The sequence below is a fragment of the Hyphomonas sp. genome (assembly GCF_036964145.1).
GTDB lineage: Bacteria > Pseudomonadota > Alphaproteobacteria > Caulobacterales > Hyphomonadaceae > Hyphomonas.
The window spans coordinates 115343-170874 of sequence record NZ_JBALUC010000002.1 but is presented as its reverse complement, the minus strand read 5'-3'; the positions used below and the strand labels follow the sequence as shown (position 1 = coordinate 170874).

The 55532-nt window shown below is 60.5% G+C and carries 58 protein-coding genes (2 of these 58 running past the window's edge); 37 read left to right on the top strand and 21 right to left on the bottom strand.

The features are described 5' to 3' along the window. Positions 1 to 390: the 5' portion of a Crp/Fnr family transcriptional regulator gene (locus V7660_RS05930; RefSeq protein WP_335602204.1), read on the bottom strand. 285 nt of this gene lie to the left of the window's left edge; the window shows 390 of its 675 coding nt (coding positions 1–390); it begins with the start codon at positions 388 to 390; its stop codon lies beyond the left edge, outside the window. 139 nt (positions 391 to 529) lie between these two features. Next, complete coding sequence (locus tag V7660_RS05925) at positions 530 to 2398, bottom strand: PHA/PHB synthase family protein (RefSeq protein ID WP_335602203.1); 1869 nt, start codon at positions 2396 to 2398, stop codon at positions 530 to 532. Between the two features lie 144 nt (positions 2399 to 2542). Here V7660_RS05925 and V7660_RS05920 point away from each other — a divergent pair, with 144 nt between their 5' ends. The 3 genes from V7660_RS05920 to V7660_RS05910 all read left to right on the top strand — a co-directional run bounded on the left by V7660_RS05920 (position 2543) and on the right by V7660_RS05910 (position 6079). Further along, positions 2543 to 3028 carry an Hsp20/alpha crystallin family protein gene (locus V7660_RS05920; protein WP_335602202.1) on the top strand — a complete coding sequence of 162 codons (486 nt, stop codon included), beginning with the start codon at positions 2543 to 2545 and terminating at the stop codon, positions 3026 to 3028. A gap of 413 nt (positions 3029 to 3441) precedes the next feature. After that, a complete protein-coding gene (tig, locus tag V7660_RS05915; RefSeq protein ID WP_442910030.1) occupies positions 3442 to 4779 on the top strand; it encodes a trigger factor in 1338 nt (445 codons plus the stop codon). A 139-nt stretch (positions 4780 to 4918) separates the two neighbouring features. Continuing rightward, on the top strand, positions 4919 to 6079 hold the full coding sequence (locus tag V7660_RS05910) for a DUF2336 domain-containing protein (RefSeq protein WP_335602200.1): 1161 nt from the start codon (positions 4919 to 4921) through the stop codon (positions 6077 to 6079). Here V7660_RS05910 and V7660_RS05905 read toward each other — a convergent pair. Next, complete coding sequence (locus V7660_RS05905) at positions 6076 to 6756, bottom strand: EAL domain-containing protein (RefSeq protein ID WP_335602199.1); 681 nt, start codon at positions 6754 to 6756, stop codon at positions 6076 to 6078. The two genes, V7660_RS05910 and V7660_RS05905, sit on opposite strands and share 4 nt — an antisense overlap. A gap of 118 nt (positions 6757 to 6874) precedes the next feature. Here V7660_RS05905 and V7660_RS05900 point away from each other — a divergent pair, with 118 nt between their 5' ends. After that, positions 6875 to 7678 (top strand): NUDIX hydrolase, encoded by an 804-nt coding sequence (locus V7660_RS05900; RefSeq protein ID WP_335602198.1) that lies wholly within the window; start codon positions 6875 to 6877, stop codon positions 7676 to 7678. 6 nt (positions 7679 to 7684) lie between these two features. Here the strand turns inward: V7660_RS05900 and hslU are convergent, their stop codons facing one another. Together hslU and hslV are read right to left on the bottom strand one after the other, a co-directional pair. Next, entirely contained in the window at positions 7685 to 8989 is a 1305-nt protein-coding gene (gene hslU, locus V7660_RS05895) for an ATP-dependent protease ATPase subunit HslU (RefSeq protein ID WP_335602197.1), read from the bottom strand. Between the two features lie 65 nt (positions 8990 to 9054). Beyond that, positions 9055 to 9612 carry an ATP-dependent protease subunit HslV gene (hslV, locus tag V7660_RS05890; RefSeq protein ID WP_335602196.1) on the bottom strand — a complete coding sequence of 186 codons (558 nt, stop codon included), beginning with the start codon at positions 9610 to 9612 and terminating at the stop codon, positions 9055 to 9057. 129 nt (positions 9613 to 9741) lie between these two features. Here hslV and pstC point away from each other — a divergent pair, with 129 nt between their 5' ends. Genes pstC through phoB form a run of 5 tightly spaced genes read left to right on the top strand, consistent with a single transcriptional unit; the run spans position 9742 to position 14961 of the window. After that, the gene (pstC, locus tag V7660_RS05885; protein ID WP_335602195.1) at positions 9742 to 11157 is read left to right on the top strand and encodes a phosphate ABC transporter permease subunit PstC; all 1416 of its coding nucleotides are present in this window, start codon (positions 9742 to 9744) and stop codon (positions 11155 to 11157) included. Next, on the top strand, positions 11150 to 12715 hold the full coding sequence (gene pstA, locus V7660_RS05880; protein WP_335602194.1) for a phosphate ABC transporter permease PstA: 1566 nt from the start codon (positions 11150 to 11152) through the stop codon (positions 12713 to 12715). The genes pstC and pstA overlap by 8 nt, the downstream gene beginning before the upstream one ends. Beyond that, positions 12715 to 13545 (top strand): phosphate ABC transporter ATP-binding protein PstB, encoded by an 831-nt coding sequence (pstB, locus tag V7660_RS05875; RefSeq protein ID WP_335602193.1) that lies wholly within the window; start codon positions 12715 to 12717, stop codon positions 13543 to 13545. Before pstA ends, pstB begins: the two co-directional genes overlap by 1 nt. Positions 13546 to 13555: 10 nt before the next feature. Then, positions 13556 to 14248, top strand: coding sequence for a phosphate signaling complex protein PhoU (gene phoU / locus V7660_RS05870; protein ID WP_335602192.1), 693 nt, complete (start codon positions 13556 to 13558; stop codon positions 14246 to 14248). 26 nt (positions 14249 to 14274) lie between these two features. After that, positions 14275 to 14961: a phosphate regulon transcriptional regulator PhoB gene (gene phoB, locus V7660_RS05865; RefSeq protein WP_034812767.1), complete on the top strand. Its 687-nt coding sequence runs from the start codon at positions 14275 to 14277 to the stop codon at positions 14959 to 14961. On the opposite strand, the gene V7660_RS05860 is transcribed toward phoB, so the two are convergent. Continuing rightward, positions 14958 to 15659 carry a dienelactone hydrolase family protein gene (locus V7660_RS05860; RefSeq protein ID WP_335602191.1) on the bottom strand — a complete coding sequence of 234 codons (702 nt, stop codon included), beginning with the start codon at positions 15657 to 15659 and terminating at the stop codon, positions 14958 to 14960. The genes phoB and V7660_RS05860 overlap by 4 nt on opposite strands. Before the next feature lie 143 nt (positions 15660 to 15802). Here V7660_RS05860 and V7660_RS05855 point away from each other — a divergent pair, with 143 nt between their 5' ends. Further along, positions 15803 to 16750, top strand: a complete 948-nt coding sequence (locus tag V7660_RS05855; protein WP_335602190.1) for a phasin family protein — start codon at positions 15803 to 15805, stop codon at positions 16748 to 16750. A 54-nt stretch (positions 16751 to 16804) separates the two neighbouring features. Here the strand turns inward: V7660_RS05855 and V7660_RS05850 are convergent, their stop codons facing one another. Continuing rightward, positions 16805 to 17437, bottom strand: a complete 633-nt coding sequence (locus V7660_RS05850; protein WP_335602189.1) for a TetR/AcrR family transcriptional regulator — start codon at positions 17435 to 17437, stop codon at positions 16805 to 16807. Positions 17438 to 17592: 155 nt separating this feature from the next. Here V7660_RS05850 and V7660_RS05845 point away from each other — a divergent pair, with 155 nt between their 5' ends. Together V7660_RS05845 and V7660_RS05840 are read left to right on the top strand one after the other, a co-directional pair. Next, positions 17593 to 19281 carry an alpha/beta fold hydrolase gene (locus tag V7660_RS05845; protein ID WP_335602188.1) on the top strand — a complete coding sequence of 563 codons (1689 nt, stop codon included), beginning with the start codon at positions 17593 to 17595 and terminating at the stop codon, positions 19279 to 19281. A 24-nt stretch (positions 19282 to 19305) separates the two neighbouring features. After that, positions 19306 to 20145 carry an alpha/beta fold hydrolase gene (locus tag V7660_RS05840; RefSeq protein WP_335602187.1) on the top strand — a complete coding sequence of 280 codons (840 nt, stop codon included), beginning with the start codon at positions 19306 to 19308 and terminating at the stop codon, positions 20143 to 20145. Here the strand turns inward: V7660_RS05840 and V7660_RS05835 are convergent, their stop codons facing one another. Together V7660_RS05835 and V7660_RS05830 are read right to left on the bottom strand one after the other, a co-directional pair. Further along, a complete protein-coding gene (locus V7660_RS05835; protein ID WP_335602186.1) occupies positions 20146 to 20709 on the bottom strand; it encodes an Hpt domain-containing protein in 564 nt (187 codons plus the stop codon). A gap of 77 nt (positions 20710 to 20786) precedes the next feature. Next, positions 20787 to 21551 (bottom strand): NAD kinase, encoded by a 765-nt coding sequence (locus tag V7660_RS05830; protein ID WP_335602185.1) that lies wholly within the window; start codon positions 21549 to 21551, stop codon positions 20787 to 20789. Positions 21552 to 21720: 169 nt separating this feature from the next. On the opposite strand from V7660_RS05830, the gene V7660_RS05825 reads away from it, so the two are divergent. Next, positions 21721 to 22512 (top strand): class II aldolase/adducin family protein, encoded by a 792-nt coding sequence (locus V7660_RS05825; protein WP_335602184.1) that lies wholly within the window; start codon positions 21721 to 21723, stop codon positions 22510 to 22512. A 103-nt stretch (positions 22513 to 22615) separates the two neighbouring features. Beyond that, positions 22616 to 23833 carry a 5-aminolevulinate synthase gene (gene hemA / locus V7660_RS05820; protein ID WP_335602183.1) on the top strand — a complete coding sequence of 406 codons (1218 nt, stop codon included), beginning with the start codon at positions 22616 to 22618 and terminating at the stop codon, positions 23831 to 23833. 13 nt (positions 23834 to 23846) lie between these two features. Here hemA and V7660_RS05815 read toward each other — a convergent pair whose 3' ends face one another. Then, positions 23847 to 24269: a MucR family transcriptional regulator gene (locus V7660_RS05815; protein ID WP_335602182.1), complete on the bottom strand. Its 423-nt coding sequence runs from the start codon at positions 24267 to 24269 to the stop codon at positions 23847 to 23849. 223 nt (positions 24270 to 24492) lie between these two features. On the opposite strand from V7660_RS05815, the gene glyA reads away from it, so the two are divergent. The 7 genes from glyA to nusB are packed head-to-tail and all read left to right on the top strand — an operon-like array spanning position 24493 to position 29589. Continuing rightward, positions 24493 to 25800 (top strand): serine hydroxymethyltransferase, encoded by a 1308-nt coding sequence (gene glyA, locus V7660_RS05810; protein ID WP_335602181.1) that lies wholly within the window; start codon positions 24493 to 24495, stop codon positions 25798 to 25800. A gap of 6 nt (positions 25801 to 25806) precedes the next feature. Further along, positions 25807 to 26277 carry a transcriptional regulator NrdR gene (gene nrdR / locus V7660_RS05805; protein WP_335602180.1) on the top strand — a complete coding sequence of 157 codons (471 nt, stop codon included), beginning with the start codon at positions 25807 to 25809 and terminating at the stop codon, positions 26275 to 26277. Further along, a complete protein-coding gene (locus V7660_RS05800; RefSeq protein ID WP_335602179.1) occupies positions 26274 to 26921 on the top strand; it encodes a RibD family protein in 648 nt (215 codons plus the stop codon). The genes nrdR and V7660_RS05800 overlap by 4 nt, the downstream gene beginning before the upstream one ends. Before the next feature lie 22 nt (positions 26922 to 26943). After that, entirely contained in the window at positions 26944 to 27564 is a 621-nt protein-coding gene (locus V7660_RS05795; RefSeq protein ID WP_335602178.1) for a riboflavin synthase, read from the top strand. A 5-nt stretch (positions 27565 to 27569) separates the two neighbouring features. After that, entirely contained in the window at positions 27570 to 28697 is a 1128-nt protein-coding gene (ribB, locus tag V7660_RS05790; RefSeq protein WP_206990410.1) for a 3,4-dihydroxy-2-butanone-4-phosphate synthase, read from the top strand. Then, on the top strand, positions 28697 to 29125 hold the full coding sequence (gene ribH / locus V7660_RS05785) for a 6,7-dimethyl-8-ribityllumazine synthase (RefSeq protein ID WP_335602177.1): 429 nt from the start codon (positions 28697 to 28699) through the stop codon (positions 29123 to 29125). Before ribB ends, ribH begins: the two co-directional genes overlap by 1 nt. Beyond that, positions 29122 to 29589: a transcription antitermination factor NusB gene (gene nusB, locus V7660_RS05780; protein ID WP_335602176.1), complete on the top strand. Its 468-nt coding sequence runs from the start codon at positions 29122 to 29124 to the stop codon at positions 29587 to 29589. The genes ribH and nusB overlap by 4 nt, the downstream gene beginning before the upstream one ends. Positions 29590 to 29897: 308 nt before the next feature. Here nusB and V7660_RS05775 read toward each other — a convergent pair whose 3' ends face one another. Both V7660_RS05775 and erpA read right to left on the bottom strand, forming a co-directional pair. Beyond that, entirely contained in the window at positions 29898 to 31079 is a 1182-nt protein-coding gene (locus V7660_RS05775) for an epoxide hydrolase family protein (protein WP_335602175.1), read from the bottom strand. Between the two features lie 57 nt (positions 31080 to 31136). After that, a complete protein-coding gene (gene erpA / locus V7660_RS05770) occupies positions 31137 to 31478 on the bottom strand; it encodes an iron-sulfur cluster insertion protein ErpA (RefSeq protein WP_335602174.1) in 342 nt (113 codons plus the stop codon). A 27-nt stretch (positions 31479 to 31505) separates the two neighbouring features. On the opposite strand from erpA, the gene V7660_RS05765 reads away from it, so the two are divergent. From V7660_RS05765 to scpB, 5 genes are all read left to right on the top strand, one after another. Continuing rightward, a complete protein-coding gene (locus V7660_RS05765) occupies positions 31506 to 32678 on the top strand; it encodes a deoxyguanosinetriphosphate triphosphohydrolase (RefSeq protein WP_335602173.1) in 1173 nt (390 codons plus the stop codon). A gap of 135 nt (positions 32679 to 32813) precedes the next feature. Continuing rightward, positions 32814 to 33650, top strand: a complete 837-nt coding sequence (locus V7660_RS05760) for an SPOR domain-containing protein (protein ID WP_335602172.1) — start codon at positions 32814 to 32816, stop codon at positions 33648 to 33650. Continuing rightward, positions 33650 to 34687: a beta-N-acetylhexosaminidase gene (nagZ, locus tag V7660_RS05755; protein WP_335602171.1), complete on the top strand. Its 1038-nt coding sequence runs from the start codon at positions 33650 to 33652 to the stop codon at positions 34685 to 34687. The genes V7660_RS05760 and nagZ overlap by 1 nt, the downstream gene beginning before the upstream one ends. Beyond that, on the top strand, positions 34684 to 35517 hold the full coding sequence (locus V7660_RS05750; protein ID WP_335602170.1) for a segregation and condensation protein A: 834 nt from the start codon (positions 34684 to 34686) through the stop codon (positions 35515 to 35517). Before nagZ ends, V7660_RS05750 begins: the two co-directional genes overlap by 4 nt. A gap of 10 nt (positions 35518 to 35527) precedes the next feature. Next, a complete protein-coding gene (scpB, locus tag V7660_RS05745) occupies positions 35528 to 36544 on the top strand; it encodes an SMC-Scp complex subunit ScpB (protein WP_335602169.1) in 1017 nt (338 codons plus the stop codon). Between the two features lies 1 nt (position 36545). Here scpB and V7660_RS05740 read toward each other — a convergent pair whose 3' ends face one another. From V7660_RS05740 to V7660_RS05725, 4 genes are all read right to left on the bottom strand, one after another. Next, positions 36546 to 37154, bottom strand: a complete 609-nt coding sequence (locus V7660_RS05740; RefSeq protein WP_335602168.1) for a DUF1287 domain-containing protein — start codon at positions 37152 to 37154, stop codon at positions 36546 to 36548. A 42-nt stretch (positions 37155 to 37196) separates the two neighbouring features. Then, the gene (locus tag V7660_RS05735; RefSeq protein ID WP_335602167.1) at positions 37197 to 37868 is read right to left on the bottom strand and encodes a nitroreductase; all 672 of its coding nucleotides are present in this window, start codon (positions 37866 to 37868) and stop codon (positions 37197 to 37199) included. A gap of 64 nt (positions 37869 to 37932) precedes the next feature. Continuing rightward, on the bottom strand, positions 37933 to 39264 hold the full coding sequence (locus V7660_RS05730) for a cytochrome P450 (protein ID WP_335602166.1): 1332 nt from the start codon (positions 39262 to 39264) through the stop codon (positions 37933 to 37935). Positions 39265 to 39367: 103 nt separating this feature from the next. Beyond that, a complete protein-coding gene (locus V7660_RS05725) occupies positions 39368 to 39856 on the bottom strand; it encodes a DUF2244 domain-containing protein (protein WP_335602165.1) in 489 nt (162 codons plus the stop codon). Positions 39857 to 39910: 54 nt separating this feature from the next. Here V7660_RS05725 and nth point away from each other — a divergent pair, with 54 nt between their 5' ends. Both nth and V7660_RS05715 read left to right on the top strand, forming a co-directional pair. After that, positions 39911 to 40639 carry an endonuclease III gene (gene nth, locus V7660_RS05720; protein ID WP_335602164.1) on the top strand — a complete coding sequence of 243 codons (729 nt, stop codon included), beginning with the start codon at positions 39911 to 39913 and terminating at the stop codon, positions 40637 to 40639. A gap of 119 nt (positions 40640 to 40758) precedes the next feature. Continuing rightward, entirely contained in the window at positions 40759 to 41520 is a 762-nt protein-coding gene (locus V7660_RS05715) for a DUF481 domain-containing protein (protein WP_335602163.1), read from the top strand. A gap of 5 nt (positions 41521 to 41525) precedes the next feature. On the opposite strand, the gene V7660_RS05710 is transcribed toward V7660_RS05715, so the two are convergent. Further along, a complete protein-coding gene (locus V7660_RS05710; protein ID WP_335602162.1) occupies positions 41526 to 42398 on the bottom strand; it encodes an ATP-grasp domain-containing protein in 873 nt (290 codons plus the stop codon). A gap of 82 nt (positions 42399 to 42480) precedes the next feature. On the opposite strand from V7660_RS05710, the gene V7660_RS05705 reads away from it, so the two are divergent. After that, the gene (locus V7660_RS05705) at positions 42481 to 43479 is read left to right on the top strand and encodes an adenosine kinase (protein ID WP_335602161.1); all 999 of its coding nucleotides are present in this window, start codon (positions 42481 to 42483) and stop codon (positions 43477 to 43479) included. Here V7660_RS05705 and V7660_RS05700 read toward each other — a convergent pair. Continuing rightward, positions 43470 to 44075: a 2-hydroxychromene-2-carboxylate isomerase gene (locus V7660_RS05700; RefSeq protein WP_335602160.1), complete on the bottom strand. Its 606-nt coding sequence runs from the start codon at positions 44073 to 44075 to the stop codon at positions 43470 to 43472. The two genes, V7660_RS05705 and V7660_RS05700, sit on opposite strands and share 10 nt — an antisense overlap. Before the next feature lie 60 nt (positions 44076 to 44135). Between V7660_RS05700 and V7660_RS05695 the strand changes: the two genes are divergently transcribed. Further along, the gene (locus V7660_RS05695) at positions 44136 to 44474 is read left to right on the top strand and encodes a winged helix-turn-helix transcriptional regulator (RefSeq protein WP_335602159.1); all 339 of its coding nucleotides are present in this window, start codon (positions 44136 to 44138) and stop codon (positions 44472 to 44474) included. On the opposite strand, the gene V7660_RS05690 is transcribed toward V7660_RS05695, so the two are convergent. Beyond that, positions 44471 to 46048 (bottom strand): AMP-binding protein, encoded by a 1578-nt coding sequence (locus tag V7660_RS05690; protein ID WP_335602158.1) that lies wholly within the window; start codon positions 46046 to 46048, stop codon positions 44471 to 44473. The genes V7660_RS05695 and V7660_RS05690 overlap by 4 nt on opposite strands. Before the next feature lie 152 nt (positions 46049 to 46200). On the opposite strand from V7660_RS05690, the gene lipA reads away from it, so the two are divergent. Both lipA and V7660_RS05680 read left to right on the top strand, forming a co-directional pair. After that, entirely contained in the window at positions 46201 to 47178 is a 978-nt protein-coding gene (lipA, locus tag V7660_RS05685) for a lipoyl synthase (RefSeq protein ID WP_335602157.1), read from the top strand. A gap of 2 nt (positions 47179 to 47180) precedes the next feature. Beyond that, a complete protein-coding gene (locus V7660_RS05680; protein ID WP_335602156.1) occupies positions 47181 to 47639 on the top strand; it encodes a type II toxin-antitoxin system RatA family toxin in 459 nt (152 codons plus the stop codon). Here the strand turns inward: V7660_RS05680 and V7660_RS05675 are convergent. Beyond that, positions 47636 to 48127: a CinA family protein gene (locus V7660_RS05675; RefSeq protein ID WP_349389048.1), complete on the bottom strand. Its 492-nt coding sequence runs from the start codon at positions 48125 to 48127 to the stop codon at positions 47636 to 47638. The two genes, V7660_RS05680 and V7660_RS05675, sit on opposite strands and share 4 nt — an antisense overlap. Positions 48128 to 48178: 51 nt before the next feature. Next, complete coding sequence (locus V7660_RS05670) at positions 48179 to 49321, bottom strand: bifunctional 2-C-methyl-D-erythritol 4-phosphate cytidylyltransferase/2-C-methyl-D-erythritol 2,4-cyclodiphosphate synthase (protein WP_335602154.1); 1143 nt, start codon at positions 49319 to 49321, stop codon at positions 48179 to 48181. A 118-nt stretch (positions 49322 to 49439) separates the two neighbouring features. On the opposite strand from V7660_RS05670, the gene V7660_RS05665 reads away from it, so the two are divergent. The 5 genes from V7660_RS05665 to ntrX form a co-directional block, all read left to right on the top strand. After that, positions 49440 to 50429 carry a tRNA dihydrouridine synthase gene (locus V7660_RS05665; protein WP_335602153.1) on the top strand — a complete coding sequence of 330 codons (990 nt, stop codon included), beginning with the start codon at positions 49440 to 49442 and terminating at the stop codon, positions 50427 to 50429. Next, positions 50429 to 51502: a two-component system sensor histidine kinase NtrB gene (locus tag V7660_RS05660; RefSeq protein ID WP_335602152.1), complete on the top strand. Its 1074-nt coding sequence runs from the start codon at positions 50429 to 50431 to the stop codon at positions 51500 to 51502. Before V7660_RS05665 ends, V7660_RS05660 begins: the two co-directional genes overlap by 1 nt. After that, the gene (locus tag V7660_RS05655) at positions 51495 to 52871 is read left to right on the top strand and encodes a sigma 54-interacting transcriptional regulator (RefSeq protein ID WP_335602151.1); all 1377 of its coding nucleotides are present in this window, start codon (positions 51495 to 51497) and stop codon (positions 52869 to 52871) included. Before V7660_RS05660 ends, V7660_RS05655 begins: the two co-directional genes overlap by 8 nt. 109 nt (positions 52872 to 52980) lie before the next feature. Further along, positions 52981 to 55245, top strand: a complete 2265-nt coding sequence (locus V7660_RS05650) for a sensor histidine kinase (RefSeq protein ID WP_335602150.1) — start codon at positions 52981 to 52983, stop codon at positions 55243 to 55245. A gap of 13 nt (positions 55246 to 55258) precedes the next feature. Continuing rightward, positions 55259 to 55532: the 5' end (the start) of a nitrogen assimilation response regulator NtrX gene (gene ntrX / locus V7660_RS05645; protein ID WP_335602149.1), read on the top strand. 1115 nt of this gene lie beyond the right edge of the window; 274 of the gene's 1389 nt are visible here — the first part of the coding sequence; the start codon lies at positions 55259 to 55261; the stop codon falls past the right edge of the window.

Genomic DNA, 55532 nt, shown 5'->3' with positions numbered 1-55532 from the left:
GCAGGCCAGAAGAGTCGCTTGTCGGCGCGCATCGGCGGCGGATTTGTCAATGTCGCGGAATACTTCCTGACGGAACTGGGCGTCTTCCAGAAGGCGGCGCTCAAAGGCCGCGCGGGTGACATATTCGGTTTCAACGCGGCTCAAGGCCTCGGCGCTCGTCGGGCTGGTCGCGCACAGGCAGAGGGAGACATAGTCGCCGGGGCCGGCAAAGGCTTCGATCTGGCGATGCCCGTCTGCGGTGACACGATAGACGGTGACCGTGCCTGAAACGATCTTGTGGATGCCCCGATCAGTGTCGCCCTGATGAAAAAGATGGTCCCCCGCAGCGTAAACTTGCCTGACGCTCGCTGAGTTCGCCTGCATTTCAAAGACTGCCGCGATCCGGGCCATGCCATTCTCCTAGCTTTGCTTGCGTTGAACCGATGAGGGGAGAATGACGCAAGGAACTGGGGTCTGACACTACGGGAGAATACGCATACGGGAAATTACGGGGCGAGATTCCCGTCTGAGGGTTGATACCGCGCTGGCTTTAGCGCTGGAGTACATATTGTCCCGGCGCAGCCATGACGGGTTTGTAGTCTTCGATCCCGCCGCCGGGTTTGGGCGGATCGGCGGGGTCGCCCGAATGGGCTGACAGCCAGTCTACCCAGGCCGGCCACCAGGAGCCCTCCTCGAAGGCGGCCGTGTTGTACCAGGTTGCCGGGTCGAGATGCGGCGCATCATGGGGCTTTGTGAGAAGACGGTAGTGGCGGCCCTCCCGGCCGGGTTCGGACACGATGCCACCATTATGGCCGCCGCTGGCCAGGACGAAGGTGACTTCTGCATCCGTAAGCCGGTGCATTTTGAACGCCGAGGGCCACGGCGCGATATGGTCGTGCTCCGTTCCCACTGCGAATATTGGTGTACGGATATCACTGAGGAAGACGGCCTTGCCATCGACCTTCAGACGTCCTTCGGCGAGGTCGTTGTTGAGAAACAAGTGTCGCAAATATTCCAGATGCATCCGGTAGGGCATGCGCGTGCCGTCAGCATTCCAGGCCATCATGTCGGTCATCGGGTCACGTTCGCCCATGAGATAGGTGCGCATGTTGCGGGAGAAGACGAGGTCGTTCGAGCGCAGGATCTGAAAGGCCCCCGCCATTTGGCCCGTGTCCAGGAAGCCCTGTTCCCACATCACGTCTTCCAGAAGCGCCAGCTGGCTCTCATTCACAAATAGCGTGAGTTCGCCGGCTTCCTTGAAGTCCGATTGCGCGGCGAAGAAGGACAGGCTGGCCAGTTGGTCGCCTGCTTCGCGGCGCATCGCGGCGGCTGCGATTGAAAGCAGGGTGCCACCAAGGCAATATCCGACCGCGTGAACTTTCTTTCCGCCGCATATCTTGCGCACGGCCTCCAGCCCGGCACGGCAGCCAAGGTCCAGATAATTGTCGAGTCCGAGGTCGCGATCTTCGGGGTCCGGATTTTTCCAGGAGATCATGAAGACCGTGAACCCCTGATCGGTCAGGTACTTCACAAGAGAATTCTCGGGGCTGAGATCAAGAATATAGTATTTCATGATCCAGGCAGGCGTAATGAAGACCGGTTCCGGGCGGACCTTCTTGGTCGTGGGCGCATACTGGATGAGTTCGATCAGCCGATTGCGAAACACCACCTGGCCGGGCGTCACGGCGACGCGCTCGCCGACGGGAAACATTTCTGCGCCAATCGGAGGATGTCCTCCCGCCTGGCGTTCCCAGTCTTCCACGAAATTCTGGAAGCCTTTCGCCAGATTGCCGCCGCCACTGGTCAGGGTGGCCTGCATCACGTCCGGGTTCAGCCAGGGGATATTGGAGGGCGACAGCATGTCGAGGATCTGTCGGGTGGTGAATGTCGTGATCGCTTCGTTCTGGGCATCTACGCCCCGGACGCCCCGCGTCGCATTGTGCCACCATTGCTGGGTCAGCAGGAAGGACTGGCTGACCGCGTTGAAGGGCCAGGTCTGCCATGCGGGCGAACTGAACCGTTTATCCTGTGGTAGGGGTTCGATGCAGCGCTCGCAATTTTCCGGGTCCTGCGTCGCAGATTCCAGCCAGGCGATGTATCGCAGTGCCTTGCGGACGCCTTTGACGCGCAATTGCATTTGCTTTCCGGGAGATACGGCCAGATGAGTCGCCCAGTCCGCGAAGGCCAACCAGAGGCCGAGCGGGGATAACCCGCCTGTGAAGTGAGCGGCATAGGCGTGAACGGAGCGGTCCAGAACGTCGCCATAGGCAGTGGCGGCATAGCTGTCGCGACTGGATTCCAACCACGGCGCCAAGGAAGGCGGCCGCCAGGGCTTCCCGGCCTTTGCGAGCCAGGGCAGCGCCCATGACAGCGGCCGCGTCGTGTCTTGATCGCTTGAGGGGGCTTGGCCATCCGGCATGGCAATCACACTCCTGTCCCATACTCATTTCGGAAGGATATTTGAGGGCCGTGTTGCCGGGAAGTCTTGATGTTGGTCAATTCGCGCTGCGCGTCGATGTGTAGGGTCGTTTCATTCCCTCAACATTGTCAAAGGAGACTCATCATGACGACCGCTGCACAGGAAAATACGGGTGGGGTGATCCCCAGCGCAGGTGCGCGCGGGATGCTTGATCCATTCTCGCAGCTTCGCAGCGAAATGGACACTTTGTTCGGACGCTATTTCCGGCCGGCGCCGCCGAATGGCGCCAATGGTGACATGTTGGTAGCCCTCGATGTGGCCGAGACCGACAAGGCCTATGAATTCAAGCTCGATGTTCCCGGCGTGAAGCGGGAGGATATTGATATCGACTATTCGCAAGGGCGGCTTTCCGTCTCCGGTGAGCGGAAACACGAAAAGACGGAAGAGAAGAAATCCTACCGGCGCTCCGAGCGCTCATTTGGGGCGTTCTCGACGAGCATGGCTTTGCCGGCGGATGTCGATAGTGACAAGATTCAGGCCGAATTGAAGGATGGGGTGCTCAGTATTTCCGTGCCGAAATCCGACGATGCGCGCAAACAGGCGAAGAAAATTTCGGTCAAGGCTGGTTAGGCTTCGACCTTCGCGTAAATCGAAACGATGAGACCGGACTGGATGGCCCTGCGGACCCTTTCAGTCCGGTTTCCTGTGTCCGGTCTGTGAATCAGCACTTCGGGAATACCTCTTCAGACAAATTCCCGTTGCCCATTGCCGGCGGCCCCGACGTCTGCCTTCAGCTTTAATCGGCGGCGGAGTTTTGTGCTTGAAGCTCTTTCTGGCTGGCCAAATACGACCGTCTGGCTGTCTTCCCACGTCCACGAAACTGTCTGCTGGCTTTGGGGTCGGTGAAAGTGCTGCAATACGCGCATAGTCCAGCGTGGACAGGGGCTTTCGGCTATGACATAAGCCGCCCCTTCAGACAGGATTCACAGGGCGCCCGCGCGCATTTCTTGCGCCCGTGACCCAAGATACGGATGATTGAACCGATGGAAGTTACCCAGACCAAGGCAGAAGGTCTTAGCCGCACGTTCGCCGTTAAAGTGCCGGCCTCGGAACTGCAGGCGAAACTCGACGAGCGGATTGAAGAAATCCGGCCGCAAATGAAGCTCAAGGGCTTCCGTCCGGGCAAGGTGCCCGCATCCCACGTCCGCAAGCTGTACGGCCAGGACCTGATGGGCGAGTTGATCAACAAGCTGGTTACCGAAACCAACCAGAAGGCGCTGGAAGACAATGAGCTGCGCCCGGCTGGCCAGCCAGACGTCCAGCTCGACGGTGACATGGAAGCCGTGGTCAAAGGCCAGGCCGACCTGTCCTACAACATGAATGTCGACGTGATGCCGGAATTCGAGCCGGCCGATGTCAGCAAGCTGGCCATCACGCGCCCCGTCGCAGAAGTCTCCCAGGAGCAGATTGACGAGGCCCTTGGCCGTATCGCCGAGCAGAACACCCAGTACGAAGCGCGCGCCAAAACGGCGAAAGCCAAGGATGGCGACGCGGTCGTCATGGATTTCGTCGGCAAGATCGATGGCGAAGCCTTTGAAGGCGGTAGCGCCGAGCAGCAGACCCTGGTTATCGGGTCCGGCCAGTTCATCCCTGGCTTTGAAGACCAACTCGTTGGCGTGAAGGCTGGCGACGAAAAAGACGTGACCGTCACCTTCCCGGAAGAGTATGGCGCTGCCGACCTCGCCGGCAAGGAAGCCGTCTTCGAAGTGAAAGTGCATGAAGTGCGCGCGCCGAAGACCGCTGAACTCGACGACGAATTCGCCAAGGGCCTCGGTCTGGAAAGCCTTGAGCAGCTGACCGGCCTCGTGAAGGACCAGCTGAAAGCCGAGCATGTTGGCGCCTCCCGCGCCAAGGCGAAGCGCAACCTTCTGGACCAGCTGGACGAAGCGCACAGCTTCGACTTGCCGCCGAACATGGTGGAGCAGGAGTTCAACCAGATCTGGCAGCAGCTGCAGGCAGAAATGGATGCTGGCCGCACCGCTGACGAAGACAAGGACAAATCCGAAGACGAGCTCAAGGAAGAGTATCGCAAGATCGCCGAGCGCCGTGTGCGTCTTGGCCTCGTCCTCGCAGAGATCGGCCGTGTGGCGGATGTTCGCATTTCCGAGCAGGAAGTGAACCAGGCCCTGATCCGTGAAGCTCGCCAGTATCCGGGCCAGGAAACGCAGGTCGTGGAATTCTTCCGCAACAATCCGGGTGCGATGGCCCAGCTGCGCGCACCGATCTATGAAGACAAGGTCGTCGACCACATTCTGGAAGTTGCTGAAATCACCGAGGAAACGGTTTCCCGTGAGGAGCTCTTCAAGGAAGAAGACGAATAGTCTTCACAGCAGACGAAGTTTTGAGGAAAGCCGGTCCGCAGTGACCGGCTTTTTTCATGGGCCAAACCTCAATAGGTAAACTGGATGTTAACCGCATCCCGCGAATTTGTGTCGAATCGTAAGGAAGAGGCATCAGAAGATGAGCGTCCAGAGCATTCGCCCGCAGCTGACCGAGCAGGATATCCATCGCCTGATCAAGGGCGAGACACCTGAAGACCGCGCGTCAGTGGCTCATCGTCTGTGCCGCCGCATCGCGCTGGATGTGCTGAGCGATGCCGAGCGCGAATATGCGCAGGAAATCATGGGCATCCTGGCGGATGACGCCGCCGATCTGGTGCGCCGCACCTTGTCTGTCACTCTTCGCAACTCCCCGATCCTGCCACGCGAAATCGCCTTGAAACTGGCGCAGGACATTGAGGCGGTCGCCATTCCGGTTCTTCAGGATTCCCCTGTCTTCACCGAAGAGGATCTGATCGAACTTGTCCTGTCTGTCACGGCGGCGAAGCAGGCTGCCATCGCAAATCGGGAACATCTCTCGACAACGCTGACGGAAGTGATTTCGGAACACGGCACCGTAGAAGCAGTCCGGATGTTGTCGGCCAATGAGGGCGCTGAATTTACCGATTCGGCCTATGATAATTCGATCCATCGGTTCGGATCGGATGAGGGCGTGCAAAAAGGCCTGATCAGCCGGGAATACATCCCGACCCATATCGCTGAGAAAATGGTTTCGCTTGTGTCGGGCCAGCTGTTTGACCTGCTGGTCAATCGCCATGAACTGCCAGCCCAGATGGCCATTGACCTGGCCTCGGCCTCCCGCGAGCGGGCCACGATCGATCTGGTGGAGCAGGCGGGCCGAACCTATGATTTGCCGCGCTTTGTTTCGCAATTGCACCTTAACGGCCGCTTGACGCATTCACTCATCATGCGCGCGCTCTGCTGCGGCCAGATGCCGTTCGTCGAGCACTCGCTGGCGGAACTCTCCGGAGTGGGGCACCAGCGTGTCTGGCTGATGATCCATGATGCAGGACCACTCGGCCTGCAGGCCGTGTTCGACCGCGCCGGCATGCCCCGCAAGATGCTGCCGGCCTTTCGCGCCGCTGTGAACGTGTTCCATGAGACCACCCATGATGGCGGCCCAAATGACCGGGCTCGCTTCCGGGCGCGGATGATTGAACGCGTGCTGACACAGTTCCAGGCGATCCCGAAGGAAGACCTCGACTATCTGCTTGAAAAGCTGGATTATTATTCGGAAATGGCCGCCATGGAAGAAGTCGGCGACTCAGTGGGCGCTGCCTAGCAGTCGGTCCGCATCCGAACGCCGGCCTTCACGCCGAGGCTGTCCAGGAAGGCGCCATCGCGCCAATTGGCATTATCGGCAATGACAAGAATGCCGGCGGCGCTCGCAGATTCGCAGATATTCATCAGCTCTTCATTGAGATCCAGTTCGCGGGCATCGACGCGGATACTGTCAATCATCAGGCCAAGGCCGTCGCGCAATTGGGTCTGCCAGGATTTGCGCATGTCGATGGCAACACGAAAGCCGCGCTTGCGGAGGCTGGCCACGCGGTGAACCGCGTCAGAGCGACCATCGGCAAGGGCCGAATCCTGGAATTCGAGGCTGATTTCCTGCTGGCACAGAGTCGTGCGCCGAATGGCTGCGTCACAGCCCACGGCAGTATTGTCGTCCATCAGGGCGGCCGCCGGGGCCGGGACGAGGATGGGGCGGAGACGATTGTCAGAGGTGTGGGCCGCGCTGGCGATTTCCAGAAGGCGATCCGCAAGCCATTTGCCCGGCCCGGAAACCGCACGGGCTTCCGTCAGAGGGCCGAACGTCGCCTTTTCCTCATAGTGCTGGGACAGCTCGCAGACGGCGCCAAAAGAGGTGCCGTCCAGAACATGCATTACAGGCTGGAAGCGGAGATGGACCTTCTGTCCACTGTGGGCGACAACTTTCGTTTGAAGCAATTCCCGCATCACTCTTCCCGTCTTTCTGACCGTGCCTATTGCCTTCCCTAAGGGAGAGGATTGAAGATCACGCGCAGAAATCCGTGCGGATTTTGAGGAAATTTGACAGAAAAACGGGACCATAAGAATGACAATCACGCCCGATGCGCCACGACTCTCCGCCACAGTCCTTATTGTTCGGGATGGTTCGTCCGTTCCTGAAGTGCTGATGGTGAAACGCCATTACCAGATTGATTTCGCGGCGGGTGCGCTCGTTTTTCCTGGCGGCAAGGCGACACCGGAAGATTCCAGCGCAGACTGGGACACTTACACTGACGGCGATTTCGGCCCGGTCCAACAGGATGCGCGGATCGCGGCTGTGCGCGAGGCATTTGAGGAGTCGGGCCTCCTGCTGGCACGGCCCCGGTCCCGGCGCGGGACCAACCAACCACTGGTGGGCCCGGACATGGCGGAGAAGCTGGACCCGTTTCGCTCAGCCGTGGATCGCGGTGAGCAAAGTTTCCTTGAGCTGATCCGGGACAATGACCTTGTCCTTGCATTGGATAGTCTCGTGCATTTCGGTCACTGGATTACCCCGGACATGATGCCCAAGCGGTTCGACACGCATTTCTATGTAGCGCCCGCGCCGCCAGACCAGATCGCTGCGCATGATGGGCGGGAGACGACTGATTCTGTCTGGATCGGCGCGCAGGCTGCTCTGGAGGCAGAGGAGGCGGGAGAGGCGGTCATCATCTTCCCGACCCGGATGAATTTGAAGAAGTTCGCAACGGCGAGTTCTGTGGCCGATGCCGTCAGCCGGTTTGGTCGCGAGACCGTCGTGACGGTGAAGCCCCAGCAATCAGAGACGCCGGAAGGCGAGCCGTGCCTGATCATTCCCGAAGTGGACGGATACGGTCAGACGGTTGAGTTGCTGTCACGGGTGAACGTCTAGCTCACGCTAGAGAATGAATTTCGACAGGTCCGCATCGCCGGCCAGACTCGCGACGCGCTCATTCACATAGTCCGGCGTGATCGTGATGGTCTCGCCTGTCTTGTCGGGGGCCTCGAAGCTGATCTCGTCCAGCAGGCGCTCCAGCACCGTCTGCAAGCGGCGCGCGCCAATATTTTCGACGCTGCTATTTACGGCTTCGGCCAGGTCGGCGAGGCGGTCGATGGCGGCGTCCTCGAATTCCAGCGTGACGCCTTCGGCCTGCATCAGCGCCTGGTACTGGCGGATCAGGCTGGCCTCCGGCTCAACAAGGATCCGGCGCAAATCGTCGCGTGTCAGCGCATCCAGTTCGACGCGGATAGGCAGGCGGCCTTGCAGCTCCGGTAGGAGGTCAGAGGGTTTGGACACATGGAATGCGCCCGAAGCGATGAACAGGATATGGTCGGTCTTTACGGCGCCGCGCTTGGTGCTGACCGTGGTTCCCTCGATCAGCGGGAGCAGGTCGCGCTGGACGCCTTCGCGACTGACATCGGCGCCGCCGCGACCCTGCTTGGCCGCGACCTTGTCGATCTCGTCAAGGAAGACGATGCCATCCTCTTCCACGGCGTGAACCGCTTCGCGGACAATCGCATCCTCATCCAGCAAGCGATCCGATTCTTCCTCAATCAGCGGCTGGTAGGCTTCCTTGACCGTGGTGCGCACACGCTTGGTGCGTCCACCCATCGCCTTGCCAAGCATGTCGGAGAGATTGATCATGCCCATGGAGCCGCCTTGGCCGGGAATGTCCATCATCTGCATCGGGCTGCCGGTTTCGGCAATGTCGAGATCGACTGGCTTGTCATCCAGCTCACCGGCGCGGAGCTTGCCGCGGAAGACTTCCCGCGTGGAGGACTGGGCCTCTTCGCCGACCAGCGCATCCAGCAAGCGTTCTTCGGCCGCGTCCTTGGCCTGGGCGGCCACGCCTTCGCGCTTCTGTTCGCGGATCATGGAGATCGAGGCTTCAACCAGGTCCCGGATGATCTGTTCCACATCGCGGCCGACATAGCCGACTTCGGTGAATTTTGTGGCTTCGACTTTGAGGAAGGGCGCATTGGCGAGCCGGGCGAGGCGGCGCGAGACTTCGGTCTTGCCGACGCCCGTAGGGCCGATCATCAGAATGTTCTTCGGCGTGATCTCGCCCCGGATGGAGTCGGGTGCCTTTTTCCGGCGCCAGCGGTTCCGCAATGCAATGGCGACGGCGCGCTTGGCGCCCGTCTGGCCAACAATATGGCGATCAAGCTCAGCAACGATCTCGCGGGGGGTAAGGTCTTTCATCAGGTTTTCCAGACTGGGGCTGGTCTGTCGGCCAGCGTGGAACAGGGACGCGAAAGGCTCGGACCTCAAAGGTCCAGCGTTTCCAGCGTGAAATGGCTATTGGTGTAAACGCAGATGTCGGCGGCGATTTGCATGGCCTTTCGCCCGATCTCTTCGGCGTCATCTTCGTACTCGTAGAGCCCGCGCGCGGCGGCAAGCGCGAAATTGCCACCAGAGCCCACGGCGACGACATTGTGTTCCGGCTCGAGTACGTCGCCTGCGCCCGTGATGACCAGCGTCGATTCCTTGTCGGCAACGATCAGCAGGGCTTCGAGCTTCTGGAGGTATTTCTCGGTGCGCCAATCCTTGGCGAGTTCGACGGCTGCGCGCTGGAGCTGGCCCGGATGGCGTTCCAGTTTGGCTTCGAGTCGTTCGAACAGGGTGAAGGCGTCTGCGGTGGCGCCAGCAAACCCGGCGAGGATCTCCCCACCGGCGATGCGACGCACCTTGCGGGCATTGCCCTTCATGATGGTCTGGCCCATGGAAACCTGACCGTCGCTGAGCATTACGAGTTTCTGGCCTTTTCGGACGGCGAGGATGGTAGTGCCGTGCCAGATGGCCGCGCTGTGGCTGTCATTCGTCATGTGCTCTGATGTGGCCGATCCATGCTGTCTGTTCAAGAGAGTACCTGTTACATGAGTTTCCACAGCAATATGTCATATAAGTGTAGCTTTGCCCGGCTATCTGGGCGCGGATGGAAGGGAACCGCCTGAATGGTGCAGCAGCTCGGCCAACTACCTATGGGATGGTTGCTGACCGCGCTGCTTGTCTTCGTGGTCACGACCGGATTCTCTGTGGGGCGGATACGGGCTGAGCGGTATCTCGTTTCAGGCGGCCACAAATTCCACTCGCGCGGCAATTATCACGGATATTATGTCGCGATGTGGGGGCTGTTGCCCACATTGCTGATCGCAGCCGTGTATGTCCTGTTCTCACAGACCGCAGTTTTTGGCTTGCTCAACAGTGAACTGCCCGAAGGCTTTCACACCCTCTCCAAGGCTGAACTCCAATCCTATCTTGAAGCGGTCGCCGGCGCGGCAAAAACGGGCGGGTATGCGGGCGCGGACCGCATCTTCGCGACGGTCACCAGCCGCTTCCTCGAACTTTCCGGCAGCCTGAAGGCGGCGACCCTGACGGCCATGATCCTCTCTGCCATTGGCGGCATTGCCTACGCCCGCCGGAAAGTGGCCCCGGATTTCCGGGCGCGACTGAAGGTGGAGCGGGGGGCTGAGGCCTTCCTGTTCCTGTGCGCAGCAATCGCTATCGCCACCACGGTCGGGATCGTGGCCTCGCTGCTCTATGAGAGCCTGCGTTTCTTCGCGCAGGTGCCCGTCACGGACTTCCTGTTCGGCACGCGCTGGAATGCCCAGACCAGCGCGGAGTTTGGCGCGCTACCGCTTTTCTTCGGCACGTTCATGATCGCCCTGATCGCCATGTTCGTGGCGGCGCCGATTGGCCTCTTTGCCGCGATTTACCTGTCCGAATACGCCTCTGTGCGGACCCGGCGATACATGAAGCCCTTGCTGGAGATGCTGGCCGGCATTCCGACCGTTGTGTACGGCTTCTTCGCGCTCTTGGTAATTGCGCCGGGCGTGCGCGCGGCAGCGCTCGGCATCAATTCGCTCCTGATCAATATCGGCGTGACCTCGGAACCGTTCCTGGCCGCCCAACCGACCAGTGCGCTGGCGGCCGGTCTCGTCATGGGCGTCATGGTCATTCCGTTCGTGTCGTCGCTCTCGGATGACGTGATCAACGCCGTCCCGCAGACCCTGCGCGATGCGGCATTCGCCATGGGCGCAACCAAGTCAGAGACCATCAAGCAGATCATCCTGCCAGCCGCCTTGCCCGGCATTGTTGCGTCAATGCTGCTGGCCGTATCGCGCGCTATTGGCGAAACCATGATCGTGGTGATGGCGGCCGGGCAGCGGGCTCGCATCTCCTTCGATCCGTCAACGGATTTGACGACCATTACAGTTCAGATCGTGGCGCTCCTGACGGGCGAGACGCAATTCGACAGCCCGAAGACACTGTCGGCGTTCGCGCTTGGTCTTGTCCTGTTCCTGGTCACGCTCGGTTTCAACCTGATCGCCCTGCGGGTCGTGCAGCGATACAGGGAAAAATATGAGTAATCCTCCGGAAACCTCCCTCCAGTCTGAAAAGGCATTGAAGCGCCTTCGCCGGCGCCGCGCCGCGGACACGCGTTTCCGCATGTATGGGCTGGCCGCGCTGGGCTTTGCGCTGTTCTCTCTGGTCTTCCTGATCAGCGCGATTGCCTGGAAGGCGAGCGGGGCGGTGACCTATCATGTGGTGAAAACCGATATTGTCCTCACGCCGGAACGCATTGCCCCGGACGGAAATGCGTCGCCGGAAGAGATCACGCGCAACATAGAGGGCTTCTACACACTTGTGCGCGACGATTTGTTTGCGCGCTTCCCAAACGCAGGAGATAGCCTCCCGGTCAGGCAGGATTTCAGCGCGCTGGTTGACCGATTGGCCGTGCTGCCGCTGGCACGCCGCGTTGCGCGCCATCCCTCCCTGATCGGCCAGAGTGTCACTGTGAAAGTCCCGGTCTCTGATGATGTGGATCTCTTCCTGAAGCGGTCGTCGCCGCGGAGTATTCCTTTCCGGATTGGAGCTGGCGCTCAGATCAGTCCGGGGCAGGGCAGCGGCATGGTGCTGACCCAGCCGGATCTGGATTCCGTGCGCGCCACGCTCACCGCGCTCGGAGAGCAGGACGGCGTCCCGTCGGTCTTCGTCACAAGCAAGGGCGCAGTCGCGCGCCTGAGCGATCTGGGCGAGGAGGCAGCAACATTCGAATTGCTTGCCGGCGATGTGGCGGATTTTGAGGGTACGCCGCTCAAGGGCCTGATCGTGACCGTTCCGGAAAGTCGCCGGACCATTTCGGACCTTCAGATCGCATGGGCTCTGGCGCTGAGATCCGAAGGTGTCATCCGGCGCGTGCCGCATACGAGCCTGCTGACCCGCACTGACAGCACCTATCCCGAACTTGCCGGGTCATTGGCCGCGATTGTCGGATCGCTGCTGACGATGCTGGTCACGGGCATGGTGGCCATTCCGATGGGAATTTTTGCCGCCATCTTTCTGGAGGAGTTTGCGCCCAAGAACCGGCTGACCCAGCTTATTGAAGTGAACATCAACAATCTGGCCGCCGTGCCCTCCATCGTCTTCGGCCTGTTGGGGGCCACGCTGCTGCTCGGGACGTTCGGCTTGCCGCGGTCTGCGCCGCTGGTGGGCGGGCTTGTGCTGGCGCTGCTGATCCTGCCTGTGGTCATCATTGCCGCGCGGGCGGCCCTGCGCGCCGTGCCGCCCTCCATTCGGAGCGGGGCGCTCGCTGTGGGAGCATCGCGGATGCAGGCCGTGTTTCACCATGTCCTGCCGCTGGCCTTTCCCGGCATGCTGACCGGCGCCATCCTTGGCATGGCGCGGGCGCTGGGCGAGACGGCCCCCTTGTTGCTGATTGGTATGGTGGCATTCGTCGCGGAAGTTCCCTCGTCCACGACGGACGAGGCGACAGCCCTGCCGGTGCTGATCTATAGCTGGGCCTCAAATGCTGAGCGGGCCTGGGAGCCGATGACGGCCGCCGTCATTGTCATCCTGCTCGCATTACTTGTTATAATGAACGTCATCGTCGTCATGTTGCGGCGCAAATTCGAGCGGAGATGGTGATGGATACAACCGCCCAGACAGATCACGACCCAGCCCTGACCGGGGAGGGCGCCGACAAGGCGCAGGCGCTCGTCTATCCGCGCATCGACTGCAAGGATGTGAGCGTCTTCTACAGCGGCAAGCAGGCCGTGTTTGACGTATCGCTTCCGGTATATGACCGGTCGGTCACGGCGCTAATCGGCCCATCGGGCTGTGGCAAGTCCACCTTCCTGCGGTGCCTCAACCGGATGAATGACACGATCGACGGCGCCAAGGTGACCGGCGAAATCTTCATGGACGGCGAGAACATCAATTCCCCGGAGGTGGACCCGGTCTTGCTGCGGTCGCGGGTAGGTATGGTGTTCCAGAAACCGAACCCGTTCCCGAAATCCATTTACGACAATATCGCCTATGGCCCACGGATTCACGGGCTCGTGGAAGACCGTCAGGAACTCGATGCCATTGTTGAAAAAAGCCTGCGCCGCGCGGGCCTGTGGCAGGAAGTGAAGGACCGGCTCGCCCAGCCTGGCACCAGCCTTTCAGGTGGCCAGCAGCAGCGCCTGTGCATCGCGCGGGCAATTGCCGTGCGCCCGGAAGTCATCCTGATGGACGAGCCCTGTTCCTCACTCGACCCGATCGCCACGGCGCGGATCGAAGAACTGATCGACGAGCTTCGTAAACGCTATTGCATTGTAATCGTGACCCATTCCATGCAACAGGCAGCGCGAGTGTCGCAACGCACGGCATTCTTCCATCTCGGTCATCTCGTCGAGATGGGCGATACGGACCAGATATTCACCAGCCCGCGCGAGCGGCGCACCGAAGACTACATCACCGGCCGGTTCGGATAAGGGAGACTTCATGGCAGATCACATCGTCTCAGCTTTTACGGACGAACTCGACAAGATAGCGGCCGATCTGATGCGCATGGGCGGCATCGTTGAGACGATGATCCTGGATTCCTGTCAGGCGGTTGATCGCAATGATCATGATCTGGCCAAGGATGTTATTTCCCGTGATCCCAGTGTCGACCGGCTGGAAGAGGAAGTGGAACGCCAGATCGTCAGCCTGATCGCGCGGCGTCAGCCGATGGCGCATGATCTGAGATCCGTGTTTGCCGCGCTGAAGACAGCGGGCGAACTGGAACGTATCGGCGATTTGTCAAAGAATATCGGCAAGCGCGCGCTGATGCTGGACGATGCGGTATCTGCGAACATGCGGCATGGCGTTGCGAGGATGGCTCGCCCGGTTTCGCTGCAATTGCATGCGGTGCTTGATGCCTACGCCACCAGCAACGCGGATACGGCGAAAACGGTCTGGGAAAGCGATGACGACATCGACCAGCACTACAATTCGCTGTTTCGCGAAATGATCACCTACATGATCGAGGACCCGCGCACGATCGGCGCCGGAGCCCACATGTTGTTCATGGCCAAGAACCTCGAACGCATCGGCGACCACTGTACGAACATCGCAGAATTTATTTACTTTCAAATCACTGGCGAATATCTCATGCCCCATGAGCGCCCGAAAGCCCCTAATACGGGCGTCTGAAAAGACGTAGGACGAGAGGATTAGTCATGAAGCCCTATGTGCTCATCGCCGAAGACGAAAGCGCCGTATCCGAGCTGCTTTTCTACAACCTCAAGAAAGAGGATTATGAGGTGGCCATCGCCAGCGATGGTGAGGAGGCTATGCTGATGATCGAGGAACGGGCGCCGGACCTGCTCCTGCTCGACTGGATGCTTCCAAAAGTCAGCGGCATTGAAGTCTGCCGGCGGATCCGCAGCGGCGGGGCCAATCCGAACCTGCCGATCATCATGCTCACCGCGCGGGGCGAAGAAAGCGACCGTATCCGGGGGCTTGATACCGGCGCCGATGATTATGTGACCAAACCATTCTCAACGACTGAGCTGATGGCGCGTGTCCGCGCCGTGTTGCGCCGGATTCGTCCGGGCCTGAAAGATGACCGGATCACGGTGGGCGACATCGAGATTGACCGCGTGGCCCACAAGGTTGCGCGCAATGGTCAGGACATTCATCTCGGACCGACCGAGTTCCGCCTGCTCGACTATTTCATGCAGCATCCGGGGCGCGTCTTCTCGCGTGAGCAATTGCTGGACACGGTCTGGGGCTCTGACGTTTATGTCGAGGCCCGCACGGTGGATGTGCATGTCGGCCGCCTGCGCAAGGCGCTGCGGCAGGAAGGCGGGGACGATCCGATCCGGACCGTCCGCTCCGCCGGGTATGCGCTCCGGGCCGACTAGAAGAGTTCAGCCAGGTAGTTTTCGAGGCTCTCGAAACTGCGACGGTCTGCATCGGCATTGTAGACCGTGCCCATCTCCTTGTTGTCGGCGCCGAGCGTAGTGAAGGAGTGCATGGACTTTCCGTGCACGTGCAGTTGCCAGTCTGCGCCTGCGCCCTCCAGCTCCTTCGTGATGGCCATCACATCCTCTGGCGTTGCCATCGGGTCGTGCCAGCCATGCTCCATCAGAACTTTGGCGGTGATTTTCGGAGTGGGCACATTCTCGGCCGGCCGGAACAGGCCGTGGAAGGAAGCAACGCCAAGCACGTCGTGATTGGCGCGCGCCATGTCGAGCACGCAGAGGCCCCCGAAACAGAATCCGATAGCGGCCGCTTTTTTCGGATCCACGCCAACCTGCTGCTTGGCTGCGGCAAGACCGCCTGCAAGGCGTTTCTGCAATTCTGCCCGGTCTTCGACCAGCGGATTCATCAGGGCCTGGCACTCCTCCACGGTCGCGCCGCGCATACCTTTCCCATAAACGTCCATGGCAAACGCCGCATACCCCATCTCTGATACGCGCTGGGCCTTTTCGCGTTCATTGTCGCCGAGACCACCCCAGGCATGGGCGATCACGACGACCGGAGCCACATCCTTACCCTTCGGACGCAGGAAGTAGCCTTCATAGGTCTTCCCATCGACGGTATAATCAACTGCGCTCATGTCTCTGCTCTCCTTGATGCGTGTCTGCCTGATACAGGGCATTCGGCCCGGTGTTTCAAGGGCTGCAGCGATTAGTATGAAGATTCTAGGATTTTCCGATACGTCCCACTCCACCGAATTATGCGGATAAAGGAGTGCCATACATGGCCAAGAAAAATGAGAAGAAGGTGAAAGCGAAGCCGGCGAAGGCCGCGAGCGCAAAAGCCTCCAAATCCCTCAAGAAGCCCGGCAAGGCCAAGAAGGCTGCGAAGGCGCCTGAACTGAACAGCGCTGACATGGCGCACAAGATCTGGCTCGCCGGCGTGGGCGCCTACGGCAAGGCTTATGACAAGGCGATTGCCAACACCAAGACGTTCAACAAGCAATCGACCGAACTGTTTGAAGACCTCGTCAAGCGCGGCGAAGCGATCGAACAGGACGTGCGCGCGCGGGTACAGGACAATGAAGTCGTCCAGACCGCAACGAAGAGCGCCGCGAAGTATGCCGATGTGGCGCGCGAATTCCAGACCCAGGCACGCGACGAATTCGAGGCCCGTATGGAACGCATGCGCGACCTGCTCGGCGTCAAGGGCCTTGGCAAGAAAGGCAGCAAGCTGGCCGCCAAGCTCGACAAGCTGGAAGACGAAGTTGCCGAGACCGTGTCCAAGGCGCGCACGAAGTCCAAGGATCGCAGCAATGAACTGAAGCAGCGCATCACCCGCCTGACGGAAGAGATCGAAGCGGTTGCGACCGAAAGCGGCGCCGATCTGATGAAGACCGGCAAGAAGGCGGCGCAGCGTACAACGAAAGCGGTTCAGCAAGCCGTTGCGAAACCCGTGGCAGACACGCCGAAGCCAGCCGCAAAAGCCAAGCCGGCCGCTGCGAAGGCGAAGCCTGCTGCAGCCGCCCCGGCGAAGGCCGATGATTTCACGCTGCTGAATGGCGTCGGCCCGGCGCTCGCTGCCAAGCTGAAGGCTGCCGGCATCAAGCGTTTTGCTGACATTGCCGCGCTGAAGAAGGCCGACATTGAGGCGCTTGATGCCAAGATCATGGCCCGTGGCCGCATTGCGCGCGACGAATGGGTGAAGCAAGCCAAAGTGCTGATGAAATAATCCGGCACGATTATGAAACGGGTGAGGGCGGTTCCGTGCGGGGCCGCCCTTTCCTTATGCGACGACGGTATCGTAGTGCTCGAACAGGTCGGTCAGGGTCTCGACGCCCTGGTCGCCCATATAGGGCGGCAGCAGGCACATGACCTGAAGCACCGTCTTGTGGATCAGGGTGGGCCCGTCATGGCAGTCCGCATTCAAATGGTCTTCGGCCAGCCAGAAGGTCAGCGTCGTCATGACCTGGTCAGTCAGGACCTCCCGCAAGCGAGGATCAAGCCGCAGGACCGATCCTGCGGTCAGCTCATCGAACATGTCCACCAGCGCAGTTCGCATCTGGGCCAGGAGGGATCTGAACCGGGAGGCAAGGTCAGGATACCGATCAAGCAGCAGACCGAGGTCGCGATAGAAGAAGCGGAAATCATAGATTTCCTCGAGCAGGATGTAGAGATAGACCCAGCTGTCTTCGAGACTGGCAACGCGCCCACGTGAGCCCCTCAGGATGATACGCATCTCATCTTCGAACCGGTCGAACAGGGCGTGGATGATCGCGTCCTTGCCCTTGAAATGGTAGTAGAGATTGCCGGGACTGATATCGAGGGCATTGGAAATATCGACAGCCGTCTGCGGGGCTTCTCCTTCTTCATTGAAGAGAAGCAGGCTGACGTGAAGTATGCGGTCGCGTGTTTTCATGGCCTGATACGGTATTTGACACGCAATTCTCACTATGGAACGAATTTTATTTGAAATTTTGATGTATCCTTTTTCCGAATGCGAAAGAGGCCCAATAAAAAAGAGCCGGCATCTGCCCGTGGCAGGCATGACCGGACAATCGAGGGGAGAGGGCAATGAGACGCTCGAAGAACGGCCTTGCGGGCGAGGCCGCGAAGGCGATGAAGACCATGAACCCCTTCCTGTCGGGGTCAGACCCACAGGAGAGGATTGGCGCCGTCGCAATGATGTTGCGCTCGACCATGAAGAACCCCGCCATAACAGCGAAGGCGGCAAGCCGCATCGCATCTGACAGCGCAAAGATCATGATGGGCCAGTCCGACCGCGCCGCCGATCCACGTGATCGGCGCTTCAAGGATTCAGCCTGGTCTGAAAACCCTTTCTACAAGCGCGGCATGCAAGCCTATTTGTCCACGCAGGAACATCTGAATGATTGGGTGGCCAATCTCAGCATGACTGAACTGGAACATGCGCGCGCGAAATTCCTGACCAGCATGATCACGGATGCAATGGCGCCAACCAATACGCTGCTCGGCAATCCGGCTGCCAGCAAGAAGGTGATGGAATCCGGTGGCATGTCCCTGTTGAAGGGGCTGAAGAATGCGTACACGGATATTACGAAGAATGGCGGCTTGCCGAGTCAGGTCGACAAGCGGCCTTTTCAAGTGGGAAAGAATCTCGCGACGTCGCGTGGCAAAGTAATCTGGAAGAACGAGATGCTGGAGCTGATCCAGTATGAGCCGACCACCGACAAGGTACACCGCACGCCGATCCTGATCGTCCCGCCCCAGATCAACAAATTCTATGCGATGGATTTGTCGCCCGCCATTTCGATGGTTCAGTTCCTGATGGCGCAGCAGATGCAGACCTTTGTCGTCTCCTGGCGCAACCCGCAGAAGGAGCACGCGCATTGGGGCATGAGCGCCTATGTCGACAGCCTGATCCAGGCGAGCGAAGTGATCCGCAATGTCTCCCGCTCGAAGAAGGTGAATATCGCCGGCGCCTGTTCGGGCGGTATCACGGCCGCAACGCTGGCCAGCCTGTTTGCGGCGGCAGGCGACGACCGGATCAATTCCCTGACCTTCATGGTCTGTGTGCTCAATCCCCAGCGGGAGGACAGCGAGCTCGGACAGATCGTGTCTGACCAGAGTCTTGAAGTTGCGCGCAAGTATTCAAAACGCAAGGGCGTGCTGAAAGGGGATGATCTTGCGCGCATGTTTGCCTGGATGCGTCCCAACGATCTTGTCTGGAATTATGTCGTGAACAATTACCTGATGGGCGAGGATCCGCCGCCTTTCGATATCCTGTTCTGGAACAATGATTCCACGAATCTGCCGGCCCAGCTGCATTCGGACTATCTCGACATGGGCCTGAACCAGCCCTTCAGCCATCCGGGTGAGTTCGAGGTCGCGGGCCACGCAGTCGATCTCTCCAAGGTCACGGCCGACGCTTTCGTCGTTGGCGGGCTGACGGACCACATCACGCCGTGGAAAGCCTGTTACCGGACAACGCAGCTCCTTGGATCAGAGAAAGTCGAATTTGTCCTGTCTTCCAGCGGGCATATCCAGTCGCTGCTGAACCCGCCCGGCAATCCGAAAGCTAAGATGTTTCGGAATTCCGACATTCCAGCAGATGCTGACACATGGGCAGCCCAGGCCAAGGAGGAAGTCGGCAGCTGGTGGCCCGTCTGGGGGCAATGGCTGAAGGATCGTTCCGGCACACTCAAAGCTGCGCCCCGGACTTGCGGGAACGAGACATTCCCGGCTCTCTATGAGGCACCCGGTCGTTACGTGTTCGATGACTAGGGTGCATAATTGACTGGAGCCATCATGACGTCGCCCAAACGCCTGCCCACGATTGCGACCCATGATGTGGACGGCATCCAGCTGCGCACAGCGCGGTGGATGGCGCCGGGCAATTCCGGGCAACGCCCCTTGCTGTTCTTCAATGGCATCGGCGCGAACCTCGAACTGACGCTGGGCCTTGGCGATATGTTCCCCGACAGGGAGATCATCACCTTCGATGTTCCCGGTGTGGGCCTCAGCCCCGTCACCAGCTGGCCGTACCGGCCCTGGATGCTGGCCCGCTGGACGCGCAAGCTGCTGGATTTGCAGGGCATCGAAGACGTGGATGTGATGGGCGTTTCATGGGGCGGGGCCATGGCGCAGCAATTCGCCTTCCAGTATCGGCGCCGTGTGGGAAAGCTTATCCTGTGTGCGACCACAGCGGGCATGACCATGATCCCCGGCCATCCGAGAGCGCTGTCAAAGATGGCGGATACACGGCGCTATTCAGATCCGGACTTCATGCGGAAGAGCTTCGAGTCGCTCTATGGCGAAGCGGTCGACGGAGAGGCCGGCAATCATATCGACAATCTCCTGCCGCCCGACCCGAAAGGCTATGTCTACCAATTGCTGGCCTTCCTCGGCTGGTCGAGCTTGCCCTTCATTCGTCTCCTGAGCATGCCCACTCTGGTTCTGATGGGCGATCAGGACACGATCGTGCCCGTGGCGAACGGCCATATTCTGCGTGTGGCGCTGCCGGATGCGCGCCTTCATGTGATTGAGGGCGGGGGGCATCTCTTCCTGGTGACGCGGGCGAGCGAAACGGCAGGACTCATCCGAGGGTTTCTGGGGGAAGCAGAAGAGTCGCCGCAGGCGGCAGCCTGATCAGGTCTTCGATGTTTTCACGGCGACACGTTCTTCAAGCGCATCACACACGGCATCGGCGACCGACTGAGCGGCATCGCCCCGGCCAATCGACCCATAGGCGGCCATGCAGGCTTCAACATGGAGATTGATGAGCGCGCCATTCTGGCCCGGCTCCGTTTCCGCCAGCAGCATGCAGAGCGATCCGCACAGACGTGATACGGCGGGATAGCCGTAGGAGGTGGCGACCCCGCGAATGTTATGGGCGCAGGTTTCAAGCAGTTTGTAGTCAGTCTGGCTGGCGCCTTCGATCTTTGCGGTGGCCCACGCGGCTTTCAGGCGATCGAGGTCTGCCTCCATCCATGCATCGAACCGGGACGACAAATCTTCCACAGCCGCTTCGGCGCGATCCCCCAATTCATCCGGGTCGTGTCCGACATCCGGCGCGTCCACCTGATCCTCTGCGGCGACAGGCGCCGGCGGCATCTTGATGACGCGGCTGATGTCGGGCGTGACCGAGGCGGCAGGCTGGTCAGACTTCGAACCTGAAGCGGGTTTGAGCTTGTGAATCAGTGCCTTGAACATGGCGAATCCCTGTATTTCCGGGAAACCCTACCGTTCAAGCCTTAACGCTTTCCTGATCCAAGAACTTTGAAATCACATCAGAAACCGAACTGTTCCCGCAGGATGCGCTCATCCAGAGCGTGGCCGGGATCAAACAGCATGGTTAACCGGCGGCGGTCTTCCTGAACATCCACGCTAACTATGTCGCGGACTTCCTGATTGTCTGCTGCCGCTGCAACAGGGCGCAGGATCGGGGCGATCACATCGATGCGGACATGCGCGTTGCGGCGGAGCAGGGCGCCTTTCCAGCGGCGCGGCCGGAAGGCGCTGACCGGGGTGAGCGCGAGCAGGCCGGCGCCAATCGGCAGGATGGGGCCGTGGGCTGACAGATTGTAGGCCGTCGAGCCGGCAGGTGTCGCGACCATCAAGCCGTCACAGGCCAGCTCTTCCATGCGGGTCTTTCCATCGACCGTGATCCGGAACCGCGAGGTCTGGGCAGTCTGGCGGAACATGGAGACTTCATTGATGGCGAGGGCACGGTGCTCATGCTCGTGCACATCCCGCGCTGTCATGCGCAGCGGGGAGATGACGGCGCGTTCGGCAGCATTGATCCGGTCCGGCAGGTCGTCGATGCCGAATTCGTTCATCAGGAAGCCGACCGTACCGCGGTTCATGCCATAGACCGGCTTGCCGCCCTCGAACTGACGGCGCAGCGAATCCAGCATGGCGCCGTCGCCGCCAAGCGCCACGATGACGTCGGCATCGTCCTCGGAGCACTGACCGTACTTCTTGGTCAGTACGGACAGGGCCTCCTGGGCTTCAGGGCGCTTCGAGGCGTAAAAATGCAGGCGTAAACCACTCATGGTGGCCCATCTGCTTTGCGAAGGGCCGGAGCGTCAAGGCGCTTTCTGGGATGCCGCCGCGTGCAGCCGCCAGGCCCGGTTCTGCAAGATGACGCAAGTGTCAGCTTTTTCTGGCCTGCCAGCAGGTTTTCCGCTAGTTTACGTCAAAACATATCAGGGAGTTTCGAACATGGCCGATGGCGCGCAGAAAATAGACATCCGTTCCTCCGTTTCAGCAGAGGAGTGGCAGGCCCGCGTGGACCTTGCGGCGCTTTACCGTCTGATCGCCCTGCATGGTTGGGACGACATGATCTTCACGCACATCTCCCACCGCGTGCCCGGCCCGGATCATCACTTCCTGATCAATCCCTATGGCTATTTCTTCGAGGAAATTACCGCCTCCTCGCTCGTGAAAGTCGATCTGGAAGGCAACATTGTCCAGGAGACCGAGAATTTCATCAATCCGGCGGGCTTTACCATTCACTCGGCGATCCATGATGCGCGCGATGATGCCCAGGTCGTGATCCATGTCCACACCGATCAGGGCGTTGCGGTTTCCGCGCAGAAGGAAGGCCTGATGCCGCTGAGCCAGACGGCCATGATCGTGCGGGAGGATATTGCCTATCATGATTATGAAGGCATCGCGCTCGATCTGGACGAGCGGGAGCGCCTGGTGGCCGACCTCGGCCCGAAGAAGCACTCCATGCTGCTGCGCAATCACGGCACGCTGACCATCGGCGAAACCGCCGCCGCCGCCTTCACGCGAATGTTCTTCCTGGAGCGGGCCTGCAACATGCAGATCATGGCGCTCTCGGCGGGCCGTGACGGTGTGCTGGAATGCGAATCCGATCTGCAGGAAAAGGTTGCCGGCCAGGGCGGATTGACCGAGCAGAGCTCCGGAATGAACATGATCACGGAAAAGCTGATCTGGCCTGCGCTGATCCGCAAGCTGGATCGGCAGATGCCGGGATATGACGCCTAGGGGAATTCCCGTATGCGACAAAAGCTGTCCGCGACGTATGGAGCCATTATCAATCGTCGCTTTGGGCACTATGTAGGCTCGGGAAAGATCGGGAACTAAGCAGATGAAGCATCTGAAGGCCTTCGAGGACGCGCTCAACTCCATTCACGGCGAAGGCCGCTACCGCGTATTCGTGGACTTGCACCGTCACAAGGGCAGGTTCCCGAAGGCGACGGCGCGGTTCGAGGATGGCGAGCGCGAAGTCACCATCTGGTGCTCCAATGACTATCTCGGCATGGGTCAGGATGAGGATGTCATCAATTCCATGCACGAAGCCATCGACAGCTTCGGCGCAGGTTCCGGCGGCACGCGCAACATTTCCGGCACGACCCGGTACCATGTCGATCTTGAGCGCGAACTGGCCGACCTGCATGGCAAGGAAGCCGCGCTGCTGTTCACGTCCGGATACGTTTCGAACGAGGCCACGCTGTCGACCCTGGGCAAGATTCTGCCTGACCTGATCATCTATTCCGACTCGCTGAACCACGCCTCGATGATCGAAGGCATTCGTCGCTCCGGCGCGGACCGCCGCATCTTCCGGCACAATGATGTGGATCACCTCCGGGCGCTGATGGAGAATGACGATCCCGAGCGTCCGAAGCTGATCGCGTTCGAGAGTGTCTATTCCATGGATGGCGATTTCGGCCGGATGGAAGAGATTTGTGACCTTGCCGATGAGTTCGACGCGCTGACCTATCTCGACGAAGTACATGCCGTCGGCATGTATGGCGAGAACGGCGCCGGCGTCGCGGAGATGTGGGGTCTGGCCGATCGGATCGACATCATCGAGGGCACGCTTGGCAAGGCTTATGGTGTCATGGGTGGCTACATTGCCAGCCATGAGACCGTGGTCGATGCCATCCGCTCAATGGCTTCCGGCTTCATCTTCACGACGTCGACCTGTCCGGTCATGGCCGCAGGCGCCCTTGCCAGCATCCAGAAGCTGCGCAGCGATGCCGGCCGCGACTTGCGCCGCACGCATCAGGCCAATGCGGCGCTGCTGAAGCAGAAATTCCGCGATGCCGGTTTGCCAATGATCAAGACGGACACGCATATCGTGCCACTGCTCGTGGGCGATCCGGAACGCTGCAAGGCGCTGTCCGATACACTGCTGTTCGATTTCGGCATCTATGTTCAGCCGATCAACTATCCGACCGTGCCGAAGGGCACCGAACGCCTGCGCTTCACGCCGAGCCCGGTGCATGACGAAGTGATGATGGATGAGCTGGTGGCTGCAATTCTTGCGGTCTGGAAACAGCTGGGCCTCGACAAGGCGGCTTGACGCGCTTTCGCGCCTATTTGGTTTTCTTCGGCCTGGGCGCAGCCTTCTTGCCGAGCCCGATCTGCTTGGCGTGCTTTGAGCGCAGCTTTGCATAGTTAGGCGCGACCATTGGATAGTCTGCCGGCAAGCCCCATTTGGCGCGATACTCTTCGGGGGTCATGTCGAATTTCGAGCGCAGATACCGTTTGAGCATCTTGAGCTTGCGGCCGTCTTCCAGGCAGACGAGATAATCCGGCAGGATGGATTTCGAGATCGGCACGGCCGGATCCTGTGTCTCGACAACAGGCTCCACGGCATCCGCCAATCCCGAGACCGTCTCGAAGATGTTGCGGATGAGTTGTGGCAGCGCATCCGCCTCGACCTGGTTGTTCGACACATAGGACGAGACAATCTCGGCCGTCATGTCGAGCAGGTCAGATGTCTCGTATTCACTCATGGCTCATCAAGACTCTGTCAGGTATTTGGAACTTCAGCCGCACATTCAGGCCCCACCTTAACTTCTAAATACCACAGTTCTTCAAGTATTTGCACGACATTCCGAACACAATCCCTGAATATGCGCAGGCAAAGTGCGATATTGTGGCCAGAGCGCGCACCGATGGTTGCGACTTGACCCGCCTGAGCGTAAACAGCGCGAGACCCAGCAGGAGATTCGCACAATGGCAGACACAGCCCAGCCCGCCCGGTTCGACACCACGGATTTCTTCAGCCAGACTTTGGAAGAACGCGATCCGGAAGTGTTCGACGCGATCCGCAAGGAACGCACGCGCCAACAGCAGCAAATCGAGCTGATTGCTTCGGAAAACATTGTCTCCCAAGCCGTACTGGAAGCCCAGGGAACGGTCCTGACGAACAAGTACGCCGAGGGTTATCCGGGCAAACGCTATTATGGCGGCTGTGAGTTTGTTGACATTGCCGAAGAACTGGCCATCGCGCGGGCGAAAAAGCTGTTCAATTGCGGGTTTGCGAATGTTCAGCCGAATTCCGGCAGCCAGGCCAATCAGGGCGTATTCAACGCGGTCCTGAAGCCCGGAGACACAATTCTCGGCATGAGCCTCGACGCCGGGGGTCATTTGACTCATGGCGCGCGGCCCAATCAGTCGGGCAAATGGTTCAATGCCGTTCAATACGGGGTCAGCCGCGAAGACGACCGGATCGATTTTGTCGAAGTGGAGCGCCTGGCGAAGGCGCACCGTCCGCAGCTGATCATTGCGGGCGGCTCAGCCTATCCGCGTCAGATCGACTTCAAGCGCTTCCGTGAAATCGCGGACGAGGTTGGCGCACTATTCCTCGTAGATATGGCCCATTTTGCGGGTCTCGTTGCCGGCGGCGCGCATCCGAACCCGCTGGATCATGCCCACATCGCCACAACGACGACGCACAAGACGCTGCGCGGCCCGCGCGGCGGGATGATCCTGACCAATGACGAAGCGCTGGCGAAGAAGATCAATTCGGCGATCTTCCCCGGCATTCAGGGCGGGCCCCTGATGCATGTCATCGCGGCGAAAGCTGTGGCTTTCGGAGAAGCCTTGCGCCCGGACTTCAAAACCTATGCGGCCCAAGTCGTCGCCAATGCCCAAGCCATGTCAGAAGCCTGCAAGGCGAGCGGCCTGGACGTGGTGTCGGGCGGCACCGACACGCATGTGGCCTTGATTGATCTGCGTCCGAAAAATGTGACAGGCCGCGACGCCGAACATGCGCTGGAGCGGGCCTTCATCACCTGCAACAAGAATGGCGTACCGTTCGATCCCCAGAAACCGACCATCACCAGCGGTATCCGGGTGGGCTCACCAGCCGGCACAACCCGCGGGTTTGGCGAAGAGGAATTCACGCAGATCGGCAACTGGATAGGCGAGATCGTCGATGCGGTCGCGTCCGGCGAAAGCACATCCGCCGAGGACAAGGTGCGCGCAGAGGTGAAAGCCCTGACCGCGCAATTCCCGATCTATAATGGATTGGGGGCCTGATAGACCTTGCGTTGCCCGTTCTGCGGTTCCGAGAACACATCGGTGAAGGACAGCCGGTCGGCTGAAGACAACACGGCTGTGCGCCGTCGGCGGGTGTGCGAGGCGTGTGGCGCCCGGTTCACGACGTTTGAACGGGTCCAGTTGCGGGAGATAACCGTGGTCAAGCGTGACGGCAAACGGGTGCCCTTCGACCGGGACCGGCTGACCCGGTCTATCACCATCGCCCTGCGCAAACGCCCGGTGGACCGCGAACAGATCGACCAGATGGTGTCCGGCATTGCCCGGAAGCTGGAAAGTGGGGGCGAGACGGAAGTCAGCTCCAATGATGTCGGTGAGTTCGCCATGGAAGCGCTGCGTCAGGTCGATCCGGTCGGCTATGTGCGCTTTGCCAGCGTCTACAAGGATTTCCGCGACCCGAACGATTTCGCCCAATTCATCGAGCAGACGTCGCTGGAAGATGAAGGCGACGCCGGATGAGCGGGGTCAAGGTCACCCTGAAAATTGCCACATCGCTGGATGCCCGCATTGCTCTGTCTGATGGGACGAGCCAGTGGATCACGTGCAGCGAGTCCCGGGCCAGGGCGCATGAGTTGCGGGCCGCGCATGATGCGGTGCTGGTGGGAATTGGCACCGTCCTGGCCGATGACCCCTTGCTGACCGCCCGCACCGTGCCGCTGCCGAAAACCCAGCCCGTGCGCATTGTGGCAGATTCTCACGGCCGCACACCGCGCAGTTCCCGTCTCGTTCAATCTGTTTCATCCGGCCGCGTGGTTGTGGCCACGAATGGCCAGCCGCAGGATATTCTTGCGGCAAGCGGGGTCGAGATCTGGCGCTGTGGCAAGGGCATTCGCGTGGACGTGAATGACCTGCTTCACAGGGCGGAGATCGAAGGCATTTCCTCCCTCCTGATCGAGGGCGGCGGGACGCTGACCGCCAGCTTCATCCGCGAGGGCCTGGTGCATGAGATTGCCTGGTTCCGGGCGCCTATCCTGATCGGCGGAGACGGCCTGCCTGCCTTAGGGGCGCTGGGCCTGTCTGATCTCAAGGAGGCGTCACGTTGGCGCGCTATCGCGACGGAACGGATTGGGGTTGACGTTCTGGACACCTATGTACGGGTCTGAATAAGAAACTGAGGGCAGAGAAATGTTTACAGGCCTCGTCACCGATGTCGGGACCATCCGATCCGTGGAGGACCGCAATGGGCTTCGCCGGTTCGAGGTCGAAAGCCGCTACAAACTGGAAGATATCGCCATGGGTGCGTCCATCATGCATTCGGGCGTGTGCCTGACGGTCGTGGACATGGGGCAGGGCGAGCGCGGCGCGTGGTTTGCGACCGAAGCTGTGCCGGAAACCCTGTCCAAGACCATTCTGGGCGACTGGACGGTCGGATCTCACATCAATCTGGAACAGAGCCTGAAGCTCGGCGACGAATTGGGCGGCCATTTCGTCTTTGGCCATGTCGATGGGGTCGGGCAGGTCGTCTCGGTCGCGCCTGAAGGCGAGAGCTGGCGTCTGACCATCCGTCCGCCGGAAGGCATTGCGCGCTACTTCGCCACCAAGGGTTCTGCGGCCGTGAATGGTGTGTCCCTGACGGTGGCAGAAGCCCTGCCGAATGGCGATTTCGAGTTGGCGATCATTCCTCACACTTGGGAGGTGACCACACTCAACCAGTTGCAGCCCGGCTCCAGCGTCAATCTTGAGATCGACATGCTGGCACGCTACGTGGCGCGGATGATCGGCGCCGATGCGCCAGAGGGGCAATAGGCATTATGAGCAGCGAATTCCATCAGGCAATCTCCTCGATTGACGAGATCATCGAAGATGCCCGCAATGGCCGGATGTATATCCTGGTCGATGCAGAGGACCGGGAGAATGAGGGCGACCTGATCATTCCGGCCAATTTTGCCACGCCGGAACATGTGAACTTCATGGCACGCCATGGCCGGGGCCTGATCTGCCTGGCGATGGGCCAGGAGCGTGCGCATACGCTGAATCTCGACATGATGACCCGGAACAATCGGGAAAGCATGGGAACGGCCTTCACGGTCTCCATCGAAGCGAAAGATGGCGTCACGACGGGCATTTCGGCCCATGACCGTGCCCGGACAATCGCCGTCGCCATCGACCCGACCAAGGATCATGAGGACATCGTTTCCCCCGGACACGTCTTCCCGCTGATTGCCCGCGAAGGCGGCACGCTGGTGCGGGCGGGCCATACCGAGGCGGCGGTCGATATTTCCCGTATGGCGGGGCTCTATCCGGCCGGTGTGATCTGCGAGATCATGAATGAAGACGGCACCATGTCCCGTCTTCCGGAACTGGTCGCGTTCGCCCAGCTGCACAATCTGAAGATCGGCACGATTGCGGACCTGATTGCGTGGCGCCGCAAGAATGACCGGTTCATGGAGCGCCGCGTCGAAGCGCCTCTCGATTCCGGTTACGGGGAAGGGTTCCGGACGGTCTGTTTCCGCAATGCGCTCGACAATTCCGAGCATATCGCGATCGTTCACGGGGACATCACGCCGGACAGCACAACGCTGGTGCGGGTACACCGGATGGACATCCTGTCGGACGTGCTGGGAGAAAATGGCCCAAGACACGGTCTGGTTGAGCGCGCGATGCGCGTGATTGCAGACGCCGAAGAGCCGGGGGTTGTCGTGTTCGTGAACACGATGCGGCCGAACATCATTGCCGAGCGGCTGGGCCTGAAGCCCTCAGTGGCCCCCGATCCGACCGCGCCCATTCGCGAATACGGTGTCGGCGCGCAAATCCTGCGGGATTTGGGGGTGCGCCGCATGATCTACCTGTCTGGAACGCAGCCCACCCGCTTGGCAGGCCTTGACGGCTACGGCCTGACGATAGAGGGGTGGCGCAATCTTCATGAGGAGAACAATTGATGGCAGACCGCGTTCTTGTCGCCATTTCGAAATATTACAAGCACATCTCCGATGAGCTGGAAGCTGGCGCGCTGGAAGCTCTTGAAGCTGCTGGCGCGAAAGTGACGGTCATGGAAGTGCCGGGCGCGTTCGAACTGCCAGGCCTGATTGCCATGGCGGCCGACAGTGGCCGGTTTGATGGCGCCGTGGCGCTGGGCTGCGTGATCCGGGGCGAAACCACCCATTACGACTATGTCTGTGGCGAAAGCGCCCGCGGTCTGATGGATCTGATCGTGCAGCGTCGCCAGGCGATTGGCTACGGCATCCTGACCGTCGAGAATGAAGAGCAGGCGCTCGCCCGCGCTGACCGCAAGCGCGGCAACAAGGGCAAGGACGCCGCCGAGGCCTGTCTGGCCATGATCAAATTCCGCAAGGAACTCATTCGGTGAGCGACCAGAACATTCCCTTCGAGGTTACACGGGCGAGGCGGGCGGGAGCGCGCCTCGCAGCCGTTCAGGCGCTTTATGAAATGGAGCAGACTGGCAAGTCGGCCCGCGCGACCATCCGCGCCTTCATGGAAGACCGTCTCGGCATCGGCCCCAATGAGGAACCGATCGAGGAAGCCGACCCGGACATTTTCAAATCCATCGTGAACGCAGTCGTTGACCATCAGGCTGCCATCGACAAGGCGATCCTTGGACGGCTTGCAAAAGGATGGAAGCTGACACGGCTGGACGCAACCATGCGCGCCCTGCTGCGCGCGGGGTCTGCTGAATTCATCGCGCACCAACACCTGTCGAACGCCATCATCCTGGATGAATATGTGTCGCTGGCGCATGATTTCTTCGATGAGCAGGAAGCGAAATTCGCCAATGCCGTGCTGGATAATCTGGCCAAAGACCTGCGCAAATAGCCGGACTGGCGAATGCCATCCGGTTTGTGCGGGGATCGGTCCTTGCGGATAGGAGCGGGGCTCCACGGGCACGAGGACGAATAGTCAAATTACAGGATAGTAGGTGCCCCCATGCATTGGGGCCCGTCCCATCCGCGCGGTGAAACTCGGCAGGTCGCCAGACCAGACTGCCGCATTCCACCAGACCTTGCTGCGGAAGAAGACGAAAACCCCGCAGCAGGGCCAGAATAGACGGCTTCACCCAGCGGTCGGATTGGTCACGCGCCATCGCCTGGACACGTTAGGATCCCCCTGCGGACAGGCAGCCATTAGCCCTCGGGGTCGGCCACGCTGTTGCCCCAGGCGCGGATCTCTTCGACATAAAGCTCCGGCTCTTCCATCGCCGCGAAATGCCCGCCGCGCGGCAAATCCGTCCAGCGGGTGAGGTTGTAAGCCCGTTCGAACCAGCTCTGCGGAGCGGGTTTGTAGACAGGCTCACCGGGGAAGTTCGCAAACGCCGTGGGCGTCTCGCACCGGACACCTTCCGGCAGGGCATTGCCGCCTTCCTGCGCAAAGCCATTGTAGAACCAGACGCTGGTGGCGATGGCATCATTGACCAGATAGATCATCACATTGGTGAGCAGCTGGTCCTTGGAGTAGGTATCCAATAGTCCGCCCTCGGACAGGTCTGACCAGCCATTGAATTTCTCGAGGATCCATGCGGCGGTGCCGACCGGGGAATCCATCAGCGCCATCGCCAGCGTCTGGGGCTTGGTCATCTGTTCCATCAGATAGGCGCCTTCGCGCTGCATGGCCTCCTGCGATGCGGCCAGCCATTCGCCTTCGGCCTCTGTCTGGGGCGTGGCGGGGGTCGGCCGGAAGCCGACCATGTTCAGATGGATCGCGCGGCAGCCGCCCTTGCCATCGACCGTGCCATGATTGAGGCCGAGCCAGGAGGTCACCATGCTGCCCCAGTCGCCGCCCTGGGCGAGGTAGGTTTCGTATTTCAGCACGTCGCGCATCAGCCTGTCCCAGAGCGCCGCAGTGGCGCGTGGCCCGATGGGAGATTTCGGGCGCCCGGAGAAGCCATAGCCGGGCAGGGAGGGAATGATCAGGTCAAAGGCGTCTTCGGCCTTACCGCCATGATTCGAGGGAAAGGCGAGCGGGCCGATGGTGTCCCAGAATTCAAACACGGAACCGGGCCAGCCATGTGTGATGAGCAGGGGGCGGCGACCGCCCGCTTCGCCGACGACATGGACATAGTGGATGACCTGGCCGTCGATTTCGACCTTGTAACTGGGATACCTGTTCAGGATTTCCTCGGACTTGCGCCAGTCATAACCCGCGATCCAGTAGCGCTGAATATCCTTCATGACCTTTGTGGACATGCCGTAGGCAAAGCCCTCTTCATTGGCCGGGGCCGGAAACCAGTCATATGCCTTCACCCGCGCCATGATGGCATCGAGCTTGTTCTGTGGGATGTCTATGCGAAAGGTCTTGGGGGTCGGCATGGCATGTCCTCGCTAGGGTAAACCCATCCTGGCGGTCTTGCCGTGGGGCGACGCAAGTTAAATCGAGAAACTGGTGCCGCAGCCGCACGCCGCCGTGGCGTTCGGATTGCTGATCTTGAAGGCGGCGCCGATCAGTTCCGTGCTGAAGTCGATCTCGGACCCGGCCAGAAATTCCAGGCTCATTTCGTCGATCAGCACTTTTGCGCCATCGCGCTCCACCACGAGGTCGTCATCATTGATGGCCGTGTCAAAGTCGAATTTGTAGGAAAAGCCCGAACAGCCGCCCCCATCGACAGACACACGTAAAAACTCCGCGCCGTCCTGTTTGGCCAGAATCGCATTAATCCGCTTGGCAGCCGAGGCTGTAAGGGTCACATCGGGGGCAGTTGTCGTGCTCATGACCTCAACATAGGGATTCCCGAGCCAATGGAAAAGAGATCAGTGTATGCCACGCGGCACGAAGATAGCCGGGGCCGGTATTTCCCGGAGGCGCCATCGGCGACCCGGACGCCGTTCCAGCGGGATCGCGACCGGATCATCCACTCGACCGCCTTCCGGCGATTGAAGCAGAAAACTCAGGTTTTCGTCGCACATGAGGGGGATCATTTCCGCACCCGCCTGACGCATTCCCTCGAAGTGGCCCAGATTGCCCGCAGCATCGCCCGGACGCTCGGCCTGGATGAAGACCTTGCCGAAGCGCTGGCCCTCGCCCACGATATGGGCCATCCGCCCTTTGGCCATGCCGGAGAGGACCAGCTGGATGCGTGCATGGCGGAGTATGAGGGATTTGACCACAACGCCCAGACGCTGCGCATCGTCACCAAGCTCGAAGTCCGCTACCCGAACTTCGAAGGCCTGAACCTGACCTGGGAGCTGCTTGAAGGACTGGTCAAACACAATGGCCCGATGGTCACGCAGGATGCGCCGCTGGAGTCGCTGCCGGCTGCCTTCCGCGAATATGCGAATTTCATGGACCTTGAACCGCACCAGTTCGCCGGGCCGGAGGCGCAGGTGGCGGCCCTGTCAGACGATATCGCGTATAACAATCACGATATTGATGACGGCATCGCCGCGGGCCTGTTCACCATCGACGATTTGATGGACCTGCCGATCGTCGGAGACGAGTTTCGGGCCGTGAAGCTTGAATATCCGCATCTCAGCAACCGTATGGTGTCCTATGAAGCGGTGAGGCGCCTGATCGGCCTGTGGGTGAACGATCTGACGGCGGAAACCACCCGGCGCGCGAAACAGTATGCGCCCCAGAGCGCGGCAGACGTGCGCGCGATGGAGGTGCCCTTGGTGGCGTTTTCGGAGGAACTCGAAAGCCGCCAGCGCGCCCTGAGAGCGTTTCTGTATGAGCGGATGTACAAGCATTACACGGTGAACCGGATGCGCAGCAAAGCCAAACGGATGCTGGCCGAACTGTTCGAGATATTCCTGACCGAGCCGGATACGCTGCCATCTCCGTGGCGGCAGGATGCGTCCCAGGCCAGTGAGCCACGGCGGGCGCGCATAGTTTGCGACTACATTGCCGGGATGACCGATTCCTACGCAATCGAGGAGCATCGCCGGCTCTTCCACCCGGATGTGCTGCGCTAGCCACACTCTGCCCACTTTCCCAGTGTTAACCCGTTCTGCGGCCTTTGCGGGCTGTGAAACCTAAGGGATATTCAAGCGTCGTTAACGAAACGGGCCGTAATCTTAACTCTGTGAACCTATTCTGAGGATGATTCCATGGGGCGACATCGGGACAACGGGCGGGATTATGCCCCGTTTGAAGACGATTACCGCGGATTCGACGTTCGTGAGGACGATTCGACCCGTGGGCCGCTCATCCTCGCGCTCGCCGTCGGAGTTCTCCTGGTGTTTGGCGCCGTCGTCTGGAACACGTACCGGCAGGGCGTACGCGACAATGGCGCGGGCATACCGAGCGTGATTGCCGACAAGGAACCCTACAAGCGCGCGCCCGAAGATCGCGAAGGCGTCGCCGTCCCGGATACGGAGAAGCGCTTTTATGACCAGATGGACGATTCCGAACGGTCGGAAGAGCAGGGCGTAGACTATGCTGACCGCGGCAGCCTGGAGAGCGATGCGCTGCAAGGGGGGCCGCCCATAGAGCTGCGTCCGGGTCTGGAAGGGGCCGAGCCCGATGACGCGCAGGTGCGCGCACTGGCAGACCTCGAGACGATGCCGGAAGATGAGGAAGAGACCCTGCGGGTTGTGCCAACCAATCCGGTCGCCCAAGCCCCAGTACCGGCTCCGGTGCCACGGAGTTTGCCAGCGCCCGCCGAACCGGGGCCGCAATTCGCCTTTACCAGCGATGGCGTGTATCAGGTCCAACTCGCCGCATTTCGCTCACAGGATGCCGCCGAAACCGCCTGGGCCAAGATGAACAGCGCGAAGCCGGATCTCTATCGCAACGGGCAAAAACGCATCCAGCGCGCCGATCTTGGCGCCAAGGGCGTGTTCTACCGCCTGCGTGTGGGCAGCTTTGCTGAACGCGCAGATGCGTCTGAATTCTGTGACGCGGTGAAGGCCGGCGGAGACAATTGCATCGTGGTGACCGGGTAGTGGCGAAGGCATGCATCCTCAGCGTTTCGGGGCCTGAGCTCACGAAGGAGGAAGCGGCCCTGTTTGCTGCCGAGCAGCCTTGGGGCGTGATCCTGATGGGCCGCTCCTGCGTGTCGCGGAAACAGGTCCACAAACTGGTCGACGATATCTGGAATGCAATGAAACGGCCCTGCCTGATCTTCATTGACCAGGAGGGGGGCCGCGTGGCCCGCCTGAAAGCGCCGGAATGGCCCCTGTTCCCGCGCGGCCAGGACTATGCGGACATTTACGCCAAGGAGCGGGAGCGAGGGCTTTCCGCCGCATGGCTCGGTCATCGCCTGATCGCCGCAGAATTGGCAGCCATGTCGATCCATGCTGATTGCGCGCCCGTGGTGGATTTGCCTGTTCCCGGCGCCCATGACGTGATCGGCGACCGTGCCTTCGGGACCGACCCAGAGACCGTGGCAGCCCTTGCAGGCGCGGCGCTCAAGGGGCTTGCCGCAGGCGGCGTGGCTGGCGTGATCAAGCATATTCCAGGTCATGGCCGCTCAATGGCGGATAGCCATATGGAGTTGCCACGCGTGACGGCCAGCGCCGATGAATTGGCAAAAGACTTTGACGCCTTTGCACGCCTTGCCGATGCGCCCATGGCTATGACAGCCCATATTTCCTATGACGCATTTGACGCCAATGTCCCCGCAACCCTGTCAAAAGTGATGATTCAGGACGTGATCCGCAAGCGAATCGGGTTTGATGGATTGCTGATGACGGATGATCTGGGGATGCAGGCACTGGGCGGCAGCCTGGGCGAACGAGGCCATGCGGCGATTGCCGCAGGGTGTGACGTGCTGTTGCACTGTTCCGGCTTCCTGTCCGATCCCGCCGCGATCCTGGCTGAAATGAGCGAAGTGGCAGAGGCCGCGCCTGAATTGGCTGGTAAGGCGCTGGCGCGCGGTGAGCGCGCTGAGGCCTTGTCAACGCATCAACAGGATTTCGACATTGCCGAAGGCTGGGACACGTTCCGGGCCTATTTTCCGCAATTGGTGGGTACGGCATGAATGCAGACATGATCTCGATCGACGCGCTGTCCGCGGACGCGCAGGAGGCCGAAGCGGGTGATCTGTTCACCGTGGATGTCGGAGGCTATGAAGGCCCGCTGCACCTGTTGCTGGAGCTTGCCCGACGCCAGAAGGTCGATCTGCTGCATCTGTCGATCCTGTCGCTGGCGGAACAATATCTGGACTTCATCGAAGAGGCGAAGACCCAGCGCATCGATCTGGCGGCCGACTATCTCCTGATGGCGTCCTGGCTCGCCTTCATGAAATCCCGCCTGTTGCTGCCCAAGCCGGAAAAGGCCGAGGAAGACGAGCCTACCGGAGAGGAAATGGCGGCGCGGCTGGCCTTCCGTCTGAAACGTCTCGATGCCATGCGCGGAGCGGTGGAAGAACTCGAAGCCGGACCGATCCTGAACAATGTCATTTTCCTGCGCGGCGCGCCGGTACAGCCGAAAGTGGTCAAGCACACCGAATTCAAGGCATCCCTATACGAGCTGACGCAAGCCTTCGGGACCATTCGCGACCGCCGGGAACAGGAACGTCCTCACACGATCCAGCAACAGCTTGTCCTGCCGCTCGAATTGGCCCGGACCACGCTACGCGCACTCAGGCAACAGTTGGAACAGTGGTCTTCGCTGGACGAGATCCGCTCAACCATGACAGACGTGGACCCGGAATTGCCGCCCCGGTCTGTTACCGCGAGTGTCTTTTCGGCCGCATTGGAACTCGCCCGGGATGGCGAAGTTGATGTGCGCCAGGATGAGCACTTCGCGCCACTCTACCTGCGCAATGCAGGTAACAGCCCAGAGGGGGGCAGAGATGCAACCGCTTGAGAAATACTTGATGACCGACGACACTTCTGAACCGGAACGCGATCCCGTGGCGCAATTGTCGTTTGCCTATCGCCGCTCTGAGGAAGCTCTGATTGACGGGGCCAGCGATGCGTTGGTGGAAGGCATTCGCCGGGCCGAAGCCATCCTGTTCGCAGCGGGGGAGCCCCTGTCGGCCGAGCAGATTTCGGAGACGTTGCCGCATGGCGTTGAAGCCGCCGAAGTGTTGATGGCGCTGCGCGCGCAATATGTGAACCGAGGGGTCAATCTGGTCGAAGTGGCCGGTAAATGGCGCTTCCAGACGGCTTCCGATCTTTCCTATTTGTTTGTCGAGGAACGCCAGGTCCAGAAGAAGCTGGGCCAGGCAACGGTCGAAACGCTGGCCATCATTGCCTATGGCCAGCCGGTCACGCGCGCCGAAATCGAGGCCGTGCGCGGTGTGGCGGTGTCCAAGACGACCATCGACACCTTGCTCGAGACAGGCTGGGTCAAGATCAAGGGACGCCGCAAGACGCCTGGCCAGCCCATCACTTACGGCACGACCGAGGCTTTCATGGAGCATTTCGGGCTGGAGAGCCTCGAGACACTGCCGGGCAAGGCCGACCTCGAAGCCGAGGGCCTGTTGTCCGATGTCATTCCGGACGGCTTCCAGATGCCGGATGAAGAAGCGCTCAACGGTGAAGAGACGCCGGATGATGGGTTGGGAGAGATCGAGGAAACGGATTCCTTCGTCACCGACTTCATGGATGACGTTGATGAGGATGACGAGGACACCGCCGAAGCCGTCAATGGCGAGACCGATGAGGCTGAGGCGGGAGCATCAGAGGCCGACACCGATGCCGATGTGGAAACGGATGAGGACGCGGACGAGTCCGCCGTAAGCGTATTTGCCTATACGCGCGCGCCGGATCGCTCTCAGGCCGACGAGGAAGAATTCGACAGCGGCGATGTGAAAGCCGCCGTGATCCAGTTGACCAAGCAGCCGCGTGTTCCGGAACAACCCATGGACCAGTGGGACGACGACGAATAGGTCATGCGTTGCGGGCGGGCTCCAGTCTGAAGCGCCGCTCATGCTGGAATTGACCGATGATGTCGTCCTCGGATGTGCCCCAGCCCATATTATGGATGATGAGGGGACGGCCAGACGGTGTTGTCCGATCCGAGACGATCCCGATATGCGGCAGGTTGCCTATGTAGCGCATCGTGTAGAGGTCGCCGGCTTTCCAGCTCGAAACATGTCTCGGGGCGGGCAAGGCGCCGCCGTGGCGCTCAAGGTATCTTTCCAGATTGGGCACACGCCGATGGTCGATATGGCGATCCGGGCGCGTCAGGCCCCATAGTGTGGGATAGGCGCCGAACGCTGCCGTCATGTCCTCATGGACGAGCTGTTGCAAATCCATTCCGAACGCATCGCGGTAGGCGCGGATGATGACGTCGGTGCAGACCCCGCGCGACCTCGGCACATCGCCCATCGGATAGGCGATGCGCACATAAGCGGGATCATAAATGCGCGTAACGCCGATCTGGGACCGGCCGGCCAGCGCAAGGCGTGTCGGCCACGGCAAGGTCTGCGTCCCGAGATGGGCGGGCGCAAGCGGGACGCTGAGACCTCCCAGAATGGCGGCGCGGCGAGTGAGCATGTCTCATGACGCCATGCCGGTCCGGCAGGAATGGGGCGAAAATCAGAAACCGTGCAATTCGGCGATCTCTTCCAGCGGGGCCCGTTCCGCGCGGAGCGAATTGACCGGATGGGCCGGGTCGGGCTTTCCGACCGCCATCGCGCACCAGACCATTTCGGTATCTGCCAGTTTGAAATGCTCCTTCAGGGCAGGGCGCAGCATGCCCCAGCATTCCTGCATGCAGGTGCCCCAGCCGCGCTCCTCGGCCAGCAGGGCGAGCGTCTGGAGGTACATGCCGGTATGGCCCCACTGGCCGTGGCCCATCCGTTCGTCGATCACGAAGAAGGCGGCGACGGGGGCGTCGAAGAAGCGGAAATTGTTGGCGAACCAGGCAATGCGTGCGGCGCGGTCTTCGCGCGGGATGCCGAGCGTTTCGTACATCATCTCGCCAACCTTGCGGCGGCGCGCTTCGTGCGGCTCCCAGAGGTCTTTCGGATAGATCGGACGGTCGGTGGGCTGGCCCTTCGGGTTCGCGGCGAGCACAGGCGCGGCCATGCTGATGACGGCGTCCCTGGCGTCCCCGGTCACGACGATGGTGCGCCAGGGTTGCGTGTTGCCGCCGGAGGGTGCGTGCTGGGCCTGTTCCAGCCAGTCGCGGATCTCTGCTTCAGGCAAGGGATCGGGCAGGAAGGCCCGGGTGGAAATACGTTGCGCAACGGCCTGTGACACGTCCATAAAAGAAAACCTCCCATCTGGTCTGATGGGAGGTTTATCGTCTTGGCGTGGCGTCAGCCAAAGCTTATTTGCCGTGCAGGATCACCGGCATCCAGGTGTAGCCCTTCACGAAGCCACCTGCATTGTAGGATGGCTCGTCCAGCACTTCGATATGGCTGAAGCGCTCCATGAGTTCCTGCCACAGGATCTGCAGCTGCAGCTCGGCGAGGCGGTTGCCGACGCAGCGGTGGATGCCGAAGCCGAAGGAGATGTGCCGACGGGCATCCGGGCGATCGATGATGTAGTCATTCGGACGGTCCCAGAACCGCTCATCGCGGTTGCCGGAAACGTACCACATCGCCACCTGGTCACCCTTCTTGATGGTCTGGCCGTGCATCTCGACATCTTCGAGCGCCGTGCGGCGCATGTGAGCCAGCGGCGTCTGCCAGCGGATTGTCTCGGAGACCATGTTCGGGATCAGCGACAGGTCAGCTTTCAGCTTGTCGTACTCGGCTGGGAATTTGTTCAGCGCGTAGACCGAAGCGGTCATCGAGTTGCGGGTCGTGTCATTGCCGCCCACGATGAGCAGGATGACGTTGCCGAGCAATTCCATCGGCGTCATGTTGCGGGTCTTCTCACCATGCGCGAGCAGGCTGATCAGATCGTTCTTCTGGGGCTGCGCGCCGCGTTCCTGGAAGAGCTGCATGAAGGTGGCGAGACATTCCATCATCTCGCGTTTCCACTGTTCTTCCCCGCCGGGGCAGATGTCCGGATTGTTCATGCCGGTCGCCATGTCGGACCAATGGGTCAGGTCGCGCCGCTTTTCGAACGGATAGTCGAACAGCGTGGCCAGCATCATCGTGGTCAGCTCGACGGAGACCGTATCGACCCAGTCAAACGGCTCACCAATCGGAAGGGAGTCGAGCAGACCCTGGGTCCGCGAGCGGATCAGGGGCTCGAATTCCTTGAGCATGTTCGGGCCAACGGCCGGCTGGACCGTCTTGCGCTGTTCGGAGTGGCGCGGCTCATCCATTGCGATGAACATCGGCAGCTCGAAGTCTTCCGGCGGGCTGCCCAGCGTGATGCCGCCATGTTCCCAGCTGGAAGAGAAGCGCTTGTGGTCGGTATCGACCGCCATGATGTCTTCATAGCGCGTGATCGACCAGAACGGGCCGACAAAGGAGTCTGCCGTATAGTGGACGGGCGCTTCGTTGCGCAGGCGTTCAAAGCGGTCCCAGATTTTCTGCTGGCGCCAGATCTCCGGGTCTTCCGGATGGAGCTCCGACAGCGGCAGCTCACTGGCTGGCGGCACTTCCTGGCCAATTTCGAGATAGCCTTCGAAGAGCGGATCCCGGTGGGTGATCTTCGGGCGTTGCAGGGCAGGGTGATCAAGCAGTTGAACCGTATCAGCAGCCATCAATTTTCCTCCGACAGTGAGCCATTATCATAGGCTCGATTTATGACGTCAGCGTCACCTTAACATGGCTATTCTAAAAAAACTATGACGCAGGCGTCATTTTTTAGGCGGGATGGCGTTCATGTCTGGCATCATGGAGCGCCGCGCGAATGGCGCGGGCCAGCGATTTTCGTTCCGGCAGGGTCAGGAAACGCCCGATGACATAGGCCGTCTTGCCATACTCAATGCGCAACCAACTGTTTGCGGTGAGCGGTTCCTCCAGTTCCACGCGGGCAAAGGCTGACGGCAGGGACGCAGATTTTTCGGCGCCATTGGCGCGCGTGTGCGTCAGGCGCAGCTCTTTCGCCGTCACGATGATTCGGGTTTCTTCCCGCTGTTTGCGGAACGACATCCGGAACGCGAAATAGAAAGCGAGCGCATCCAGTCCGAAAAAACCGATGACCGGGATCGCGCCCATCGAAATGAACGCAATGCCTGTCAGGAAACTGACAGCTCCGACAATGCCCATGACAATGGCAAAACCGCGCTGGCTGAGCGACTGATTGGGCCGCAGGACAGCGTCCATGTAGAGGATCTCTTTGTCTTCAGTCATGCTCTCAAAATAGCACGGCCTTGTGCGATGGCGAGGGGGCATTAGACAGGCGGAATGACACAGACCAAATCATCCGCCAAACGCCCAAGGAAGAAGCGCGCCCCGCGCGTTTTCGGACCAGAGAAAGCCAGGGCCCTTTTCTGCGCGCTCGCGGAGGACCGGCCCGATCCGCGCACGGAACTGGATTTCGTGAATCCCTACACGCTTGTTGTTGCGGTCGCCCTGTCAGCGCAGGCGACGGATGTCGGCGTGAACAAGGCGACCGCCAAACTTTTCGCGCTGGCCGATACGCCGGAAAAGATGCTGGCGTTGGGCGAGGCGGGGGTTGCCGAGCACATCAAGACCATCGGCCTGTGGCGCAACAAGGCGAAGAATGTCATCGCGCTCAGCCAGATGTTGCTGGACGAGTTGGGCGGGGAGGTGCCGCAGACGCGCGAGGAATTGGTGCGCCTGCCGGGCGTGGGCCGGAAGACCGCCAATGTCGTCCTGAATGAAGCGTTCGACCACCACACGATTGCGGTGGATACGCACATCTTCCGGGTGTCGAACCGCACCGGCCTGGCCCCCGGCAAGACACCTGACGAAGTCGAGGCCGGACTGGAGCGGGCCACGCCGCCCGAATTCAAGAAAGGCGCGCATCACTGGCTCATCCTGCATGGACGATATGTCTGCAAGGCGCGCAAGCCGGAATGCTGGCATTGTGCCATTGCCGACCTCTGCCGGTATACGCCCAAGACGCCGGACCCGGCTGCGACCTCTGCTTTGGGGCCCAAGGCACGGTAAAGAAAGGTGTGGCATGACTGCACCGCGGGGCACCTGCCACCAGTTCGCCCCAATTTAACCAAATCGCGGCCACCTCAGACCGACACCGCACCGTGCACGTAAACAATGGAGCGTACCGCATGAATCGTATCGGCAAATTCGTCTTCAGCGCAACCTCACTCTGCCTGCTATCCGGTCTGCCGGCTGTGGCAGAAGATGGCTGGACCGGGGAAGCCGCCCTCAGCGCCGGGCTGACGACCGGCAACACGGAAACCTCCGCAGCCGGTCTGGCGATTGATGCAGATCGGGGAGCCGGCAACTGGAATTTCGGCATCCAGCTGTCGGGCGATTATGGCAAGGAAGACGGCATCGAGAGCCGCAATCGCTATTCCGCGGCGGCCGATCTGGAGCATGATTTCAACGACACCATGTTCACCTTCGGGCGGGTCTCCTATGAGGTCGATCAGTTCACGGGTTTTGATAGCCGCACCTTCATTGGTGGCGGTGTGGGTTGGCACCTCCTGGACGATGAAGAGCATCACTGGACGGTGCGCGGCGGTCCGGGTTTCAAGACTGATGAAGTGAAGCGCCAGATCACGACCGACAGTACCGGCGCGGTGCTGATCATCCCCGCCTCAACCGAGGAATCCCTGGGTGCTGTGGCGCAATCGGAATACTTCTATGCCTTCAACGAAGCTGTGTCCCTGAGCAACAAGACAAATTTGGTCTATGGTCAGGAGTCGACCCAGATCAATAACAGCCTTGGCCTGACGGCCGCGCTGAACGGGCATCTGGCTGCACGCGTGTCATTCGATGTCCGGCATGATACTTCGCCCCAGCCAACCTACGAGGCGACGGATACGGCCACGAAGTTCTCGCTGGTCTATACACTCGGAGAGTAGGGCGATCAGCGGCCCTTCAAACGGGCCGCGACTGCCTTGGCCATGCGTTCCCCGAGACGCGCTCCCTGTTCCGGATAAAGATAGGGCTCGATCAGTTCGAGCTCCATCAGGAGCAGGGAGCCGTCCGGATGGCGCAGCATGTCGACCCGGGCGTAGAGCGGTGTCTCGTCCAGTGTATCGAGCACAGCGCGCGCCGCCTTCAAATCATTCCGGCTCGGCACAATGGTCTCTTCCTGGCCGCCATAGGATGACTGGATACGATAGTCTCCGGGCTTGGCGCGCTTGATCAGCGCGTGGGAGAGGTCGCCATCAATGAAGATGAAGCTGAGCTCCCCTTCGGTCTGGATCGTTGGCAGGAAGGGCTGCACCATCATCGGGTGGGGCATGTCCGGGGCGGGGGCGCCTGAAGTCAGCAGGTGCTGGCCGCTTGCCCCGGCGCCCACCTGACGCTTGAAGACCAGCTGCGTTTCGCCGAGCACGTCAAAGGCGCGCTCGTACTGGTCATCCGTCATGTCGTCGATCCAGAGGGTCGGAATCAGGTTTGCGCCGCGATCTGCGAGATCCTTCAGATAGGTCTTGTCACTGTTCCAGCGAACGAGCGCGGCCGGGTTGAATAGGCGTGTCTGGCCTTCAATGGCCTCAAGCGTGGACAGGAATTCGGCCTGACGATCCCAGTAGTCCCATGTCGTGCCGATCAGGGCGGCCTCAAAACTGGCCCAGTCGGCGGATTCATCCCAGCAGATGTCGCTGATTTCCATGCCGCGCTCCGCAAATTCCGGGCGGAGGGCGCGCATCATATAGTCATGTTCGAAGGCGTCGGACCGCCGGATGGGGGAGCCAGGCTGTGTGACCTGAGAAGACAGATAAGCGATTTTCATCCGCAGGCGTTTATCATGTGCGGCAGTTGCGTCCAGCGGGTTGCTCTGGCAATTGGCGCCCAGCTATCAGGGAATCTGTGAAATGAGTGAAATCCGCTTCGATGTCGTCGGCCTCGGAAATGCCATTGTGGATGTCATGTCGAAGACGGATGACGTATTTCTCGAGCATTGGGGCATTCACAAGAATGCGATGAATTTGATCGAGGAAGATCGTGCGGAAGCCCTGACCAAAGCTGCCATCGAGCCCTTCTACACATCCGGCGGGAGTGGTGCGAACACGATTGCGGGCCTGGCCAGCTTCGGCGCGCGCGCGGCCTATATCGGCAAGGTCGCGAAGGACGAACTTGGCAGCCAGTTCACCCGGGAAATGTCCGCAACGGGCGTACCCTTCGCAACCACGCCCCTGGAAAGCGGCCCCGCTACGGCGCGCAGCATCATCTTCGTGACCGAAGACGGCGCGCGCAGCATGAACACGTTCCTCGGGGCATCGGTCCTGTTCTCCAAGGAGGACGTCGACGAAGCGACGGTCCGCGCCGGCGGCATCCTCTATCTTGAAGGCTATCTGTTTGACCGCGAAGACGCCAAGGAAGCCTTCGTCTTTGCCTCCGAAGTCGCCAAGGCGGCAGGCCGGAAAGTGGCGCTGACCCTGTCGGACAAATTCTGCGTCGACCGTCACCGCGCAAGCTTCCTGCAGCTCGTCCGCAACAATGTCGACATTCTGTTCGCCAATGAGGAAGAGCTGCTCTCCCTCTATGAGACCGATGATTTCGATGCGGCCCTGACAGCGCTTCAAGCCGATACGGCTGTGGCCGCCGTCACGCGCAGCGAGAAAGGCTCGGTCGTGATCGGCGCCGGAGACCCGATTGTGGTCAAGGCGGAGCCTGTGAAGCAGGTGCTGGATACGACCGGGGCGGGCGACCAGTATGCGGCCGGATTCCTGTTCGGCATTTCCCGCGGCTTGCCGCTAGAGACCTGCGCGCATCTCGGCCACATCGCTGCGGCCGAGGTCATCGCGCATTTTGGCCCGCGCCCGGAGAAATCCTACAAGGCGCTGGCCGAGGCCGCAGGCATCTACGCCTGAGCTTTCAGGGCCTGTTCGATATAGTCCAGCCGGTCATGGCCGAAATACATGTCCTCACCGACAAAGAAGGTGGGCGCCCCGAACGCACCCCTGGCAATGGCTGACTCCGTGTTGGCCTGCAGAGTCGCCTTGCTGTCGCCGTCCTCAGCGAGTTCCTGAATCCGACTGAAGTCAAAGCCCTCTGCCGTGCACATCGCCCGGATCGACTCCTCATCATCCGGCTTCAGCGGCGTTGGCGCGGCCCACATATGATGGAAGCACGCGTCAATGAAGCGTCTCTGTTCGGACGGCGTGTCCTGCAGGCCGCAGGTCGCCCGCAGGAGCTTGCGTGTGCGGACCATGGGAAAATGCGGGTTCATGCGAAAGCCCAAGCCGTAGCGGGATGTACAGCGCTGGAGATCGGTCATCATGTAGGCCGCCTTAGCCGGGACCATGCCAGGGGGTCTGTTGCCCGTTGCCTGCATGACCGCGCCTAGGAAGATCGGCCGGAACTCTGCTTCTGCCCCGGTGCGTTCCGAAATCTGTTGCACTGCGGCATTGGCTACGTAAGAAAATGGGCTGATATAGTCGAAGTTGAATTCGAATTTGCCAGACATGGGTCGCTCCAAATCGAGTTTCGTTTTGGAACTATGGCAAATCGGTATAGGGGTGTCAGCATGAAATGGTCCGATTTATCCGAAAATTGGTGCCCGGTCGCTCGGACGCTGTCCCTGGTAGGGGATCGGTGGACCATGCTGATCCTGCGCGACTGCTTTCTCGGCATGTCGCGGTTTGAGCAATTCATCGCGTCGAGCGGCATGACCCGGCACATCCTGGCTGACCGGCTGAAGCGGCTCGTCGAGGCGGGTGTGCTGGAGCGCAAGGCGTACACGAACACGCCGAAACGCTACGATTACGTGCTGACGGAAAAAGGCCAGGAACTGGCGCCGGCGCTCCTGACCCTGCGGGACTGGGGCAAGAAGCACATGCCAGTACGGCGCGCGACTTCGGCCTAGTTGTCCAGAAGGGCTTCGACCTTTTTCTGGACTGCGCCGTAATCGATCTTGCCGGTCCCGAGCACCGGAATCTCGTCAACATGGTAGACGCGTCTCGGGACGGACAATTCCGGCACGCCATGATTCTTGGCCCAGACGAGGATGTCCTCGCGATTGCTCTCGGGCGTGTCGCTGAGCAGGATGACCTGTTCGCCCTTGCGGGGATCGGGCAGGGTGACGGCGGCATGCAGATTGTCCGGCCAGATGGCGCTGGCGCAATTTTCCACTACGGCCAGTGACACCATTTCCCCGCCAATCTTGGCGAAGCGTTTGACCCGTCCCATGATGCGGATGATGCCCTCATTGTCGATCGCAACAATGTCGCCGGTATCGTGCCAGCCGCCTTCAGGGCGCTCCAGTACGCCCGGATTGGAGGGCCGCAGATAGCCCATCATGATGTTGGGTCCTTTGACGTGCAGCCGGCCGCCATCCTCGATTCCGTCAACCGGCAGGAGCCTGGATTCCATCCCGGACATCAGACTGCCCACCGTGCCGGGGCGATTGTTGTCCCATTTGTTGGCGGCGATCACCGGCGACGCCTCGGTGGCGCCATAGCCTTCGAGAATCTCGATCTCGAATTTGCGGCGGACCAATGAGCGGGTCTCGTCCTTCACGCGCTCGGCGCCGCAGACGGCGAGGCGAATGGAGTCCATGTCTCCATCACTCCCGATCCGGGCGTATTGCGAGATGAATGTGTCGGTCGCGAGCAGGATGGTCGACTGGTTGGCCCGGATGCGCCGGACGATTTCACGCGGCTGAAGCGGCGAAGGATGGAACATGACTGGAATACCGGCGACCAGCGGCAGAACCGCGCCGACCGTCAGGCCGAAACAATGGAATGTCGGCAGGGGATTGAAGAGCTTGTCCGTGTCAGGGTTGAGACCGATATGTGCGCGCACCTGTTCGACATTGGCCATGACATTCTCATGGCTGAGGACCACGCCCTTGGGCTCACCTTCGGTGCCGGATGTGAACAGCATCACGCCGGCGGATTTGTAGCGCGACTGCTTGCGCACGAGACCCGGCATGATCGAGCCGACCGCTGCCACGAGCTTGTGGGCGAGCGTCAAATTTTCCCGGACGTCTTCAAGATAGACGATCTCGGCAGATCCCGAGAGTTCGTCCATCAGGTTTTCGAGCCCGCCCAGTTCGACAAATTTGTGGGCAGTGATGATGCGGCTGATCTCGCCGGCCCGGAGGGCGGCCTTCAGGTTCCGGGCCCCTGCGGTGAAGTTCAGCATGGCCGGAATGCGATTGAAGGCGCTGAGCGCGAAGAAGCCAATGACGGCGCCGGCGCCGCTGGGCAGCATGACGCCTACCGCTTCGCCTGCCTTCGTGCCTTTGCGCAAGGCTGAGCCCAGCGCGAGCGAGGCCTGGACAAGCTCCTTGTAGGAGAGTTCGCGATCGTCGCCATCGATCAGAATCGTCTTGTCCGCGCCGAATTCCTTTTTGGCCCGGAAGAGGGCGCTGAAAAGGTCGGTTCGCGTGCGGGATGGCTGGTATGGCAAAGGTGCCGGGATGGTCTGTCCGGTCATGATGGCCTTCGTTTCCTCCGAGGCGTTGCCCCATGTTTTCTGTAACAATCTGTCATTTAACGACACTGTCGCAAGCCCTAATGCAAGATTGCATAAACACTCTGCAGTGTATTTCCCTTGATGAAACAGCCGGTCACGTCCATTTTCCCACCATGGCAAATCTCATCGATCTGACGCAAAGCACCCGCAAGCACAGGCACCCGGAAAAGCAGTCGCGGCCGGATACGCCGCTCTTGCGCAAACCCGACTGGATTCGCGTGAAAGCGCCGACATCCCAAGGGTATGCCGAGACTCGCCAGATCGTGAAGTCGAAGGGGCTGGTGACGGTCTGTGAAGAGGCGGGCTGCCCCAACATCGGGGAATGCTGGGACAAGAAGCACGCAACGATGATGATTCTGGGTGAAATTTGCACCCGTGCCTGCAGTTTCTGTAACGTCTCAACCGGCAAGCCACTCACACCCGGCCGGGTGGAGGAGGACGAGCCAGGCCGTGTGGCCGAGGCCGTCGCCGAAATGGGTCTGCAGCATGTCGTGATCACATCGGTGGACCGGGATGATCTGACCGATGGCGGGGCGATGCATTTCGTCAACACAATCGACGCTATCCGTACGACCTCGCCGGGAACGACAATTGAAATCCTGACGCCCGACTTTCTGAGAAAGGATGGCTGGGAGAATCACGTGATCGACGCGAAACCGGACGTGTTCAACCACAATCTTGAAACGGTGCCGCGCCTGTATCTGTCGATCCGCCCCGGCGCGCGCTATTTCCATTCGCTTCGGCTTCTCCAGAAGGTGAAGGACCGCGACCCGACCCAGTTCACCAAATCCGGCCTGATGGTCGGCCTTGGCGAGACGAAGGAAGAGGTCATGCAGGTCATGGATGACATGCGGTCTGCAGGTGTCGACTTCCTGACCATTGGCCAATACCTGCAGCCGACCCGCAAGCATGCGGCGATTGACCGGTATGTGTCGCCGGAGGAGTTCAAGACCTATGAGGAAATTGCGCGCTCCAAAGGCTTCCTGATGGTCTCGGCCTCACCGCTGACCCGGTCGTCTCACCATGCCGGCGAAGATTTTGCCCGGCTCCGGGCTGCCCGCGAGGCTCAACTGGCCGCTGCTGCCGTCTAGGTATGCCGCATTTCTCGAAATCCGTTCATGTCCCGTATGGCGGGGAACAGGCTTTTGAGCTTGTGTCCGACATTGCGGCCTATCCGGATTTCATCAAATGGATCACCGCGATGCGGGTCTCCGAAATGATGGCCAAACAGGATGGCAGTTTCACCTGTTTTGGAGAGGCGGCCGTCGGCTTCAAAGGTTTTGTCGAACGCTTCACGACGCGGGTGGAAGCAGATCCGAACACCGGCACTGTTACCGCCTCTCTCGTGAAGGGGCCCTTCAGGAAGCTGAAGGCCGAATGGCGGATCCTGACATCTGACCGGGCCGGCTCGGATATTTCGCTGACCATCGACTACGACTTCAAGAACCCGTTCATCGGCATGTTGGCCGCCGCCAATCAGGGGCTGGCGGTCAACAAGATTCTCTCGGCTTTCCTGGCTGAAGCCGAACGCCGCTATGGCGGAACCGCCTAGGCGATCTGCAACTGGATCTGTTTCAGCGCGCATTCCATTGCGGCCAGCCGAATCTGTTGGCGGCCAATGTCTCCGGTCTGGAGCATTTCGTGAATGACGGCGCGGTTTTCCCGCGCGCAGGCCACATGCACCGTTCCGACCGGCTTCATCGGGGTTCCCCCGCCGGGCCCGGCCACGCCGGTAATGGAGACGGCAATATTCGCGCGGCTGGCTTCCAGAGCACCTTCCGCCATCATGCGGGCGATCGGTTCGGACACAGCGCCATAGTCTGCGATCACGTCTCCCGCGATGCCAAGCATCTCTTCCTTGGCGCGATTGGAATAAGTGACGAAGCCGCGCTCAAAGACCGTTGAACTGCCCGGAATATCGGTCAGCAGGCCGGCGAGGAGGCCGCCCGTGCAACTTTCGGCCGTGCAAATCCGCAACCGTGCCTGAGCGGCATCATCGAGGATCAGCATGGCGAGATTTCTGAGACGATCTGGAAACATGTCGTGCACGATATGAGGTGTTCTGCTCGCCGTGAAGCGAAGATTGAGGGTTCAGGTGTCCGTCGTGGCGTAAAGTGTCACCACGGCTTCGGCGGCAATACCTTCGCGGCGGCCGGTAAAGCCCAGGCCTTCGGTCGTCGTGGCTTTCACGCTGACGGCATCCAGCGGAAGTCCAAGCAGTTCGGCGGTGCGCGCGCGCATGTCTTCCCGATGCGGTTTCACCTTTGGGGCTTCGCAGATCACGGTGATGTCGCAATTGCCGATGGCCAGGCCCTGTTCGCTCACGAGTCGCTGGGCTTCCTTCAGGAAGATGCCGCTGTCTGCGTCTTTCCAGCGGTCGTCGCTGGGGGGGAAATGGTCGCCAATATCGCCGAGCGCGGCGGCCCCCAGGATGGCATCCGTCAGGGCGTGCCAGGCCGCGTCCGCATCAGAATGGCCTTTGAGCCGTGCTGAATGCGGGATCTTGATGCCGCACAGGGTGACATGATCGCCCGGCTCGAAAGCGTGGACATCAAATCCCTTGCCGATCCGCACCTGGCCGGCGGGGGGCGCCATCAGTCTGGAGACCATGTCGAAATCCTCCGGATAGGTGATCTTGTGCAGCCGGTCCGTCCCGCGCACGAGTTTGACTTCGATGCCCTGAGCTTCGACCGCAGCGAGATCATCGACCAGATCGTCGCCCGCTTCTGCGAGCGCCATAGTAATGGCGCCGTATCGGAAAGCCTGGGGGGTCTGGACGCGAAACAGGGAGTCGCGGGACACGGTTTCGAGCGTCCGGTCGCCCTGTCGTTTCAGGGCATCCTGAACGGGCAGGGCGGGGGCTGCGGCAGCGTGCGTCGTCAGGGCCTCAAGCAAGGCATCAAGGGTCGCATGGGTCAATCCGGGCCGCGCGGCATCATGGATCAGGACAATCGTGCTGTTATCCGGGGCGGGAATGGCCGCAAGTCCGTTCCGCACTGACAAGGTGCGGGTCGCTCCGCCTGCAACGCAAATACAGCCCTCTGGCGCAAAGTCCGCGGGGGCGTCTGGCCCTGTCACAATGATGATTTGTTCGACTTTTGGGTGTGACCGGAATGCCGCAATGGACCAATCGATGACGCGTCGGCCATTAAGATCGCACCACTGTTTCGCACGTGCACTCTCTGCTCGGCGGCCTTGGCCTGCAGCGACAATAATGGCAACCGCCTTGTTCATACGACGCTTTTTAGGTGAGCTCGGCGGACATGGCTACAGATGATTGCGGCGGTATCCGCAGAAAACTGCTTGCATATTGTGCACTTGCGAAAGTCTAAAAAAACGGAAAGATAGGCGAATGACCAATTTTCGAGCACCTCAAGTATGGCTGGCACCGATGTCAGGGGCCACGGATGCGCCCATGCGGCGTCAGGCGAGCCGTTTCGGCGCGCCAGCTGTCGTGTCCGAAATGGTGGCCGGAGACATGCTTGCGGCTGCGCGTCCGGACGTTGTGCGGCGAACCTGTCGGCATGACGGTGACGGCCAATGGATCGTCCAGCTGGCCGCGAGCAAGCCTGAAGCCATGCGGGTCGGTGCGCAGCTGCTTAGAGAGACGGGTGTGGATGTTATCGACATCAATATGGGATGCCCGTCCCGGCAAGTGACAGGCGCGCAGTCCGGCTCTGCCCTCATGCGGGATTTCCCGCTGGCACTGGAGATCATCCAGGCGGCGCTGGATGGGGCAGGCGACCTGCCGGTGACCCTGAAGATGCGCCTTGGTTGGGATGATCAGAGCCTGAATGCGCCGGAAATTGCGGTCGCGGCAGAGCGTATGGGCATTTGCATGCTCACCGTTCATGGCCGGACACGCTGCCAGTTCTACAAAGGCGAGGCGGACTGGGCGCGTGTGGCCGACACGGTGCAGGCCGTATCCGTGCCCGTGATTGTCAATGGCGATATCGGATCGATTGAGGACGCTGAGGGCGCGCTTGTGGCATCTGGCGCTCATGGCGTGATGATCGGGCGGTCGGCGATGGGGCGTCCATGGTTGCCGGGCCAGATCGCGGCGCATCTTGAAGGGCGCCGTTTCGAAATGCCAAGCCTTTCGGTTCAATTGGACAGTCTACTGGAGCAGGTGTCTGACAGTGTCGAACTCTATGGAGCGTTTCTGGGCATCCGCACGGTGCGCAAGCATATCTCAGCGGCGATTGATGCCGTGGCATTGCCGATAGACCCGGACACGCGGCGCAAGCTCCGGTCTGAACTGTGCCAGATCAGCGATGCCAATGAGCTGAAGGCAGCGCTGCGGCGTGTTTATACGAAAACCAGGGAAATGGAGGCTGCGTGATGGCGAGTGATATTGCATTGTCTGCTCCGAGACTGGGTGACCTGTCTCCGATTGCCTTGCTGCTGATCGATTCCCGTCGGAAAGTTGTCGAGGTGAACGCGGCGGCGGAGAGCCTGTTGCAGCTGTCCCGACGTGGTCTGCGCAGCAAGCCCTTGAGTGAGATCATCTATCATGACTCCCCGGTCTTTGAGCTGCTCGACCGGGCCGAGCGTACGGTGGGTGATATCGCAGCCCCGGGCACGCCGATTACAGGCCCCGGTCTGTTGTCACGCCAGATCTGTGACATCTGGGTCAGATCGACCGATGATAATGGCTACATGATCGCGATGTGCGAGGCCGCCACGCGCGACGTTAATGACTCGGCTGCAGGCGTTGCCGGCTTCGGCCGCATTCTGGGCCACGAGGTCAAGAACCCGCTCGGGGGCATTATTGGCGCGGCACAATTGCTTGAGCGGCAATCGGTCGACGGGCAGGCAGAGCTCCTGGAAATCATCAAGGATGAAGCGCGCCGCATAGAACGGCTGGTAAACCGTTTGTCCGCCTTCGAATTGTTTTCGGCCCCGCATATGGAGCCGTTCAACATTCATGCGCTGCTGGAGCGCGTGCTTGCATCCGAACGGGCCGCGATGGGCAGCAAGATTGAATTCAAGCGGGATTTCGATCCGTCCCTGCCGCCGGTCATCGGTGACTCAGACCATTTGCAACAGGCTTTCCAGAATGTGATCCGTAATGCGGCCGAGGCCGCAATGGAGGGAGGGGCACCAGGCAAGGTCACGGTGCGCACATCCTATGCGGCTGGCCTGTCCTTCCGGCAGGCGCGGCTTGGCGCCGGCCTGCGGCGGGCCATGCTCGTCTCCGTCGAGGACACAGGCAAAGGCATACCCCGCAATCGGCAGAATACAATCTTTGAAGTGTTCCAGAGCAGCAAATCTGGCGCCCGTGGGCTTGGGCTGTCGATTGTGAAGGAAGTGGTGACCGCTCATGGCGGTCAGATTCGTGTAGACAGCGTGCCGGGCTCGACGCGCTTTTCAGTATTGCTGCCGCTAGGCACAGGGGAAAAGACTGATGGCTGAGAAGACCGTTCTGCTTGCAGAAGATGATGCAAGCATTCGATTGATTGTGAACCAGACGCTCGTCGCCGCAGGCTATGAGGTCCGGGCCACGAGTTCCCCCGAAGCGTTGGAGCGTTGGGTTCGCAATGGTGAAGGCGACGTCGTCGTCTCCGATGTGTTCCTCGGCGATGCCTCTATCTTCGACCTGCTGCCCTCCTTGAAGCTGGCGAGGCCAGACCTGCCCTTCATTGTGATGAGTGGCCAGAACACCATCCTTACGGCGGCGTCGGCGGCGCAACATGGCGCGTTCGACTATCTGCCGAAGCCTTTCGACATCGATACCCTGTCCGGCCTTGTCCAGCGCGCTCTGAAGTCCCAGCCGAAAGTCTCCGCCCGCGCGATTAATCCGGAATCACAGAAAGCCATCAGCGATGCTGGCTTGCCGCTGATCGGACGGTCCGATGCCATGCAGGAAGTCTATCGGATAATCGCCAAGGTGATGAACACCGATCTGACCGTCCTGATCGAAGGGGAGAGCGGGACCGGCAAGGAACTCGCTGCCCGCGCGATCCATCAATTGGGCGACGCGAAGAATGGCAATTTCGTTGCCCTGGACCTGGCCGCTTTGCCCGCCTCGGAAATCAATCGCCAGCTGTTCGGCCACAATGGCGAACAGGGCGCCGTCCACCAGAAAGGTGGCACACTCTATCTGGACGAGATCGGGGACCTGCCGGCAGAAGCCCAGACGCAGCTCGTCAAACTGATGCGTGATTCCAGCGGCGCGCGGATTATCGCCTCCACCCGCCGGAATCTTGGCCGGCTCGTCGATGACGGCAAGTTCCGGGAAGATCTCTATTACCGGCTCAATGTCGTCCGGCTGACCATGCCGCCGCTGCGCCTGCGCAAGGAAGACATTACGGAACTGGCCCGCGCCTTCCTGATCCGTGCGCAGCGCCAGGGACTGGCGGCAAAGACGCTGGACAAGTCGGCGCTGGACCTGCTGACGGCCTATGACTGGCCGGGCAATGTGCGCGAACTTGAAAACCTTGTCCTGCGGCTGGCTGTGCTGTGCCCGGACGAGACGATCACGCTGCGCGATGTTGAACGTGAACTGCGCGCGGGGGCGAGCGAGCAGAAGGGGTCGAGCGCGGGTTTTGAGAAAGACATCGAAACGCTGCTCCACCGCTATGTGATGGGCGATCTCATCGCGAGCGGGGATCATGAGGATTCGAGTGTGTATTCGAATGTCATCGACCAGGTCGAGCGGCCCCTTATCCGGCTCGCTCTCTCGGTGACGGCCGGCAACAAGGTCAAGGCGGCGCAATTGCTCGGCATGAACCGCAACACATTGCGGGCCAAGATCAATGCCCTTGGCATTGCAGAAGAGTGATTGACTGATACGCCGACTGTGGCTTTACTGCACCACTGTTGCTTTTGAGGCACGTAAGTGTGTCTGAAGGGCAACGGGCCGGGGTGGCCATGTGTAGAGCGGTGTATCGTTGTCGAATGTACTGAGTCAGCAGGCCACGAAGGCAAGCTGGGCCCTCTTTGAAGGCCTATTCATTATCGCGGCCCTCGTGGCCGTGTTTGCGACCTTCATCGCCATTTCCGGCGTGGATCCCGACAATCCGACGGCTGGCGCCACGCCGTGGCTGCTCGGGCTGAATTTTGTCGTCATCATTGTCCTCGCCACAATCGTCGCCCGGGAATATCTCTCCATACAATCCAACAGTGAGAGCGAAGGGCGCGGCCGGCTCGCACGTCGCTTTGTCATGTTGTTCGGATTCTCTGCACTGGTGCCGTCCGCCATCGTCGCCGTCTTCCTGGGGGCCGTATTCACGCAAGGCCTCGACAACTGGCTGGGCGAGCGGGTCGATTCCGTCATGGAGAAGAATGCCGAAATCTTCCGCACCTATGTCGACAATTTCGAGACGACGTTCGATGTGGACGTGCGGCTCGCGGCGCTGGATGTCGAAAACTTCGCCCGCGAAGTAGAAGCCAATCTCGCGGATGCCGAAGCCGCCCGAAACCTGTCCACGGAAGCTTCGCTCGCATTCTCGGAAGGCCTTCGCTCCGAACTCGCTTTCCGGGATTTTCTCACCATTGCCATTCTCGGCGCGGACGGGGTCGAGCTGATCTCGCAGGAGAGCGTGCAGGATGCCATCCTGATCCCTCCTCCAGCCTCCGCCTTTGCGGAGGCCGACCAGGGGGAGATTGCGACCACCTTGTATGAAAACCGGGGTGTTGCGACGGCGCTGATTCATATTACCGAGCCGCTCGATGGCTACATCTATGCCGTGAAGAATTTCGACCGGAACGCGGCCGTGCGCCTGCGTGAGGCGGAAGCGGAAATCATCCAGTACAACAATGCCAAGCGGCAGGGCGGCCGGCTGCAGACCATCTTCGCCATCGGCTATGCGCAGATCGCGGCGCTGGTCCTGCTCCTCGCGGGTCGGCTCGGCCTTGAGGCGGCTGGCCGGGTTACAGGCCCCATCGGGCGCCTGGCGATCGCGGCTCACACTGTACGCGACGGGGATCTGACTGTGCGCGTTCCTGTCACCGGGGCGAAAGACGAAGTCTACGCGCTCAGCAAGTCATTCAATGCGATGACGGAGCAATTGTCCGAGCAGCGCAATGCCCTCATCCGGGCGCGGGAGGAGGAGGAGGATCGCCGCCGCTTCGTTGAAACCCTTCTGGCCGAGGTCAGCGCCGGGATCATCCGGATGGACGGCAACATGATCGTCACGCTGGCAAACCGGTCTGCGGGAGATTTGCTCGGAGTCGATGAAATCGAGGAAGGGGAGAGCCTGAGCCAAGTTGCCCCGGACTTCGTTCAATATGCACGGGATACGCTGCAACAGAATTCACCCGTTGATGCGTCCCTGGACCTCCACCGCAACGGAGCCGTACGGCATTTCAGGCTGAAGACAGCGCCTGATCCGGCTGGTGGCTGCGTTCTGACATTTGATGACACAACCCGGCTTGTGAATGCACAGCGCCAGCTTGCCTGGCGAGACGTCGCGCGCCGTATTGCGCATGAAATTCGCAACCCCCTCACACCGATCATGCTCTCCACGGAGCGTTTGCGCCGGCGCTATGCCGACAAGATTGATGACACAGACGGCGTGTTCGAGCGCTGTATTGAAACCATTCTCCGGCAAGTCGGCGATATTGGCCGCATGGTTGAGGAATTTTCGTCGTTTGCGCGGATGCCGAAGCCGAGCGCGAGCCGGTTCGACATGAAATCCCTGCTTCAGGCCACAAGCTTTTCGCAAGGCATGGTGAGCCCGGACATTGAGGTGGAGTTCGATGCGGACGCGGAAAACGTCAGCTATCTGGGAGATGAGCGCCTGATCGGGCAGGCCCTCGGAAACCTGCTCAAGAATGCGGCCGAGGCCATTGAAGGCATGCCTGAAGAGACTGAGGTGCAAGGTCATATCCGGGTCGTGCTGTCCGAAACGGACAAGGGCGTGGATATCACGATTGAGGACAATGGGCCGGGCTTCCCGGAAGATGCCCGCGATCGCCTGCTCGAACCCTATGTGACGACCCGCGAAAAGGGCACCGGGCTCGGCCTCGCCATCGTGAACCGGATCATCGCTGATCATGGCGGGTCTATTTCCCTCCAGAACCGGCTGGACGGACTGCGCGGCGCGCGCGTCCGGGTCTGGCTGCCCCACAATACATTGCGCGTGCACGAAGCGCTCGAAGCAACAACAGACGAAAACATGGAAGACTCTCCGGCCAGTGCCGGATTGGTGTAGAGGAGCTTGCAAAATGGCCTTGGACATTCTTGTAGTTGATGACGAGCCGGATATCCGTGAACTGATTGCGGGTGTCCTGGGAGATGAAGGGTATTCGGCGCGGACGGCTGAGACCGCCGAAAGGGCCCTGGAGGAAGTGCGGGCCCGAACGCCGCGACTCGTGGTGCTGGATGTCTGGCTGCAGGGCAGCGGCATGGACGGGCTGTCCTTGTTGAAATATTTGAAATCCATTGACCCGATCCTTCCGGTCATCGTGATCAGCGGGCACGGCAATATCGAGACCGCTG

Bases quoted from the DNA above. Each gene is read 5' to 3' on its own strand.
- V7660_RS05925 (WP_335602203.1), bottom strand. From the start codon at position 2,398: ATGCCGGATGGCCAAGCCCCCTCAAGCGATCAAGACACGACGCGGCCG.
- V7660_RS05920 (WP_335602202.1), top strand. From the start codon at position 2,543: ATGACGACCGCTGCACAGGAAAATACGGGTGGGGTGATCCCCAGCGCA.
- tig (WP_442910030.1), top strand. From the start codon at position 3,442: ATGGAAGTTACCCAGACCAAGGCAGAAGGTCTTAGCCGCACGTTCGCC.
- V7660_RS05910 (WP_335602200.1), top strand. From the start codon at position 4,919: ATGAGCGTCCAGAGCATTCGCCCGCAGCTGACCGAGCAGGATATCCAT.
- V7660_RS05905 (WP_335602199.1), bottom strand. From the start codon at position 6,756: ATGCGGGAATTGCTTCAAACGAAAGTTGTCGCCCACAGTGGACAGAAG.
- V7660_RS05900 (WP_335602198.1), top strand. From the start codon at position 6,875: ATGACAATCACGCCCGATGCGCCACGACTCTCCGCCACAGTCCTTATT.
- hslU (WP_335602197.1), bottom strand. From the start codon at position 8,989: ATGAAAGACCTTACCCCCCGCGAGATCGTTGCTGAGCTTGATCGCCAT.
- hslV (WP_335602196.1), bottom strand. From the start codon at position 9,612: ATGACGAATGACAGCCACAGCGCGGCCATCTGGCACGGCACTACCATC.
- pstC (WP_335602195.1), top strand. From the start codon at position 9,742: ATGGTGCAGCAGCTCGGCCAACTACCTATGGGATGGTTGCTGACCGCG.
- pstA (WP_335602194.1), top strand. From the start codon at position 11,150: ATGAGTAATCCTCCGGAAACCTCCCTCCAGTCTGAAAAGGCATTGAAG.
- pstB (WP_335602193.1), top strand. From the start codon at position 12,715: ATGGATACAACCGCCCAGACAGATCACGACCCAGCCCTGACCGGGGAG.
- phoU (WP_335602192.1), top strand. From the start codon at position 13,556: ATGGCAGATCACATCGTCTCAGCTTTTACGGACGAACTCGACAAGATA.
- phoB (WP_034812767.1), top strand. From the start codon at position 14,275: ATGAAGCCCTATGTGCTCATCGCCGAAGACGAAAGCGCCGTATCCGAG.
- V7660_RS05860 (WP_335602191.1), bottom strand. From the start codon at position 15,659: ATGAGCGCAGTTGATTATACCGTCGATGGGAAGACCTATGAAGGCTAC.
- V7660_RS05855 (WP_335602190.1), top strand. From the start codon at position 15,803: ATGGCCAAGAAAAATGAGAAGAAGGTGAAAGCGAAGCCGGCGAAGGCC.
- V7660_RS05850 (WP_335602189.1), bottom strand. From the start codon at position 17,437: ATGAAAACACGCGACCGCATACTTCACGTCAGCCTGCTTCTCTTCAAT.
- V7660_RS05845 (WP_335602188.1), top strand. From the start codon at position 17,593: ATGAGACGCTCGAAGAACGGCCTTGCGGGCGAGGCCGCGAAGGCGATG.
- V7660_RS05840 (WP_335602187.1), top strand. From the start codon at position 19,306: ATGACGTCGCCCAAACGCCTGCCCACGATTGCGACCCATGATGTGGAC.
- V7660_RS05835 (WP_335602186.1), bottom strand. From the start codon at position 20,709: ATGTTCAAGGCACTGATTCACAAGCTCAAACCCGCTTCAGGTTCGAAG.
- V7660_RS05830 (WP_335602185.1), bottom strand. From the start codon at position 21,551: ATGAGTGGTTTACGCCTGCATTTTTACGCCTCGAAGCGCCCTGAAGCC.
- V7660_RS05825 (WP_335602184.1), top strand. From the start codon at position 21,721: ATGGCCGATGGCGCGCAGAAAATAGACATCCGTTCCTCCGTTTCAGCA.
- hemA (WP_335602183.1), top strand. From the start codon at position 22,616: ATGAAGCATCTGAAGGCCTTCGAGGACGCGCTCAACTCCATTCACGGC.
- V7660_RS05815 (WP_335602182.1), bottom strand. From the start codon at position 24,269: ATGAGTGAATACGAGACATCTGACCTGCTCGACATGACGGCCGAGATT.
- glyA (WP_335602181.1), top strand. From the start codon at position 24,493: ATGGCAGACACAGCCCAGCCCGCCCGGTTCGACACCACGGATTTCTTC.
- V7660_RS05800 (WP_335602179.1), top strand. From the start codon at position 26,274: ATGAGCGGGGTCAAGGTCACCCTGAAAATTGCCACATCGCTGGATGCC.
- V7660_RS05795 (WP_335602178.1), top strand. From the start codon at position 26,944: ATGTTTACAGGCCTCGTCACCGATGTCGGGACCATCCGATCCGTGGAG.
- ribB (WP_206990410.1), top strand. From the start codon at position 27,570: ATGAGCAGCGAATTCCATCAGGCAATCTCCTCGATTGACGAGATCATC.
- ribH (WP_335602177.1), top strand. From the start codon at position 28,697: ATGGCAGACCGCGTTCTTGTCGCCATTTCGAAATATTACAAGCACATC.
- V7660_RS05775 (WP_335602175.1), bottom strand. From the start codon at position 31,079: ATGCCGACCCCCAAGACCTTTCGCATAGACATCCCACAGAACAAGCTC.
- erpA (WP_335602174.1), bottom strand. From the start codon at position 31,478: ATGAGCACGACAACTGCCCCCGATGTGACCCTTACAGCCTCGGCTGCC.
- V7660_RS05765 (WP_335602173.1), top strand. From the start codon at position 31,506: ATGGAAAAGAGATCAGTGTATGCCACGCGGCACGAAGATAGCCGGGGC.
- V7660_RS05760 (WP_335602172.1), top strand. From the start codon at position 32,814: ATGGGGCGACATCGGGACAACGGGCGGGATTATGCCCCGTTTGAAGAC.
- V7660_RS05750 (WP_335602170.1), top strand. From the start codon at position 34,684: ATGAATGCAGACATGATCTCGATCGACGCGCTGTCCGCGGACGCGCAG.
- scpB (WP_335602169.1), top strand. From the start codon at position 35,528: ATGACCGACGACACTTCTGAACCGGAACGCGATCCCGTGGCGCAATTG.
- V7660_RS05740 (WP_335602168.1), bottom strand. From the start codon at position 37,154: ATGCTCACTCGCCGCGCCGCCATTCTGGGAGGTCTCAGCGTCCCGCTT.
- V7660_RS05735 (WP_335602167.1), bottom strand. From the start codon at position 37,868: ATGGACGTGTCACAGGCCGTTGCGCAACGTATTTCCACCCGGGCCTTC.
- V7660_RS05730 (WP_335602166.1), bottom strand. From the start codon at position 39,264: ATGGCTGCTGATACGGTTCAACTGCTTGATCACCCTGCCCTGCAACGC.
- V7660_RS05725 (WP_335602165.1), bottom strand. From the start codon at position 39,856: ATGACTGAAGACAAAGAGATCCTCTACATGGACGCTGTCCTGCGGCCC.
- nth (WP_335602164.1), top strand. From the start codon at position 39,911: ATGACACAGACCAAATCATCCGCCAAACGCCCAAGGAAGAAGCGCGCC.
- V7660_RS05715 (WP_335602163.1), top strand. From the start codon at position 40,759: ATGAATCGTATCGGCAAATTCGTCTTCAGCGCAACCTCACTCTGCCTG.
- V7660_RS05710 (WP_335602162.1), bottom strand. From the start codon at position 42,398: ATGAAAATCGCTTATCTGTCTTCTCAGGTCACACAGCCTGGCTCCCCC.
- V7660_RS05705 (WP_335602161.1), top strand. From the start codon at position 42,481: ATGAGTGAAATCCGCTTCGATGTCGTCGGCCTCGGAAATGCCATTGTG.
- V7660_RS05700 (WP_335602160.1), bottom strand. From the start codon at position 44,075: ATGTCTGGCAAATTCGAATTCAACTTCGACTATATCAGCCCATTTTCT.
- V7660_RS05695 (WP_335602159.1), top strand. From the start codon at position 44,136: ATGAAATGGTCCGATTTATCCGAAAATTGGTGCCCGGTCGCTCGGACG.
- V7660_RS05690 (WP_335602158.1), bottom strand. From the start codon at position 46,048: ATGACCGGACAGACCATCCCGGCACCTTTGCCATACCAGCCATCCCGC.
- lipA (WP_335602157.1), top strand. From the start codon at position 46,201: ATGGCAAATCTCATCGATCTGACGCAAAGCACCCGCAAGCACAGGCAC.
- V7660_RS05680 (WP_335602156.1), top strand. From the start codon at position 47,181: ATGCCGCATTTCTCGAAATCCGTTCATGTCCCGTATGGCGGGGAACAG.
- V7660_RS05675 (WP_349389048.1), bottom strand. From the start codon at position 48,127: ATGTTTCCAGATCGTCTCAGAAATCTCGCCATGCTGATCCTCGATGAT.
- V7660_RS05670 (WP_335602154.1), bottom strand. From the start codon at position 49,321: ATGAACAAGGCGGTTGCCATTATTGTCGCTGCAGGCCAAGGCCGCCGA.
- V7660_RS05665 (WP_335602153.1), top strand. From the start codon at position 49,440: ATGACCAATTTTCGAGCACCTCAAGTATGGCTGGCACCGATGTCAGGG.
- V7660_RS05660 (WP_335602152.1), top strand. From the start codon at position 50,429: ATGGCGAGTGATATTGCATTGTCTGCTCCGAGACTGGGTGACCTGTCT.
- V7660_RS05655 (WP_335602151.1), top strand. From the start codon at position 51,495: ATGGCTGAGAAGACCGTTCTGCTTGCAGAAGATGATGCAAGCATTCGA.